Raw genomic sequence first — 57,671 nt, forward strand, 5'->3', positions numbered from 1 at the left:
GGCGGCAAAGAGCTCCTGACTATTCCCTACCCTTTTGTGGCCGGTACAGCAGAGGGTGTTGCCGAGCCCAAAATACCTAATATGCGGGGTATTATGTCGGCCCGCACCAAACCGTTAGCTGTTGTTGAACCGGTGGAGGTAAAAACGTATTCGGAAGTGCTTAGCTATGAAACACCGGCGCCTCGCGGACAAGTAAAACTGGTACCTGCTGATGAAACCGCCAAATTGGTGGAGCTTTTACATACCGAAGCGCGCGTTATTTAACTCATTTAAATCTATTCCAAGAAACACATCATATGTCAGTTTTAATATATGCGGAAAATGCCGGCGGTAAATTCAAAAAGTCAATCTTTGAAGCCGTTACCTATGCCCGTGCCATTGCCGATCAAAATAAAACCAATCTGGTTGCCATTTCTATTGGCGATGTCAGCAAAGATGAATTAGCCGCTTTAGGTAAATACGGCGCCGAAAAAGTGCTGAACGTATCTGGCGATAAACTCAAGAACTTTGTAAACCAGGCTTACGCCTCTATCATTGCCGAAGCTGCTAAAAAGCAGGGAGCCGATATTGTGGTATTATCCAATACTTTCTCCGGCCGTGGCTTAGCGCCAAGATTGGGCGTAAAATTGCAAGCTGGTGTTGCCGATGGTGCTGTAGCGCTACCGGAGCAAAATGGTGGTAAATTCACCATCAAAAAAACGGCATTCTCTGGCAAGGCATTTGCCATTGTGGAATTAACGTCGGCCAACAAGGTTATCGCTTTGGTACCTAATTCCTATAAGGTAGTGGAAACCGGCGGTACTGCCCAGGTAGAAGATTTCGCTGCCGAAACTAAAGATTCTGATTTTAGAGCGATAATCAAGGAGATTGTACGTTCAACCGATAAAATATCCCTGCCTGATGCAGAAATTGTTGTTTCTGCCGGACGCGGCCTTAAAGGACCTGAAAACTGGGGTATGGTAGAAGAACTGGCCGAACTACTCGGCGCTGCTACAGCATGCTCTAAACCAGTGTCAGACGCCGGTTGGCGCCCACACAGCGAACACGTTGGTCAAACCGGAATAGCTGTCAGTCCAAATTTGTATATTGCGATAGGAATTTCAGGTGCTATTCAACACCTAGCAGGTATCAGTTCTTCAAAAGTTATTGTGGTGATCAACAAAGATCCGGAAGCTCCTTTTTTCAAAGTGGCGGATTACGGTATTGTTGGCGATGCGTTTGAAGTGGTACCTCAATTAATAGCGGCCGTTAAAGAATATAAAGCTTCAGCATAAATTATTAGGTGCGATGGGTAATAACATGAAAAAAATTAAGCTGGATATTGTAGGGTTATCGTACAGTCAGACACAATCGGGAGCTTATGCTTTAGTTTTAGGCGAGGTAAGCGGTCGCCGCCGGCTCCCTATCATTATCGGCAGCTTTGAAGCACAGGCCATAGCTATCGAGATAGAGAAAATGACCCCAAGCCGTCCGCTTACGCACGATTTGTTCAAGAGCTTTGCGCAAGCTTACCAGATTGAAGTACAAGAGATTATCATTTATAACCTGGTCGACGGTATATTTTACTCTAAATTGATCTGCAATGATGGTAAACGTACTGTAGAGATCGACGCCCGTACATCAGATGCCATTGCGGTAGCTGTAAGGTTTGATTGCCCAATTTTTACTTACGAGTTTATCTTATCTACTGCTGGTATTGTAATTGAAGGCAATGATTTTGTTTATCTCGAAAATATCAACGAAACCCAGGAAGAAAAATCTGTAGGCACAGCCGTTGGAAGTGGATTTTCATCATTAAGTGTTGACGAGCTTAAAACTAAGTTACAGGAAGCGCTTGCCGAAGAATCATATGAAAAGGCTGCAAAAATTCGCGACGAATTGAACAAGCGTAAAGCATCCTGATCTTTATTTCGGATTTTTCGTATTTGTTTGCTTTTTAAGGCACTTAAAGAAGGCTACGCCGTTTCGGACGTTCGATTTCGGATTTATTGAATGAAAATATTCTATTTTGAATTTATAGAATAAGGAAATCACCACTTTATAAATCAAATATTAAAATAAATCCGAAATCGAACGTCCGAAATCCGAAATCAATTTATTACTTTCCATTTTTAATTTAACACTGATTTTTATTATTTAAACCCGTCGTAGTATGAATATTAAGTTGCGCTTAATAGTGATGAATTTTATGCAGTATTTTATATGGGGTTCATGGCTGCTTACTATCGGCGTATACTGGTTTCAAAATAAACATTGGTCTGGCGAGCACTTTGGGGCTATTTTTTCAACAATGGGTATTTCGGCTATCTTTATGCCTGCCCTTACGGGTATCATTGCTGATCGCTTTGTAAATGCCGAAAAACTGTATGGTATAATGCATATTTTAGGGGCAATGACCTTGTTTTCCCTTCCCTTGGTAACCAATCCGTTTACTTTTTTTTGGGTGATGCTGCTTAATATGGTTTTTTATATGCCAACCTTGTCATTATCCATAACCGTGGCTTATTCGGCTTTAAAAAAAAGTGATAAGGATATTGTAAAAGACTATCCTCCTATCCGTATCTGGGGAACTATCGGTTTTATTGCTGCTTTGTGGACAGTAAGCCTCACCCATAATGAAACCTCGGCCAATCAATTTTATATTGCATCGGTTATGGCACTTACATTGGGTATCTATTCATTTACGTTACCAAAAGCCCCTCCGCTTTTAGGTAAGGTTGCCAATAAATCATTAGCAGAGTCACTGGGTTTAAAAGCTTTTGCTTTATTCAAAGTACCAAAGTTCACTATATTTTTTGCCTTCTCACTGCTGTTAGGCGCTGCTTTACAGCTTACTAATGCTTATGGTGATACTTATATTCATGATTTTGCTACCGTGCCTGCTTATAAAGATACCATAGCGGTAAAGTATCCTGCCATTATTATGTCGATATCCCAGGTTTCCGAAACATTATTCATCCTGGCTATTCCTTTTTTTCTGCGCAGGTTTGGTATCAAATACGTTATGCTGTTTAGTATGCTTGCATGGGTGTTACGTTTTGGCCTTTTCGCCTTTGGCGATCCTGCCGGTGGTTTATGGATGATCATTGGCTCCTGCATTGTGTATGGTATGGCCTTTGATTTCTTTAATATTTCGGGTTCATTATTTGTAGAAACACAAGCTACCCCCGAAATAAGAGCTAGTGCCCAGGGGCTTTTTATGATGATGGTGAATGGATTCGGAGCCTTTTTTGGAAGTATTGGTAGTGGGTTCATCATAGACAAATTCTTCACCCATGCCGATCACAGTAAAAACTGGCATGGTATCTGGCTTACCTTTGCGGCTTATGCCCTGGTTATAGCCGTTATCTTCCCATTCGTATTCAGGTATAAGCATAATGCGGCATTAAAACATGCCATTGCGCATGCATAAAACAAAATGATTACAAACAGAAAAGCCGGTTTTAAACCGGCTTTTCTGTTTGTATAAGGTTTAGGTAAATAATATTATTTCTTGCCAATTGCATATTGTATGCCACCCAAAAGGTGTTTCAGATACAAAGGATCTGCATATGATTCATCGGTGTGGCCCAATTCGGTATAAAATGCCCTGCCGCCATCAAAGCTATGATACCAGGCCATGGGATGATTATCGCCATTTTCTCCGCCTGTGTAGCTTTTCTCGTCTATTTTAATCAGTACGTGCAAATCATCAGCTATCCATTTATAGTTGTACCATTCATCCCAGCGTTTCCAGGTTTCGGGTAGATGTTTGGTGGCTATAAAATTACGGTCGACCACATGCAGCGTAGCTTCCTGTTGTTTGGGGTGACTTTTAAAATAGGCACCTACCAGCTTGCCATACCATGCCCAGTCATACTCGGTATCGGTAGCCGCGTGTACACCTACAAAACCTCCTCCTGCTTTAATGTATTGTTCAAAGGCGGTTTGCTGAGTGTCATCCAACACATTACCGGTAGTACTTAAAAATATTACCGCGGCATATTGCTTTAAATTGGTCGTGGTAAATTTTCTGGCATCAGTGGTGCTGTCTACGTCAAAGTTATTCTCCTGTCCCAGTTTCATAATGGCCGGTACACCAACTGCTATCGAGTTATGATGAAAGCCTGCCGTTTTACAAAAGATCAAGACTTTGGGTTTTGATTTTGCATAAAGCAGCGTAGTGCTTAATAGCAAACAAATAAAAAATAGTTTTTTCATAGTTGTATTGTTTTATGTCATGCTGAACTTGTTTCAGCATCCCACATGCATGGCCGTTCTGTATGAGTAACCTTGCTTGTGGGATCCCGAAATAAATTCGGGATGACGTGTAATGGTGGATTTGTTTTTTATCCTTGTTCATTTTATCATTACTCTTCCTATATATTCCCCTTCTTCAACTCCCCAACAGCAAAATCTGCCGCACGGGCAGTTAGTGCCATATAGGTTAATGATGGGTTTTGGCAGGCTGACGAAACCATGGCTGCGCCATCGGTACAGAATACATTTTTGGCATCCCAAACCTGGTTATGCGCGTTTAAAACGGATGTTTTAGGATCAAGTCCCATGCGGGCGGTACCCATTTCATGGATGCCATCACCTACATTGTGGCCCCGATCGTGCGTTTTTACATTTTTGACACCTGCACTTTCCAGCATTTCTTTGGCTTCTTTTACAATATCAATCCGCATTTTATGCTCGTTATCCCTGATAATCGCATCCATGGCTAAAATAGGCAGCCCCCATTTGTCCTTCCGGGTTTTATCGAGGGTGATTTTGTTATCATGGTAAGGCAGCAATTCACCAAAACCACCAATGCCTATCTCCCAGCCTCCTGGTTCTGTTATGGCGTCTTTATATTGCGCACCGATATTTAACTCCGCTATCTCCCGGCTCCAACCTGTACGGCTCGCTCCGCCCTGGTAGCCAAAACCACGCAAGTAATCACGTTTGTCGCCAAATAAATTAGCAAATCTTACCACATAGATACCATTAGCCCTGCGGCCATAATAATATTTATCTTCAAAACCATCTACCTGACCGGATGCGCCCAGGTTGTAGTGATGATCCATAATGTTATGCCCCAGTTCGCCACTGCTGCTACCCAATCCATCGGGCCAAACATCCGTAGCCGAGTTCATCAATACCCAGGCACTGTTTAATGCCGAGGCGTTCAGAAATACAATCTTGGCGTAATACTCATAGGTTTGGTTGGTTTCGGCATCAAGCACTTCAACACCAGTGGCTTTTTGAGTATCCTTATCGTACAATATTTTAGTAACTATAGAGTACGGTCTAACGGTTAGGTTGCCGGTAGCTAAAGCTGCCGGTAAGGTTGAAGACTGCGTGCTAAAATATCCGCCGAAAGGACAGCCTTCCCAGCAACGGTTACGGAACTGGCATTTGGTACGGCCCGGTATAGCTGCTGTTAAATTGGCCGAACGACCGATGATCATATGCCGGGTGCCGTTATAATTCTTTTTAAGACGGGCAGCTACATCCTTTTCTACCCAATTCATATCCATCGGTGGTAGGTAATGCCCGTCGGGTAATTGCTCCAATCCTTCTAATGAGCCACTTACGCCTGCAAATTTCTCCACATGATCATACCAGGGTGCCAGATCTTTATAACGAATTGGCCAGTCAATTGCCCAGCCATCTTTAGCGTTTGCTTCAAAATCATGATCGCTCCAGCGGTAGCTTTGTCGGCCCCACAAAATAGAGCGACCGCCTAATTGGTATGATCGCCACCAATTAAATGGCTTAACTTCGGTATATGGTGCATCTTGCTCATTGGCCCAATAATCCATAATTGGTTCATAAGCACCCCAGCCACGTGATATTACGGGTCTAACCTTGCGTTGTGCCTGTGTAGGGCTGCCACGGTGCGGCATATCCCAGGGATTATTATTGGCCGTTTTATAGTCTTTGATATGCTCAAAATTCCGTCCGCGTTCCAGCATGATGGTTTTGAGGCCTTTTTCGGTTAATTCTTTAGCCGCCCAGCCGCCGCTAATACCCGAGCCAATAACTATAGCGTCATAGGTGTTATCGGCTTTAGCCTTGCCGTTTACATTGTTTAATGGCATGATTTCAATAAAATTAAAGGTTGGTTTTGCAATTGGATAAACAATTATATCAATTAAAATTTAACAAAGCAATGAACTGTCAATAAAAAAACAATCGATTGTAATTATGAAGATACAAAGCCATTAAAGTAAAGTATCATGCAGATCACATATAATCATATTCTGGTGAAATCACCGGACAAAACAACTCCAGTTTTCCTATTTTTACCTTCTCTATCCTGTTGCCCATGCTTACTGTAAGTGAAATAAATATTTATCCCATAAAATCCTTAGGCGGTATATCATTACCGTATGCTGAGGTTACCGATCGCGGTTTGAAATACGACAGGCGCTGGATGCTTGTTGATGAACAAAATCGTTTCCTTACCCAGCGGGAATATCCTCAAATGGCTTTGTTAAAGGTGCAGATTGAAAATGATGGATTGTTAGTCACCCATTATCTGAATGGATCAGTATTGATACCATTTGAACAGCATGATCAAAGTAAACAAGAAGTAGCTATCTGGGATGATACCTGTGCAGGTGTATTTGTTGATCAGGAACTGGACAACTGGTTTAGCGCAGCATTGGGTATAAAATGCCGGTTGATTTATATGCCCGAAGATACCCATCGTCAGGTTGACCGGCAGTATGCACCTGAAGGCATGATCACCTCTTTTGCTGATGCTTATCCCTTTTTATTGATCGGCCAGGCTTCGCTCGATGACCTGAATAACCGCATGACCGAACCATTGCCCATGAACCGGTTCAGACCCAATATTGTTTTTACGGGCGGAGATGCTTTTGATGAGGATCTGATGAACCATATACAAATAGCCGGTATTGATTTTTATGGGACCAAACTTTGTGCACGCTGTGTGCTCACGACCATCGATCAGCAAACAGCTGTTAAGGCTAAAGAACCATTAAAAACATTGGCGCAATACCGATTGAGGGACAAGAAGATACTATTTGGGCAAAATTTAATTCATGAAAATACAGGCATCCTTACCGTTGGTGATACATTAAATGTATTAAGCACCCATACCGAAGAAAGATTCCTGGTGCCTCAAAAATGAAAAGACATATTGCCCATATTACCTTAGTAGTGGCCGATTATGATGAGGCCATTGCTTTTTATACGCAAAAGCTTGGCTTTGTATTGATAGAGGACACCGTTTTAAGCGAAACAAAAAGATGGGTTTTAATAGCGCCCGATAAAGATGCCCAATGTGCTATCCTGTTGGCTAAGGCTGTAGGTGATGAACAGAAACAGGCCATTGGCAATCAATCGGGCAAGCGCGTATTCCTGTTTTTATATACCGACGATTTCTGGCGCGATCATGAGGCGATGACCACTAAGGGGGTTAACTTTGTGCGACCGCCAGTTACAGAAGATTACGGTATAGTTGCCGTTTTTGAAGATCTTTACGGTAATTTATGGGATCTGATACAGCCATCTGAAAACAATAAACCAAATGAAACCAACCATCACCATTGAATACTGCCCCAAATGTAACTGGATGATGCGCGCCGCTTATATGGCACAGGAACTTCTCACCACCTTTACAGATGATGTGTATGGGGTAACCCTGCAGCCCAGCGAAACAAGTGGCAAATATACCATCAGCGTAAATGACACCGTACTGTTCGACAGAAAAGAACAAGGGCGCTTCCCGGAGATCAAAGAGTTAAAGCAATTGGTACGTGACCAGGTGAATCCCGATAAAAGTTTAGGACACTCCGATAACAGGTAAATAGATAGTACACTTGTACTCTATAGTATTACTGGATATTTTTATTTATAATTAACAAAATTGTTATTTACCTTTGTTAGTTTTATTTTAGAAAATGCTATCCAAAAAAACTAAATACGCAATTAAGGCATTGGTGATCCTGGGCAAGAACAGAGATCAACCGCCAATGCAGATTTCAAAGATCGCCGAGGCTGAACGCATCCCCAAAAAATTCCTGGAGCAAATACTGCTCGATCTGCGGAATGCCGGTTTCCTGTACAGTAAAAAAGGTGCAGGTGGTGGCTATAGCCTGAACCGCGATCCCAAGGAGATATTCCTGGTAAGCATTATGCGTATTACCGACGGTCCTATTGCCATGGTTCCTTGCGCCAGTCTTAATTTTTATCACAAATGTGATGAATGCCACCAGGAAACTACCTGCGGTATCCGCGATGTATTTGTTGATGTGCGCGATGCTACATTAAAAATATTAAGTGAGACCAGCATAGCCGATATCATATCTCGCGAACAGACGCTTATCCACACCTAAAAAATCTCACCAAACTGTAAAAAGGCAACTTTTTTCAATTAAATTCTACCATTTCCGTATAGTATGTATATATTTGGGGAATGAATACCCTCAACAGGAATATTTACTACAAAAATCTGATGTGTTATTGCGTGAGAGACAATAAGGCCAGGCTATAATTTTTGTATTAACCATATACGCCTCTTTAGCCTAAGCCAAAGAGGCTTTTTTATAATTGATAAAACGATAAGATATGCAGAGCTTCAGAACGGAACTGGAGAACCCAATAGTTGAGAAAGATATTATTGATCTTGAAAAAAAGATCAGGGCCTTTCGTGAAGGTAAAATTCACGACGAAAAGTTCAGGAGCTTACGTCTGGCTCGTGGTATTTATGGGCAGCGCCAGCCTGGTGTGCAAATGGTGCGTATCAAGCTGCCATTTGGTAAAGTCACTTTCAAACAGCTGTTGCGTATTGCCGAGATATCTGACGAGTACGGAAGCCGTAACCTGCACCTGACCACGCGTCAGGATATCCAGATCCATTACGTAAGTTTGGAGCGAACGCCTGAACTTTGGGCCAAACTGGAGCAGGATGATATCACCCTGCGCGAAGCTTGTGGTAATACCGTGAGAAACGTTACCGCCTCCCCTGCCTCAGGTATCGATCCGCAGGAGCCATTTGATGTGTCTCCTTATGCCCATGCTACATTCGAGTATTTTTTGCGCAACCCGGTTTGCCAGGAAATGGGTCGTAAGTTCAAAATTTCCTTTTCATCAAGTGATGCTGACACCGCATTTTCTTACATCCATGATATCGGTGTTATCCCGAAGCTCAAAAACACTGGTGAGCGCGGCTTTAAAGTACTTTTAGGCGGTGGCTTAGGCGCGCAGCCTATTCTGGCCAACATCGTAGAAGAGTTTTTACCCGAGGATCAGTTGATCCCTTATATCGAGGCCATCATCCGGGTGTTTGATCGTTATGGCGAACGCAATAACCGTAACAAAGCCCGTTTGAAATACCTGATCCAGAAATTGGGATTGGAAGAGGTACTGCGCCTGGCTGCTATTGAAAGAACAGCTATCAAAGTAAAAAGTTACCCCATTAACCGTGATGCGGTTCTGCAACCAGCCGTTCCGGAAGAAACCGCTTTTGCCGAGGTAAGCATCAGCAATCCGTTCCGCTATGAGCAATGGCTGGCTACCAACGTATTTGAGCAAAAGCAAAAAGGCTTTTATGGCGTATACATCAAAGTTCCGGTTGGTGATATCTCCTCAGATACCGCCCGTGAACTGGTAAAAGTTTTACAGCCATTGGTTGCCGATGAAATCCGTGTTACCCAAAATCAGGGCTTACTGTTGAAATTTGCCCGTAAAGAAGCATTACCAGCCCTGTACGAAGGTTTGGCTAAGTTGGAACTGGCCGCTCCGGGGTTTGATAGTGTAGCCGACGTGACCACGTGTCCTGGTACTGACACCTGTAACCTGGGTATCTCCAACAGCATGACCATGGCCCGGGTACTGGAAGACCTGATCTATAACGAATATGAAGATTTTATTTATAACCGCGATATCAAGATAAAAATAAGCGGCTGTATGAACTCCTGCGGTCAGCATGGTTTGGCACATATTGGTTTTCATGGCAGTTCACTTAAGGCCGGTACCAAAGTATTACCGTCTGTACAGGTGATGCTGGGCGGCGGTACTGTTGGTGATGGCATTGGTCGTGCTGCTGATAGGGTGATCAAAGTGCCTTCAAAAAGAGCAACCGATGTTTTACGCACCCTGCTTGACGATTATAAAGCCCTCTCAACAGAAGGCGAATTGTACAACGATTATTACGACAGACAGGGTAAAGACTATTTTTATCGCCTGCTGAAACCATTGGCCGATCTCACTAACCTTACTGATGACGAATTTGTTGACTGGGGGCATCAGGAAACTTTTGTTACCGCCATTGGCGTTGGCGAATGTGCCGGTGTGATCATTGACCTGGTAGCTACCCTGCTTTATGAGTCGGAAGAAAAACTGGGTTGGGCCAATCAATCATTCCAGGCCGGTGCATGGTCTGATGCTATATATCATGCATATAATACACTGCTAAGCTCTGCAAAAGCGTTATTGCTGGATAAAAGCATCAACACCAGTACACAAGCGGCAGTTATCCGTGAGTTTGATGCCAATTATGTAGAAAAAGGCGAATTTGATATCGAAGGCAGCTTTAACGATCTGGTTTTACAGATCAACCAGCATGAGCCTTCTCAGGAATTTGCTACTGCTTATTTAGCACAGGCAACCGCGTTTTTAGAAAAAAGTAAAGCAAAAAGAGAGGCTTTGGTACAATAATAAAATTGTTAAAGGATAGTAAACATGTCATTATTGCCCAAAGATAGCAGCATAACCAAGGTCCAGAATCAGGATACAGGGGGCAATCAATTGTTTCCCGTGTTTTTAAAACTGAACGACCTGCATACCGTACTGGTAGGTGGAGGCCATGTTGGTTTGGAAAAACTCACCGCTATTTTAAGCAATAGTACACAGGCCAAAGTAACCGTGATATCCCGTGAGTTTTTGCCGGAGATACATGAACTGGCCGCCCGATACGATGGTTTAACCATCATCCAGAAATCATTTACCGATGATGACCTGAACGATGCCGAAGTAGTGATAGCAGCCACCAACGACAGCGACCTGAACAAATATATCCGCCAGGCCGCGCATGATCGTAAGTTACTGATCAATGTGGCTGATAAACCGGAGCTTTGCGATTTTTACTTAGCATCCATCGTTCAAAAAGGTGATCTTAAACTGGCGATATCTACCAATGGTAAATCGCCAACCATAGCCAAACGTTTAAAAGAGGTGCTTAACGAAAGCATTCCTGACGAGCTGGATACTACCCTGCAGCAAATGAGCGAACTGCGCAATACCCTCACCGGCGATTTTGCCGACAAGGTTAAAACTTTAAATAAAGTAACCTCGGTACTGGTTGAGCCAAAAATAACTATCAAGAAGAATTTTATCTGGCTTATCTGGTCAACCATTATTATTTCGCTGGCTATAGTTATTGCGGCATTATATTACAGGGAGCCTCAGTTTAAGTCATTTGTAGAAGGTGTACCACCGCAATTCTATTACTTTTTAGGGGCTGGTTTCCTGTTTGCACTGGTTGATGGGGCAATCGGTATGTCATACGGTGTTACCTCTACCACCTTCTCCCTGTCCATGGGTATCCCGCCGGCATCAGCCAGTATGGGTGTCCACCTGTCAGAGATCATGAGCTGCGGTATCGCCGGTTGGATGCACTATCGCATGGGTAATATCAACTGGAAGTTATTTAAACTATTGGTGATACCGGGTATTATCGGCGCTGTTACCGGTGCTTACCTGCTATCATCATTAGAACATTACAGTCAGTATACCAAGCCGGTAGTGTCTTTATATACATTAATACTTGGACTGGTTATCCTGTCCAAGGCGTTTAATATCAAGCGTAAAAAATCGGCCGATAAAGTTAAACGTATTTCGCTGCTTGGTTTAGGTGGCGGCTTTATTGATGCTGTTGGCGGCGGCGGCTGGGGATCTATCGTACTGTCAACCCTGATAGCCGGTGGCCGTAGTCCGCGGTTTTCATTAGGTACGGTAAAATTATCCAGGTTCTTTGTGGCCATCATGGGCTCGCTTACCTTTATCAGTATGGTGAGCAGCGATCACTGGCCTGCAGTAGCCGGTTTAATATTGGGCAGCGCACTGGCATCGCCTATCGCGGCCCGCATCTCCAATAAAATATCCACAAAAACCATTATGGTTTCTGTCGGAATTATCGTAATACTGGTGAGTATCAAATCGATAATTGCCTTTATTACAAAAGTTTTGTAACATGAGCGAAGTAGTAAAACATATACAAAAAGTAATTGCAGGCCTTGACCCGGTTGACGCCCTGCGTGAGCTGGCCGAGCTGTTTCCCGGCGAAATTGTATTCTCCACCAGTTTTGGATGGGAAGATCAGGCTATCAGTCACATGATATTTGCCAATAATTTGCCTATCAAAGTTTTTACCTTGGAAACAGGTCGCCTTTTTCGTGAAACCTACTCGGTTTGGAGCAGCACTATGGACAGGTATAAGCAAGCTATCCACGCCTATTATCCCGATCGTGACCTGCTGGAAGAAATGGTGAATAAAAAGGGCCCTAACAGCTTTTATGAGTCTGTAGAGAACCGTAAAGAGTGCTGCGGCATCCGGAAGATTGAGCCCTTAAAACGCGCGCTGAAAGGTAATAAACTATGGATCACCGGTATCCGTGCCGATCAATCAGCCAATCGTCTGGACATGGAAAATGTAGAATGGGATGAACAAAACCAGCTAGCCAAGTTCCACCCTATTTTCAGCTGGACATTGGATGATGTAAAAGACTATATCAAACAATACAATATCCCTTACAACTCATTGCACGATAAAGGCTTCCCGAGCATTGGCTGTATGCCTTGCACACGTGCTGTTGCCGAAGGCGAGGATTTTCGCGCCGGTCGCTGGTGGTGGGAAGATCAATCCAAAAAAGAATGCGGCCTGCACGAAGTAAAGCAACATTAAACAAAGACGTTTTTTAATAATTATACACCCAAAGCCGGTATGATCATCAGATCATCCGGCTTTTTTGTTTTAGAGTTGTCCACCCCATATTCTCCCACTATGTCATTGCGAGGAGGAACGACGAAGCAATCTCATCGAGTTCAATACCCGAACGAGGAGATTGCCACGCTATCGCTCGCAATGACATGTTTTTTAATAATTCTACATGTTGTCATTTCGAACGAGGAACGAGGAGAAATCTTTTACAATAGATAGTTTAACCAAGCAATGCTTTCCATGTATGAAGCAGAAGATTTCTCCTCGTTCCATCTGCTGCCGCGGGCTTCCAGCCCGTGGTAATCATGATCTCAGCTTTCAGCTGAACTAACCTTACAATTTAATTCTCTCCCTGCACCCTGAGTTTTCGCAAATTCCAGTATTTCTGGATCATTTTACCGGTTGCAAATTCGCTCAACCAGATATTTTTCACCTGGGGATCCAAATTAAGATCATCCGGCAAATAGGTCAAAATATACCTTGCCGATAAAGAAAATTCAATAAAATTGCCCAGTCTTTTTATATAAGTTACTTTATAAAAACCAAGACTATCCCTGAGCTTATTTAGCGCTCCAAGTTTATCAAACAGATTTGCCGATTTAAACACATCCTTAAATCTCAAACTGTCGGTCAACAAATGGCCGCGCCCAACGTTGTCAACCCCGATGATCCGAATTGTTTGATCATATTTTGAAATATTGAACCTCTGGTACTTTGTTATATCTAGTATATAATTTGTAGGAAAGTCTTTCTCAAATTTATTGGGTTCACCGATATATATATTTAGCTTCACGGTATCCTTATCTGTCCGGTAAAGACAATTATAATAAACGCTATCGTTTGATATTCTGCTCCAGATTCCCGCTTCACCCCTTTGAAAATAGTTCCATTCTCTAAAAACTTTTATTGAATTACTGTCCAACCGGTTAGCTATCTTTCGCGCCTGGATCTCCCTTTGCTTATCCTCCAATTTCGGGTCGGAACATCCAGTGATAACCGCATGCAACAACATTAAAATGATTATTAACCGAAATTTAGCTTTCATAATTACAATTCAGAAATGATATGGCTGTAATTTAATTAAAATTGCCCATTCTACATCCCCCACCACAAAAAAAGCGAATGGGCATCGCTGCCCATCCGCCTTAAAAACTATAAAAAAACGTATTAAAAAAGTGCTTATTTAGGTTGCTGTCCGCTCAACAGGCCATCTAACGTAACCGATACATAGTACAGACCACCAATGGTTGGGCCGCCGGCATATTGATAGTACCGTTTGTTAAAAATATCGGTTGCGCCCAATTTAAAGGTAGCGTAGTATACCGGTACGCGGTAGGTAACCTGGGCATCAACAGTACCAATAGCAGGCACAGTACCGGTAACCAGTGGGCTTTCCCACAGGAATGATTCCTGCCACTTGTACACTACGTTGAAACCAAAGTTTTTAACCACTTCGCGGTTACCAAATGATACGTTGCCCGACCACTCTGGTGTGTTAAAGCCGGTTACAAAAATATCAGAGGCCGATTGGGCTTTCAGCTTGTTAAAGCTTACGTTGCCCGATATGGTGTATCTTTTATAAAAGTTATAAGTGATACCAGCCGATGAACCATAATTATTATAGATGTTCTTGGCATTGGTATATACACGGTACCTGCTTTGGCCCTGGCTGGCCGCATTGGTTGAAGTTGCGGTAGTCGGGTCGCGGTTAATGTCCAGCATGGATAACACGGCTGCGTCTGTACCCACAGTAGTTCCATTGGGTACAAATACCTGTACCTGGCCTAAAAAGCCATTGTAGCGGTTGGTATAGGCATCTATGTCGATAAATACTTTGTTATCCGCAATAATACCTTTATAGCCCACTTCGTACGAGGTGATTTGTTCAGGGCGGGCAGGCGGCAGATCGGCCACTTGCAGCAGCTTTCTGTTGGCTAATGCATTGGCATCGGTACTACCACCCGGCGCCGCATTTACAGCTGCATTAAAGTTAGTTACCGATGTTTGCGTATAGCTATTGCCTAAATAACCCAAACCATCATTAATAAATGGCAAACTACCCACACGTTTCACACGACCATTGTTCACATAGGATAAAGCCTCAAACAACGATGGGAAACGGTAACCGTTCTGAAAAGTAAACCTGAAGTTATGGTTCTCGTTCACGGTATAAACAGCTGCTAAACGCGGCGTGAATTTAGGGTCGAAGTAAGGATTATAATCCCAACGGATAGATCCAAATAATTTCAGCTTTTCATCAAAAAAGGTTTTGGTTACCTGGGTAAAGGCGCCGTACTTTTTGTAGATCACATCTTTGCCAAAGCTTCCGTTGGGCAAAGGTGTGTTACGATCAGCAATCGGACGGCTAAAGTCCACAAAGTTATTTCCGTCAGGAATGATAGAATATACACGCACATCAGCGCCAGCCAGCAGGTCAACCACTTTTACACGGCTGCTCAGGTCCCATTGTGCCTCGGCATTATACATATGGCTTTTTTGTATCAGTGCGGCACCACCGGTTACAGGCGCATTCGGGATCAGGCTCGATTTGATATCCCAGTTATTAATACCGATAATGGTTTTACGCAGATCGTTAAAGGCCTGTGTTCCGGGTTCTACCCTGCCCTTATCAGCAGCGGCTCTTGCAAATTGCTCAGCAGCGGCCAGGTTGGCTGATGTTAAAACACCGCCATTATATGATTTAAGGGCGTTTCCGTATAAAGTAGCCCAGGCTGAGTTACTGGCATGATTCAGATCGAGGTTATCAGCCAACGGTTTTACGTTGAATGAATTACCGGTATTTTCTATGGATTCATATGCGCGAACCAGGAACTCTTTGCCTTTTAATTCCACTTTATGGTTCTGTACAGTAGCTCCGTCTAAAGAAATTTTGTTACCACGTTGAAAAACGCCATCCATGCGTCCATAGCGGTAGGTGTATGACAATATGGTGTTTGGTGTTATTTTGTAAGATAAAGTACCATCCAGTTTCAGGTTGGTCACGTGCGGATCAACCAGATCAACCTCATTATAACCAGTACGCGCCACGGTAAGATTTGGACGGGCAACACCATTAACGCTGATACCTTTAATAACCACGGTATTGCTACCCGCAAGCGCATCGTCGCCATATTTGTTCCAGCCGTCATAAGCCGCGTTGCTGGTTCCCGTCAGTTCCGGGTAAGCAGGGTTAGCCGTTTTAAGGTAGCCTGGGTTTTGGTCTTTCTGAGTATTTGATTGCCAGTCGGTGCCCTGTAAATAGCTAAAGTTTACTTTGAAGGCGAATTTATCGTTAAAAGCTTTAGCAAATCTTAAAGCATCCTCGGTTAATGAGCTTGTGCCCAGAGGGTCGTTACCCACATGGTTTATAGCCTGGCGATGGTAGAAACTAAGGCCCTGGTATTTAAAAGGATCTTTGGTAAAAAGGTTAGATAAACCGTTGATGGCATTGGTACCATACAAAGCTGCTGCCGCGCCTGGTGTAATCTCAATGCTGGCAATATCTAACTCGGTTGGGCCAATGGCGTTACCCAGTGGTACACCTAAAGTAGCCGACTGCATATCAACCCCGTCAACCAGTTGCATAAACCTAAAATTGTTGGGGCTGTTAAAACCACGGGTATTGGGTACTTTAAGGGTGATACTGGTGGTGGTCATCTGTACACCTTTCACGTTCTCCAGCGCATCATAAAAACTGGGGCCCGGGGACTGTTTCAGCGCGTTGATGCTCAGTTTCTCGATGGCCACCGGCGAACGTAGCAACTTTTCTTCCTTACGCGACGCGGTAACCACCACCTCATTGATTAATAAAGATTGTGAAGTTAGCTGGATATTTAAAGCGCTATTAGCATTTTTAATATAAAACTCCTGCGGTTGAAATCCTACCGCGGTAAAAACCAGTGTATACGGTAATTTAGCGCTTGTGGTTAAAGAGAATTTACCGGTACTGTCTGTAGCGGTTTTATTGGTCGTGCCTTTTATGCTAACGGTGGTACCTACTAAGGGCTTGCCATGTTCGTCGCCTACTTGCCCGCTTAAAATATAAGAGCCGTTAAGTTGCGCAAAACCGACGGCCGGCGCAAGTAAAAGCAAAAGTACAATGAGTTTTAAAGAATGAGTAAAAATTTTCATGTAGTAAGGTTGGTGTTGGTGGAAAACTAAATTTGGGTTGATTAATGTTTTGATAGATGTAGGGGTCAAAAGCATCAACAACAGGCAGCAGAGTACTGCATATTTACAAGGGGCATTAAAGTAATTTTATAATAATGATACATTGTCTATAGAATTAGTCGACAAAAATAGAAAAAAAATGACTTTAACAAATCTTTTTTGATTTTAATTTTTTGGCGTGCTTAATCAGGTACTATAATCTGATACTTTTTAAACCTTTCAAAACACTTCAAAAATTTGTTAAAAAGTGTTAAAATGGCGTTAAAGCTTTGTTAAAATAGCCAAAAAGCACCCCATTTTCCCCTGATTTTGACTGAAAAAGTGTTAAAATTTAAGGTTTAAAAAGTTTTTCGGATAAGGGTCCCGATAAAGTATTTTTAACCAAAGCAACTCTTTGAGACCCTACTCCTCCCTCCTTTTGGCCACATTTTAATTAGTAATAATTGACTAAATTTAGCATTAATCATAGTTATTTAAGCCATTATTTAATACAAGTAGATTGTATATTGATAATTTTAGATCGTAAATTAACATAAATTGAAATTAAATGGCTTAAAACATCTGTAAATTATATAAAAATGGTAAATTTTAACTAAAAATAGACTTATTGTATGTTAAAGTGAGTCAATATCAATCAAAAAATATTATTTTTGGATCAAAATACGATCAGCAGGAAATGGCCTTCAACTATCAACGCATCATTATCAAAATAGGCTCTAACGTTTTTACGCAGGAAAATGGCTTACCCAACCTGCAGCGTATAGAACACCTGGTTGAGCAGATAGCGGCGATCAAAAAACAGGGTAAAGAAGTTATCCTGGTATCATCGGGAGCAGTAGCTTCTGGTCGTAGCCTGATCACTATTTCCGAAAAATATGATGCCATCGCCGCGAGGCAGTTATTGGCCTCCATAGGTCAGGTAAAGCTGATCAATACGTATTCCAGTCTTTTTGAGCGCTTTGATATCCTTTGCTCGCAAGTGTTGGTCACTAAAGAGGATTTCAGGGATAGGATGCACTATCTGAATATGAAAAACTGCCTGGAGCTTTTATTACAGCACCAGGTTATACCTGTTGTGAACGAAAATGATGTAGTATCGGTAACAGAACTCATGTTTACAGACAATGATGAGCTTGCCGGTCTTATAGCTTCCATGCTGAATGCGGAGGCACTTATTGTGCTAACTAATGTAGATGGTATTTATAATGGCAATCCAAATTCGCCGGGATCGGCTGTAATTGAACAAGTTAACGGCGCTGTGGTTGATTTCTCTGAGTTTGTTTCCTCTGGACGTTCGCAGTTTGGCCGTGGCGGTATGATCACTAAATCAACCATGTCTCAAAAAACAGCGCAATTAGGCATTGCGGTACATATTGCTAACGGTTCCCGTGATAATGTTTTAACCGATGTGCTGGAAAATAAAGTAATACATACCCGCTTTATTCCTACAAAAAAAGCATCTGGTAAAAAGAAATGGATAGCGCATTCCGAAAAGTCGGCTACAGGTGTAGTACAGGTTAATGACGGTGCCAAGGTCGCGCTTACATCCAGCAAAGCCACCAGTTTATTACCTGTTGGAATTACTAATGTATTAACTGATTTTAAAAAGGGAGATATCATTAAGCTGGTTGATGAGAAAAATAAACAGTTGGGTTTGGGTATAGCGGAGTATGGAGCAGATAAGGCCAGGGAACGAGTTGGGCTTAAAAACCAAAAGCCTTTGGTACATTACGATTATCTTTATTTACAGAGTTAATGGCAACAGTATACGATAATTATTTTCAAAATGCGCTTGTTGCAGGCAGAAAACCCACTCTTGCCCCTGCTCTGATCAATCAGGTGTTGCAGGATGTGGCGGCTGAAGCTATTGCTCAAACAGGTTACCTACTAACTGAAAATCAGAAGGATCTTGACCGGATGGACAACACAGATCCTAAGTATGACCGGTTGAAGCTTACTGCTGCCCGTATTGAAGCCATAGCCGGCGATATGGTAAATGTGGCGCTTTTAGATAGCCCATTGGGTAAACAGCTTTCCAAAACTAATATGCCAAATGGCTTATCCATCACAAAGGTTAGGGTTCCATTGGGGGTTGTTGGGGTTATTTACGAAGCCCGGCCTAATGTTACTTTTGATGTATTTGCGCTTTGCTTTAAAACAGGGAACGTCAGTATTTTAAAAGGAAGCAGCGATGCCGACTTTTCCAATCGGGCAATTATTTCGATCATATATAAAGTATTGCGTAAGCATCATTTGGATACTGATATTGTGACCTTGCTGCCTGCTGATCGTGAAGCTACCGCTGCTTTATTAAATGCTGTTGGCTTTGTAGATGTGCTGATCCCGCGAGGAAGTCAGTCGTTAATTAATTTTGTTAGGGATAATAGTAAAGTACCCGTAATTGAAACCGGGGCTGGTATTGTTCATACTTATTTTGATGAGTCAGGTGATCTGGAGAAAGGTGCAGGAATTATCGCCAATGCCAAAACACGCCGGGTAAGTGTGTGTAATGCGCTCGATTGTTTGATTATTCACGCATCACGTATTGCTGATTTGCCAAGGCTTACACATTTATTAAAACAGAAACAGGTAGAATTATTTGCCGACGAAACTGCCCATGAGGTATTAAAGGGTAACTACCCCGATGATCTGCTGAATAAAGCAATTCCGGAGCATTTTGGTACCGAGTTCTTATCTATGAAAATGGCTATTAAAACGGTAGCTAATTTGAACCAGGCGCTTGAACATATTGCTGTAAATGGGTCAAAACATAGTGAGGCTATTATTAGCGAAGATGCCGATCATATAGCTACATTTTTAAATAATGTAGATGCAGCTGCAGTATATGCTAATGTCTCAACCGCATTTACTGATGGAGCCCAGTTTGGGCTAGGCGCCGAAATAGGCATCAGTACACAAAAACTCCACGCCCGCGGCCCTATGGGGCTTGAGGAATTAACCAGCTATAAATGGTTAGTTAAAGGCGATGGTCAAACCCGAAATCCATAATTATAAACCTAATACCTACACTTTGTCGCAAAAAAAAGGTGCTTGAAAAAGCACCTTAAATTTTTCCTCACTGTCCGGTCTGTGTAGTTTATTTAATCAGGTAATTTGCTATAGCAACAAAACAAATAATCACTAAAATCACTCCTTGCAGTTTTTGCTCTAATGTTAACTGGCTTATCATTTTAAATTAATTAGGGTATAGCAAATTTAAAATGTAAACGGGATGTTACAAGAGCACAATACACTTTTGCATTTTTTTTAACAAAAAACTTACATGCTTTTTACAATGGTCAGCTGCACATTTATTCATTAAAATAATCGCAAAAAAACGCTTGCCCTGTTAAAATTTATTTAGAGACTAAACATAGTCAGAATGATAAATTTTATGCTTCATGATTAATTTATCTGCATTTTTTAGATAATTTTTGAACTATGTGTTTTTTTGTGTTTTTAACATACAAGAATATTAAAGAGTATTTTAGTTGTAAATATTCTTTAAATAAAAAGTTTCTATGTTGATTAGGATGATATCTTCTAAATAAAGAAAAGTTTAATATTATTAATTTAAGCATTTGATTATCAATATTATATTAATTAATAATTAATTTCGAATTTTATATTTGCTTTCCATTTTACTCTCGGCTGACCTAATAACCTATCAACATCAGAATCAAAAAGGTATCTTTGCAAAATTATGAGTAAGCACGGTAGGATCTTAGTGGCAATGAGTGGTGGTGTTGATAGTTCGGTAGCGGCAGTAATGCTGCATGAGCAGGGCTATGAAGTTATTGGTCTTACCATGAAAACCTGGGACTATGCCTCATCCGGTGGTAGTTCAAAAGAAACGGGCTGCTGTAGTCTGGATAGTATTAATGATGCCCGTGCTTTAGCTGTAGGTTATGGCTTTCCACACTACATATTAGATATCAGAAACGAATTTGGTGATTTTGTGATCGACAATTTTGTAGACGAGTATCTGGCTGGCCGTACTCCCAATCCATGTGTATTATGTAATACCCATATTAAATGGGATGCCCTTTTAAAGCGCGCTGATAAACTCGATTGTGAATTTATTGCAACAGGGCACTATGCTAATATCCGGTTGCAGGATAACGGGCGTTATGTGATATCAAAGGGAAAAGACGAAAACAAAGATCAGTCTTATGTATTGTGGGGCGTATCTCAGCAAAATCTTGCCCGCACAAAATTCCCTTTAGGTAGTTTCTCTAAACCAGAGATCAGGCAAATGGCTATGGATATGGGACAAATGGAACTTGCCGGGAAAAGTGAAAGCTATGAAATATGCTTTGTGCCAGATAACGACTATAGAGCCTTTTTAAGACACAAAGTTGAAGATCTGGATGATCGTATAGGTCCGGGTAACTTTACGCTTACCAACGGCACCATAGTAGGCAAGCACCAGGGATATCCGTTTTACACCATAGGGCAGCGTAAGGGTTTGGGCGTAGCATTAGGGCACCCTATGTTTGTTACCGCCATAGACCCGCACACCAATACCGTTGTTTTAGGTACAGCTGATGAATTGGAACGCAAACAAGCCTGGGTTAAAAACCTTAATCTGGTTAAATATGCCAATATTAATGAACCTATAGAAGCTATTACTAAGATACGCTACAAGGATGCCGGTACGCAAAGCAGCATTGTACAAATGGGCGAACATATGAAAGTTGATTTTCATCATAATGTATCTGGCATAGCACCAGGCCAGTCGGCTGTATTTTATGAAGGGAATGACCTTCTTGGTGGTGGTTTCCTGATGTAGATCCTCCTTTGTCGTAAGCTGGCGATAAACTGTTATCTGTAATTTTTATTATCAAAACATCGTAAAACGTTGCTTTAATAATAATCCTGCATTCCAACTATTTATCAGTTTGGCCGTAAAAGCTTCGGGGCTTTTCCTAAAACAAATTTGCGTTTCACTTTCTTTATGTTTTATTTGCAAAAAAATAACTGCTTAAATGGCCAAAAACCTACTTATAGTTGAATCTCCGGCGAAAGCCAAAACCATCGAAGGATATCTTGGGAAAGACTTTACGGTTAAATCAAGTTACGGCCATATCCGTGATCTGGTAAAATCTGAAGATGCTATTGATATAGCTAATAATTTCACCCAGAAATATGAAGTGCCAGCCGATAAAAAGCAAGTTGTCAGTGAATTAAAAAAATTAGCTAAGGAAGCCGAAATGGTTTGGCTCGCATCGGACGAGGATCGCGAGGGAGAAGCCATATCCTGGCATTTATTTGAAACACTAGGTTTAAAAGATGCTACCACCAAACGCATTGTTTTTCACGAGATAACCAAACCTGCTATTTTAAAAGCGATTGATACGCCTCGTAAAATTGACTATAACCTGGTTAATGCCCAACAAGCCCGCCGCGTGTTGGATAGATTAGTAGGTTTTGAACTCTCCCCTGTTTTATGGAAAAAAGTAAAACCATCTTTATCTGCTGGTCGGGTTCAATCAGTAGCAGTAAGATTGATTGTTGATCGCGAAAGAGAGATCAATAAATTTAAATCGGAAGCCGCTTTTAAAATAGTAGCCATATTTGGCAAAGGTAAAGAGGCATTCAAAGCTGAGCTTGCTGAGCGTTTTAGCAAGCAGGAAGACGCTGAAAAGTTTCTATCCGATTGCATTGGAGCTGATTTTGATATCCGGTCATTAGAAACAAAACCCGCAAAACGTTCTCCTGCTGCCCCCTTTACAACATCCACATTACAACAGGAAGCCAGCAGAAAATTAGGTTATTCTGTAGCCCGTACTATGCAGGTTGCTCAGAAACTATATGAATCGGGTAACATTACCTATATGCGTACAGACTCGGTTAACTTGTCAGAAACCGCGTTAAATGCCGCACAGCAGGAAATTGTTTCTGCGTATGGAGAAAAATATCATCAGCATCGTAAATATAAAACTAAAAATGCCAGTGCCCAGGAAGCGCATGAGGCAATAAGACCAACTTATTTTACTAATCATACCATTGATGGCGATTCTTCTGAAAAACGCTTGTATGAGTTGATCTGGAAACGTGCTATTGCTTCACAAATGAGTGAAGCACAGTTTGAAAAAACAACCGCGAAGATCAGCATTTCCAGTCGTAGAGAAGAACTGACGGCCAATGGTGAAGTAATGAAGTTTGATGGGTTCCTGAAAGTGTATCTGGAATCTGCCGACGATGAAGAAGAAGATACACAACAAGACGGTGAAAATGCTATGCTGCCTCCTTTAACAAAAGGCCAGCGTCTTGCATTACAGGAAATGTCGGCAACTGAGCGTTTCTCTCGCCCGCCTGCACGTTATACAGAGGCCAGTTTGGTTAAAAAACTGGAAGAATTAGGTATCGGTCGCCCGTCAACCTATGCCCCTACCATTTCAACCATACAAAACCGTGGTTATGTAGTTAAGGAAGAGCGCGAAGGAAAGATACGTAACTTCAGAGTATTGACTCTAAAAGGTAACGCTATTGTTAAGGAAAACAAAACCGAAAATACGGGTGCTGAACGGGGCAAACTCTTCCCTACCGATATTGGTGCAGTAGTGAATGATTTCCTGGTTCAATATTTTAACGGTATCGTCGATTTTAACTTTACAGCAAGCGTTGAAAAACAATTTGACGAGATAGCGCAAGGTTTAAAAGAATGGACGGATATGCTCCATGCTTTTTATAATCCTTTCCATAAAGAAGTTCAAAGCACCATAGAAACTGCTGATAAAGCTACGGGCGAACGCGAACTAGGCGTACACCCAGAGAATGGTAAAAAAATATCGGTACGCATTGGCCGTTACGGCCCGTTTGTACAGGTAGGCGACAGTGCTACAGAAGAAAATGAAGAAAAACCGCTTTACGCGAGTTTAAGAAATGGGCAGAGCATAGAAACAATCAGTCTTGAAGAAGCTTTAGAGCTTTTTAAACTACCAAAGGTTGTTGGAGAGTACGAAGGTAAGGTAATGAAGGTGGCTATTGGCCGTTTCGGGCCATACATTAGCCATAACAGCGCGTTTGTTTCTTTACCAAAAGAAATTGATCCGCTAGATGTCACTGAGGAGCAGGCAATCGAATTGATCAATGCTAAACGTAAAAAAGACGCCGAAAAATTGATCAAATCTTTTGACGAAGATCCGGAGGTTAAAGTATTAAATGGTCGCTGGGGACCTTATATCGAATTTGGTAAATTAAATGTAAAGATCCCTAAAGATAAAGATCCTTTGACCCTTACTTATGAAGAGTGTAAGGCCTTGGCTGATGCTATGCCAAAGGATGCTAAAAAAGGACGGTTTGGTAAAGCTGCTTCAGCAAAACCCGCAGCCAAAGCACCGGCAAAGAAAAAAGCTGTAGCAAAGAAGAAATGATTTCCAGTGAATGGTTTATTAGGTTGATTGAGTAAATAGTTGTTCTATCAGCTATTTAATCGCCCACTTAATCAACTATTCACCCAATCAAAAAAACATGATAAAAGATCTTCCCGAAAATAACGTACAGGATATAGCAGTAGCAGTTGCATTAGAGGGTGAAAATATCGAAAGCAAGATTTGGTATGTATACCTCATCAATCTAAAAAATGAACCTATAGAAAATGTACTGGTTACATCTAAAGGTTATGGTGAAAAAGATGGTGTACAGGTAAAAACTTCAACCTTGAGACACATGTTTCCCGAAGTTCCGGGCCAGGCATTTAAGCTTATTGAACCGATTGATGAGCAAACGTTTGGTCTTAATAACGAATATTGGCTTAGTTATTATATCGGAAAAAATATCTACGATAAAAAGTTCATTTTTTTGCCTGAAAGCATCGTTGAAATGAACTTTATCAAACTCCCGGTTTTGAATAAACCAGGCGTTATGATACTATAATTTCATAAAATAAGTTTCCGTTTAAATTATTTATTCTCATAAATTTTATAATTTACATGATTATAAATAAACCTATTCCATGGAGAACGGATATACCAGATTCCGCAGACGCAAAAGTATTATTACTATCTGCGCGTCACTTGCGCTCATCTTATTAGTTGTTTACATTATTGCTAATGGACGTAAAAAAACGGCAGTGGACCCGGCTTTTAGCAAATATATTGAATCGTATACTACAGGAGTTATCTCGAAAGAAAGCACCATCCGCATACGTCTTGCCGGACAGGTTCAGGTTACCCATCAGCAAAACGAACAACTTACTGATGACCTTTTTGATTTTTCCCCATCAGTAAAAGGTAAAGCCTACTGGGTTGATACCAGAACTATTGAATTTAAGCCGGCCAGCAAACTTGATCCCGAAAAAAACTACACAGTAGATTTTGATCTGAGTAAACTGATCGAGGTTCCGTCGAAATTTGCCCATTTTAAATTCGGGTTTCAAGTAGTAAAACCTGATTTTAATATAAATTTTGATGGTTTAACAACCGCAACAAATTCATCTGTTGACGAAATGAAATTGGGGGGAACCATCCAGACCGCTGATGCAGAAGATCCATCGCTTGTTGAAAAGCTATTAACCGTTAATTACGAGTTCCCTGTTAAAATAAGCTGGGAGCATAATACAGGTACCAAAGCTCATCACTTTAAAATAACCGGGTTAAAAAGGCAATCTGGCAAGGCTACACCAGTTAGTATTAACTGGGATGGTAATAGTTTGAATATTGATAAGAAAGGTAATCAACGTTTTGACGTACCCGCCATAGGCGATTTTAAGGTATTGGATATACGTGCCGTGCAAGATAATGATCAATATGTATTGGTTCAGTTTTCTGATAATATACTGATTGGACAGGAATTGAATGGCCTTATAGGCATCAATAATATTACCGATCCTGCTTATACCATTGATGGCAGTACGGTGAAAGTTTATTCGCCCGAAAGTCTTCAGGGCAATTACAGTGTATTTGTAAATGAAGGGGTTGAGAACATCTCGCATAAAAAAATCACAAAAACGTATACAGCCAGTGTCTTTTTTGAGAATCGGTTACCGGCTGTAACCATACCTGGTAAAGGTGTTATCCTCCCCGACTCCGGTAAATTGATGATGCCTTTTGAAGCGGTGAATTTGAACGCTGTTGATGTAAGTATCATTAAGATTTATGAAAGCAATGTGCCTCAGTATTTTCAAAGTAATGGTTTTGATGGTGGGCAGGAATTACGTCAGGTTGGTAAACCTGTAGTTCAGAAAACCATCAGGCTTGATAATGATAAAAGCCTTAACCTGAATAAAAAGAATCGTTTTATGCTGGATCTGGATCAGATGATCCGCACAGAACCAGGAGCGATATACCGCGTCGTGATCGGCTTCCGGAAAGAATACTCCCTGTATAACTGTAGCGTTGCCGGAGCAGGCGTAAAAAGTAGTAATAGCGATGGCGATGATGAGGGATATGATGGAGGGGAATATTATAATGATAACAGCAAGGTAAATGATGAGGATGACGACTTTTGGTCGCGTTATGACAATTTTTATCCGGAGGGTTATAACTGGCAGGACAGAAACAATGCCTGTACCCCATCCTACTTTACCAAACAGCGTTGGGCAACACGTAACATTATAGCTTCAAACATTGGCCTTATAGCCAAACGAGGTACCAACAATAATATGCTGGTGGCGGTGACTGATATTCTAAGCGCTCAGCCCATGGATGGTGTGGACCTTGAACTGCTGGATTATCAGAAACAGGTGATCTACAAAACCACGTCGGGCAGTGATGGCATTGTCAAATTTGATCTTAAACGAAAACCTTACTTACTGGTTGCCAAAAAAGGCGCTCAGCGCGGTTATCTGAAATTGGATGATGGCAGCTCCCTGCCCCTCACCCGTTTTAATGTAGGTGGCGAAGAAGTGCAGAGCGGTCTTAAAGGTTTTATATATGGCGAGCGGGGTGTGTGGCGCCCGGGCGATTCCATATATGTATCATTTATACTGGAGGATAAACTAAAAACACTTCCGGCAGATCACCCGGTTCAGTTTGAGTTATATGACCCTAATGGTAAGTTATATAAGCGTATCAGCAAAACAACAGCTTTAGATGGCTTTTATAGCTTTCACACTTCTACAGAAACCTCCTCACCAACCGGTAACTGGACTGCTAAGGTAAAGGTTGGCGGTGCCTTATTTGAAAAGAAGATCAAGGTAGAGACTATTATGCCTAACCGCATGAAGTTGAATCTTTCGTTTGGCGGTGCTGCGGAATTAACCAAAGGCAATAATGCCAATGGTAAGCTGAGCGCGCAATGGTTATTTGGTGGGGCTGCGCAAAATCTCAAAGCCAAGGTCGACGCTTTTTTAACACCCCAAACCACAAGCTTTAAAAAATACGAGGATTATGTTTTTGATGATCCAACACTGGCTTTTAACACACAAACCCAAACGGTATTTGACGGCAAGCTCAGCGCCGATGGCTTAGCTGACGTAGATGCTAATATCAATGTAGAAAAACAGGCACCTGGACAGCTAAGGGCTAATTTCCTGGTTAAAGTATTTGAACCTGGCGGTAATTTTAGTATACAGCAAACTACCTTGCCTTATAACGTATATCCGGGCTATGTAGGTATTAAAACGCCACATGGCAGCGAGCTTTCGGGCATGCTGGTTACGGATCAGGATCATGAGGTTGACATAGCTGATGTAGATGTACATGGCAATGCATTGGCCGGAGCCCGTACTGTTCAGTTAGAATTGTATAAAGTACAATGGCGCTGGTGGTGGGATCAAACCGGCAACGAAACAAGTAATTTCACACAGGATAAATACAATAAGCTTATTAAAGCTGCAACCGTAGAAGTTACCAACGGGCATGGTAAATGGATTCTTCGTGTACCTAAAGCCGATTGGGGCCGCTACCTGATCAAGGTAAAAGACGAGCAAACGGGACACTCTACTGGAAAATTCATTTATGTGGATTGGCCAAACTGGTCGGAAAGGTTACAGCAAACCAACCCTACTGAAGCAGCGATGCTGTCATTCACATCCGATAAAACCAGTTACAAAGTGGGTGAACAGGCAACATTAACCATACCAACAGCTGTCGATGGTCGCGCATTGATCAGCTTTGAAAACGGTAGTAAGGTTTTAAAAACAGCCTGGATAGATACTAAAAAAGGCCAAACGCAATACCATTTTACTGTTGATGAAACTATGGCCCCTAATGTATTTGTGAATGTTACCTTATTGCAAAGGCATTCGCAAACCGTTAACGACTTGCCTATCCGTATGTACGGCGCTATTCCATTACAGGTTGATAATCCGGAAACTATCTTGAAACCAGTGATCAGCATGCCAGACAAAATACGACCTGAAACACAGTCGGCCATTACCGTATCTGAGGCATCAGGAAAGGAAATGACTTATACCATTGCCATAGTTGATGAAGGCTTACTGGATATCACCAATTATAAAACACCTAGCCCGCATGAAGCTTTTTACGCAAGGGAAGCGCTCGGGGTAAAAACCTGGGATCTATTTGATTATGTAATAGGCGCTTTTGGTGGCGGACTGGAACGTATTTTAAGTATAGGTGGAGATGGCAACCTGGGCACTAACAAAAATGTGTCTGTGAATCGTTTTAAACCAGTTGTGAAATTCATGGGGCCATTTCATCTGGGCAAAGGCGAAAAGCAAACTACGCCCTTTAAATTGCCTCAATATGTGGGCTCTGTTAAGGCGATGGTAATTGCCGGTCACGATGGCAGTTATGGTTTTGCTGATAAAGCTGTGGCCGTGAAGAAACCACTGATGATATTGGCCACATTACCTCGTGTGCTTGGCCCAACAGAAAAAGTGCAGTTACCTGTTACCGTATTCGCTATGGAACCGAATATTAAAACGGTTACGGTGTCGGTACAATCAAATGCATTCAGTAACCTGACAAATAATAACACCAAAACAATAACCTTCGCTAAAACTGGAGACCAACTGGTTACATTTGATCTGGATGTTAAAGATTTTGTAGGTGTAGGAAAAGTAAAGATCATTGCCAAAAGTGGCTCTGAAACTGCTGCTTATGATGTGGAGCTGAATGTGCGTAACCCTAATCCACCAGTAACCCGGGTATTGGAAAAGGAACTCAATCCAGGCGAGGTTTGGAATGCAGCATATCAGGCCATAGGCATTAGCGGAACTAATAAAAATACACTCGAAATTGCTTCTATACCTCCTTTAAACCTAAGCAAACGACTCGATTATCTGATAGCTTATCCGCATGGTTGCGTAGAGCAAACTACATCTTCGGCTTTCCCGCAATTGTATTTAGGCCAATTACTTGATCTTTCACCTATTCAAAAGGCTGAAGCGGAACGTAATATCAAAGCTACCATTAACAGGCTTAACGGCTTCCAGGTACAGGGAGGTGGTTTGAGCTATTGGCCGGGTTATGGTGACGCAGATGAGTGGGGAACCAATTACGCCGGCCATTTTATGCTGGCGGCCCAAGCTAAAGGTTATAGTATGCCGATTGGTTTTATTGAGCAATGGAAAAAATATCAAAAACAAAAAGCCCAAACCTGGGCACCGGATCCGCATAAATTTTACGGTGATGATTTGAATCAGGCCTATCGTTTATACCTCCTTGCTTTAGCAGGTTCCCCCGAATTAGGCGCAATGAACCGGCTCAGGGAGTTTAAGTATTTAAGCATTGAGGCAAAATGGCGATTGGCAGCAGCTTATAAACTTGCCGGGCAACCCGAAGCCGGCTTAAGAATGGTTGCTGGTTTACCCACCACCATAAAGCCATATAATACCATGTATGGAACTTATGGCTCCGACCTGCGCGATGAAGCGATGATACTGGAAACCCTTACTTTGCTTGGACAACAGCAAAAAGCAGCAGGATTATTACGCACTGTGGCTTCGAGATTATCCCAGGATGACTGGTACAGTACCCAAACCACGGCTTACTCCCTTATTGCCATAGCGCAATATTGCGGGCAAAACAAAGCCGCTAGCAAGCTTATTTTTAGATATGATGGCGGAGCATCAAAGGGCAATATTAATTCCGCTTCTTATATATGGCAAGCTGGTTTGGCTGCAAACGGCGGAAAAGTGATGGTTAAGAACAATGGCACCAACAAGCTATATTTAAGACTCATACAAAAAGGCCAGCCTTCATCGGGGCTTGATGTAAAAACCTTTATTGATCCGCAGGTGATGGATATGAGGGTAGGTTATTTTACGATGGGTGGTAAACCTATTGATCCAACAACCTTAAAACAGGGTACCGATTTTGTTGCCCAGGTTAATATTAAAAACCCTGGCAGACGTGGCCGGTATGATAATTTAGCACTTACACAGATATTTCCATCTGGTTGGGAGATATTGAATAGCAGAATGCTGAACAATGACGAGGCATTCAAATCCTCACCATCTGATTACAGGGATGTTCGGGACGACCGGGTGAATACTTATTTTAGCTTAGTGGAAGGTAAAGAGGTTACCTACTATGTAATGCTCAATGCTGCCTATGCAGGTCATTACTACTTACCGGCAGTGTATTGTGAGGCTATGTACAACAGCACCATCAACAGCTTAATTAAAGGACAATGGGTTGATGTATTAAAGTAAAGTAAAATAAGTCACATGGATATTTATAAACATTATTGATTCAAAACAAAAAAGACCCGCTATTTAGCGGGTCTTTTTTAAAAGATCATTTTTTCTTTATAGCGAAAATAATTTGTAAGCCAGAGCAAGGCTAAAAACGTTTACCCGTGTATGTGAATTACCATCACCGTAAGCAATTTTGTTTAAACCACCTTCGTAACGTAAATCAACCGAGAAACTTCTGATATCAACACCAGCACCAATCTGAAAACCATAATTGGCACTTTTATAATTTAGATGTGTGGCTTCACCGGCAGATTCTGCAAAACTTTGATTCTTATCTACAGCAAACGAGAGTACAGGTCCGCCGTAAAAACGGCCGCCCAAGCCAAATGCACCTATTTTGCCGCCTAACAATAAAGGTACATCAATACTGGTAAATTTAGCTTTGTTCTCAGGTTCATTTGGGGCACTTACATTAATATTCTTGCTGGTAAGATAAAGTTCTGGTTGAAAATTAAACCCTAAACCACCTACCCTGGCCCAAAAACCCGCCAAATAACCTGCACGATTATTATTATTAAATACTCCGTTTGAAGGAAAAGAGGCATAGTTTAAACCACCTTTTACACCAAATGAAAAACTAGGTATTACCTGGGCAGAGGCCATACCGATAGTGAATAAGCAGATACTTAAAGTTAAAATAATTGTTTTTTTCATGTTTTAGAATTGTTTTTAAGGTGATTGATGTAAAAGCGTTAATACTGTTGTAAACTAAACGTTTTATAATTAGCAATATCCGGCTCATAATGTTTTATAATTTTATGCAAAACACTATGAGCCGGATATCAGGATTTAAAATCTGGGAATAAAAGTATAAATTTTTTACAGAATCAGTGTAATTCTATTTACCATGATAGCCGCCCCATATAGTAATCAAGTACTTTATTATAAATATAACAATCGTAACGGGCATTAATGAGATTGATATTGGCCTTATCAAAATTATTTTTAGCTACTACAAAATCAACTGAAGTTAGCACACCTGCATTAAAACGGATTTCGGCCGTTCTGAAAGATTCTTTGTAAGCTTTAACCTGCTCCACCAATACATTGTATCTGTTATAGGCCAATGTCATATTCACATAAGCTTGTTCTACATTCTGGCGTAAAACATTTTTGGTGTTTTCTTCTATATACTTTGATTCCTGCAGATTAATTTTGGCAAGCTTAACCTTGTTTTGGTTTTGAAAATAATTCAAAATAGGTATAGTTAATCTAATACCGAACTGCGTTCCATAGTTATTTTTAAACTGGTCATAATAACCTATGTTTTTGTAGACATTATCATATTGTGTTGTATAAACGGTGCTTTTACCTGTTGGGGTATTAACAAATTGCTTAGTTGGTACTATAGATGAATCGCTAACGGTAGAGTTTTGTGCGGCACTTGAGTAGTTAGTTGTTATTCCGCCAAATAAAGAAATTGTAGGTGATAAGGCCCCCTTGGCTACCTTTACACCTTTTTCGGCGCTTTGCCGTCTTAATTCTGCAGCCTTTACATAAGCGAGTTGTTTTAACGCAGTATCAAATACCTGATCAGCATTTTCACCGGTTTGTTTGGCAACATCCTGCACACTTATAGGTTCCAGTTTTATGTTTCTATTATAAGGAATATTCAATATCTGAACCAGACTCAGTTTCGATGCCTCCAGATTGTTCTTGGTATTTACTAAGTTAAGTTCATTATCACCATAGGTACCCTTTAGGTCATACAAGTCTGAAGGCAATTTATTAGCACCATCTTTTTCTAATATCTCCAGCCTTTCAACCTGTTTCTTTGATACATCAAGTTGATTATAGGCCTGGGCTAATAGCTCTGTATTATCTAATACTAAAAGATAAGCGGTTATCACATTAATAGTTACCTGATCTTTTGCCTGTTGAAAATCCATTTTACCAGCCTGATAGGCCAATGACGTTTGCTTAATAGCATTTAAGTTTTGCAGCCCGCTAAATAGGGTTAAACTGGCATTTAAGCTGTAATTGCCAGCTGTATATGATTGAGTTACATAGCTGTTTGTGAACGGGTTGATACTGCGCCCACTATTGAGGCTATGATCAACCTGACCGTTTAATGATGGTAACAAATTCTCTTTAGCCTGCGTATAGCCTATCTGTAAGCGTTGCATCTGAAGGGCATTTTGTTGTACTACCAGGTTGTTTTTTATAGCAAGATCTATACACTGGCGTATAGTGGTTAGGGTATCTGTTTGTGCCTGAGTTTTGACGGCTGATAATATCGTCAACCCCAAAAATATAAGTTTAAAGTATCGCATTATTGTATGATCAGAGTTGTTTTGAAGATTCGATTTTACCATCTAAAAGATTAATGATACGCGAACCGTATTCGGCATTTTTTTCGGAGTGCGTTACCTGAATAATAGTAACCCCGTCTTCTTTATTTAGCTTACGGAATAATTCCATTATCTCCTCCCCTTGTTTAGAATTTAGGTTGCCAGTCGGCTCATCAGCCAGTAACAATTTGGGTTTAGCTATCAGTGCACGGGCTATGCCCACCAACTGCTGTTGTCCGCCTGATAATTGTGCAGGAAAAAGATCTTTTTTACCTACAATATTAAAACGATCCAATATATCGGCTACCATAGCTTTACGCTCAGCTCCCTTAAAATCCTGATAAATTAATGGTGTTTCGATGTTTTCGTAAACGGTAAGCTCATCAATTAAATGGTATGCCTGAAAAACAAAGCCAACATACTGCTTGTACAAAGCCGAACGCTGTTTTTCTTTCAGTTGATGTACTGCATGACCGGCAAAATAGTGGTATCCTTCTGATGGTTCGTCAAGCATACCGATGATATTAAGTAAGGATGATTTACCCGAACCCGAGGGCCCCATAATAGACACAAACTCGCCTTCATCAATTTCAAGACTAAGATCATTAAGAACAAAATTTTTAAGCCCGCTTACCTGGTAGTATTTCGAAATATGTTGGAGTGATAGCATTTTAAATAATCGTTTTGGTTAGTACTTATAAGTTTTTGTTTAAAAATATCAATTCATTTCTTGCAATCAAGTATCAATAATATACCAAACTATTAATTATCTAAAAATCAATTGATTATACCAATCATTGTCATGGATACTGTTCGCTTACGTAACACGGAGCGTACGGTTATGATACAATGAAAAAGCCGAAAACTTAAGGCAGAAAGTTAAAATCTTTCTTGTCCTAAGCTTTCGGCTTTTTTGTTTATTCGCTTCTTAAACTTTTTACGGGATTAGTTATTGCAGCTTTAATAGCCTGGAAGCTGATGGTTAACAGTGTAATGACTATTGCCGCCACAGCTGAAATAAGGAAAACGCCAGGGCCAATACTTATACGATAATCATATTTTTGTAGCCAGTTTTGCAAAAAGTATAAAGCCAGCGGCGATGCGATAACACAACTGATAATAACCAACAAGACAAAATCTTTCGAGAGCAGGAACCATAATTGGCTTACCGTTGCCCCTAAAACCTTACGCACACCAATTTCTTTGGTGCGTTGCTCTGCTATATAAGCGGCCAGTCCAAATAAACCCAGGCATGATATAAAAATGGCCAGACCTGCAAATATGCCTGATAACTTTCCTATTAATACTTCCTGACTGAACTTGCGATTGTAATCGTCATCAACAAACCGATAGGTGAAAGGATACGCTGGATTATATTTAGAAAATATCTGCCCGATTTTTTCAACGGCGTTATGAGGGTTTACATTTGGAGAAAGCCGATAGATGATATTATCCTGCGGAAAAGTGCTATAAACAAACATGGTTGGATCTGCTTTGGCGAACGGTGAGATCATTAAGGCATCTTTCATCACACCAACGATCTTCATTTTGTTTCCATTATATTGTATAATTTGGCTGAGCGGTTCCTTTAATCTTAAGCGTTTAACAGCGGCCTCATTAAATATCAGATTTAAAGTATCTGAAGCAACGCCGGTATATTCCCTACCTTCTTTAACATGCATGCCCAAGGTTTTAAAATAATCACTGGTGATAAAAACGACTCCCATTTCAACAGTTTCACCCGCCAATTTACCCGGCCAGTGATCAATATTATTATGTAAATAAATATCAGTAGCCGGACTGGAAGCTTGGGTTATACTTTGAACAACACCACTTTGTAACAATTCATCTTTTAATGCCGGATAGTTTTTACCCAGGTCACTATTAGAATTGGTTGTCATCAAACTATTAATATTATAGCCGGAAGGCCGGTTTCGTGCGTATTGGATCTGTCTGTAAATGACTATGGTACCGATGATAAGTGCAATAGAACAACTAAACTGCATTACTACCAGTATCTTTCTTGACAATGAAGCGGAACGCCCTGCCTGTATTGTCCCCTTTAAAACTTTTACGGGGTTAAATGACGATAAATAAAATGCGGGTCTGCTCCCGGCAATAAGCGCAGTAAGTAATACACAGCCAATAGCTATTAACCAAAAAGCGATATTTTGAAAAGGTATGCCAATAGTCGTGCCCGTAAGAGCATTAAAAGGTGCTAATGCTATTTGTACAAACAGTAACGAAAACAAGAATGCTATAAATGTAATGATGGTTGATTCGGTCAAAAACTGAAAAATCAAATGCTTACGTTGTGAGCCGATAGCTTTCCTGATACCAACTTCCCGGGCACGTTTTTCAGACCGTGCCGTTGTGAGGTTAATAAAGTTAATACAGGCAATTGCCAGAACCAAAATTCCAATTATACTAAAAATACGCACATACTCAATAAAGCCCCCACTGGCTACCCCGTTTTTCCAACTATTGTATAAATGCCAGTCATGCATTGGTTGTAAGATAACCTCGGAATTTTTTGCATTGATGTTATTTTCACCTTTTTCCATATTTTTTATCTTCGGTGCTAACTGACTATATGAAGCTCCAGCTTTGAGCTTTACATATATCAGAAAAGCATTAGCGCCGAAACTTCCGCTACGCGCCTGTTTTACATAAGGCTGTGTTGCCTCCATGTATGCAAAGGGGATAAGATACTTAAATTGAAAAGACGAATTACCAGGCAAATCCTGTAGTACACCGGTTACTTTTAAATTATCCTTATTATCAACTTTTACTGTTTTGTTTATAACATCTGTAGAACCAAACAGAGCTATTGCAGTAGCTTTTGTCAGTACAATAGAATACGGATCTTTAAGTGCATCTTTCATATTTCCCTGAAGCATGGGATATTGAAACATTTTTAAAAAATCGCTTCCTACTTGCGAACCATTTAGATAAAACTTTTTTTCGCCAACCATTAAGCCGTGGGATCCATTGCCGTCTGTTTCTGCCGCATATTCTATTTCCGGAAAATTATTTCGAAGTGCATCGGCCAGCTTCAGTGATGTACTGCTGAAGGTAAGTGTTTCACCATTGCTGTTGAAATTACGCCAAACCTGATATAATTGCCCATAATTCGGTAAAAACCTGTCATATGAATACTCATTATTTACCCAAAGGGCAATAAGCAATGCAACCGCCATCCCGGCAGCCAGTCCAAGTATATTTATGGCGCTGTAAACTTTATTACCTACCATATTGCGCCAGGCTATTTTAAAATAATTTTTGATCATATTTTACAAATCCGAAAATCTAAGCGTTAAATCCTAAACTATAAAAACTTTTATGCTCTATTATTCACTCCGTAAACTCTTTACCGGATTAGCCGTTGCTGCCATAACGGAACGGTAGCCTACTGTAATAGAAGCAATAATGAATGTAGACAGGATAGATGCCAGGAAAATGCCTGGCCCAATGGTTATACGATATTTAAAGTCCTGTAAATAATTGTGCATAGCCCACCATGCTAGTGGCGCGGCAATTACAAAAGCGATAAGTAATAAATAAGTAAACTCTTTACCAAACAACCATAATATGTGCGCGGTATCTGCGCCTAATACCTTACGTACTCCTATTTCTTTGGTTTTGCGTACGGCCATAAACGATACCAGGCCGTATAAACCCAGGCAACCTATCAATATAGCTATAGCTGCAAATGCCTCAACTAATTTTAGTTGTATATTATCCATCTCGTAAAACTTGCCAACACTATCGTCAAGAAACTGGTACGAGTAAAGTTCTTCGGGGAAGGTTTCGTTCCATATTTTTTCAAATGCAGCCAGTGAAGTTTGAGCGTTACGCATATTTATCTTAATTGCTAATGTAGAATATGACCGGTAATCTGGCATGATACAAATAGGCGATATTTCAGTATGGAATGAGTAGTTATAAAAATCTTTTACTACACCTACAATAGGTGCTGTAGTTGATCTCCCATTTACAGACAGCATTTTACCGATCACATCCTGAGGTTTAAGGTTAAGCTTTTTTACAAAGGTTTCATTCACCAAAAATTCACGTGTAGTGTCTGCCGGAAAAAAGTTACGTCCGGCAACTAACTTCATTCCAAAGGTTGATAAATAATTCTCATCACCTGGTTTGGTATTGATACCCCAGTGCTCATCATCGGCCCGGTGATTGAAACGAACATCTGTACTGTTGTTTGATTGAGAAGCGGGTGGTCTGTAACAATAAGATAATTTCTCAACTCCTTGTACCTCACTAATCCGATTATGCAAAGTACTCAGCTTAGCCTTATCATTCTGAGGCACTGGTAGCAATACAACAGCATCTTTATTAAAACCCAGATCGGCATTCTGTGAATAATGTAATTGCGACACAATAATTATGGCTCCTATAATCAGCACCTGTGAAATAGAGAATTGTGTAACCACAAGTATGCGTCGCAATGAAAACCCTCCTACATGTTTTTGTGAGAGCTTACTTTTAAGCGCCAATATAGGTTGAAAACGGGCTAATACTAACCCCGGATATGAGCCGGATAAAAATACCACCAATACGCTTATCAGTACAATAAACACAGCAAGCTTAGAAAACTCAAATGTCATTTCTGAGTGAAATAAATTATTTATCAGGGGCAGTGCTATAAATGATAAGGCTACAGCCAGAATAAGAGCCACCAGGGTAATTAAAGCAGTTTCGGCTATAAACTGCCAGAATAATTGGCGAGGGAGACTACCTAAAACCTTTCTTACCCCTATTTCTTTAGCCCGATTCAATGCCTGGGCTGTAGCCAGGTTAACAAAGTTTACACATGCGGTAATGATCAGGAACAGGCCAATGAAGAATAAAGCCCATAAGTATTTCTTGTCGGCATAACCATCAAGATCGGAATTGAAGTGTATATCTGAAAGAGGCTGTAATTTAAATTTCCATACCTGTAAATCATGACCTGTATAATGCTTTTTAACAATAAGTGCCATGGCTTCATTTGCGCTGGTCAACGTAGTTGATGGTTTTAATAGCGTAAACACTTCGCTTCCGCTAAAAACACCGCCCCAATTATCTTCACGTCGCTTATCAGTATATTCATCCATATTACCATACGAAACATATACCTGTTGTTTACGATCGGTATTGGCGGGAAAATCTTTCAACACTCCAGTAATCGTAAAATTTACTTTATTATCCAGGCGAATAACTTTCCCTATTGGATTATCATCACCAAAATATTTTCGGGCGGTTTTTTCCGTTAGTATGGCTTCACCTGGTTTTACCAGTATCGTTTTTTTATCTCCTTTTAATAACGGAAAATTCAGGATACTAAAATAGTCTGGTTCAGTAAAAGCAACTCCATTTTCTTCATTAAATTTTTTAACCTGATTACCCTGAGTAATGCTGATTAAATTGTCGTGAAAGCTGATGACACGGGCTGTTTTTTCTGCCAGCGCAAAATCGTTACGAAAGGTTTTTCCCAAAGGTTGCGGCACCCCCTGCGATCTGCCAATGCCATCGTCATGCCATTCCGTATATAAGCGGTAAACTCTGTCGGGGTTTTTATGAAAATTATCAAAGCTGAGATGATAAGTGATGAGTGTAAAAATCAAAATACCACAGGTAATGCCCAGGGTTAATCCCGCAACACTGATAAATGCGTAAGCCTTATTGCGTTTTAAATTGCGCCAGGCTATTTTAATATAGTTTTTGATCATAAGGGTAAAATTCTAAACTGACATACTTTTTATTTACAATTACTCACTGCGCAAGCTTTTTACGGGGTTAGCTAAAGCTGCTTTTATAGCCTGGAAACTGATAGTTATTAATGTAATTACAATAGCTGCTGCTGCCGATAATACGAATACTCCCGGGCCAATAGTGATACGATAATCATATTTTTGCAACCAGTGTTGTAGAAAGTAAAATGCTACCGGTGATGCGATAATACAGCTTATACCTACCAATAAAATAAAGTCTTTTGACAATAACAGCCACACCTGAGCTACCGACGCCCCCAATACTTTACGTATACCAATTTCCTTTGTTCGTTGTTCGGCAACGTAAGCAGCTAATCCAAACAAACCAAGGCATGATATTAAAATGGCTAGGCCTGCAAATATTCCTGCCAGTTTACCGACCAGTATTTCCAGATTAAATTTATGATTGTATTCTTCATCAACAAACTGGTAGATGTACGGATAAGCTGGGTTATAAGAGTCAAATATATTAGTGAGTTTTTTAATGGTCTCCTGCGTATTGGCATTGGACGATAAACGGTACATGATATTATTGGCTACGTGGCCATGACTAAAAATGGCCGGTTCAACTGGTGTAAACGGCGAGCCCATCAAGGCATCTTTTACTACTCCAATAACACGTACAGGTACACTGCTACCATTCCAGCTTACTAATTGATTTATTGGATTTTTCAAACCAATTCTTTTTACAGCAGCTTCATTAAGTATAACACTGGTAGAATCGGCTGTCCAGCTGTGCGTAAAATCACGGCCTTCTTTAAGGGTCATTCCCAGGGTTTTAAAATAATCATCCGATACAAAAACAGCCGCGATATTCACTGCTTCATCGCCGGCACTTTTACCTGGCCATTTATCGAGTGACATATGGCTATATATATTGGTAACCGGGCTTGAGGCCGCAGCAACGCTTTCTACATACCCGCTCGCCAGTAAGTCGTTTTTTAAAGCATCATATTTTGTATTCAGATCCCCGCTCATGTCAGTCATCATTAGTCGGGCTGCATTATAGCCTGTTGGTCTGTCTTTGGCGTGTTGTATTTGCTGGTACACAATGATTGTACTGATGATTAGGGCAATAGAGCAGCTGAACTGCGTTACCACCAATATTTTACGAGGTAGTGATGCCGATTTCCCTTCTTTGATAGAGCCTTTTAAAACCTTCACCGGATTAAATGAGGATAGATAAAATGCCGGCCTGCTTCCAGCCAGTAAACCGGTTAACAGCACATAAATTAACATGCTGCTCCAAAATATTGGATTGGCATACGGTATACTAATAGCACTGTTAACCAATGAATTAAAATATGGCAGCGCTAACTGTACAAACAATATCGAAAATAAGAAAGCAATGAAAGTGATCAGCACAGATTCGGCTAAAAATTGGGTGATCAGGTCGCTACGCTGTGAACCGATTGCTTTTCGCACCCCTACCTCCCTTGCTCTTCGTTCAGAGCGAGCAGTTGACAGGTTCATGAAATTAATACAAGCAATCAGTAACACCAATATACCAATGATGCTGAACATCCGGACGTAATCGATAAAACCGCCTACAGCCTTGCCATTTTTAAAATCAGTATACAAGTGCCAATCTTTTAAAGGATGTAGAATCACTTTTGGTTTTCCTGGCCTCATTTGAGGACTATGTTCATATACCAGATTTTTAATTTTAGGCGCGATTTGTTCAACCGTTACACCAGGCTGTAATTCTACAAAAGCATTGAATGAATTATTTGTCCACGTGGTACGGGCGTTTTTCATCCAGTTTTCTGTTTGCTCTTTAAAGTTAAACGGAGTTAAAAAGGTAAACTGCTTGGTAGCGTTTTTAGGGATATCTTTTATTACACCCGTTACTTTTAAATTCTGCTGGTTATCAATACGGATGAATTTATTTATCGGATCGGCATTACCGAATAAAGCTCTGGCAGTTGATTCATTTAAAACAATAGAGTAAGGATCGGTTAATGCATCTTTAGCACTGCCTTTAACAAAAGGGTATTGAAATATCTTTAAAAAATCAGGGGCAGCTGCACCTCCGTTTAAATAAAGCTTTTTATCGCCAACCACTAAGGAATGCCACTGCCATCCTACCCAATCTGTTTCGGCAGCATACTTTATTCCGGGTATCTCTTTTCGCATCACATCAACCAATGGAATAGCCATAGCAGTCTGTGTATGCTCTCCATCGTGCTGAGTAGTGAAGTTTAATTCAACCTGGTATAACTGTTTATAGTTGGGCAGGAATTTATCAAAAGAATATTCATTCACTACCCACAACCCAATAATGAGCGCAACAGCCATACCGGCCGCTAACCCTAATATATTAATGGCGCTATAAACTTTATTGTTGACGATGTTACGCCATGCAATTTTCAAATAGTTCTTGATCATTATATTTTCAATGATGAAAGCTTAAATTTTAATTATAAGAAAGACTTTTAGTAGGATCCTATTCATTCCTTAAACTGTTAACCGGATTAGATAAAGCAGCTTTTATAGCCTGAAAACTGACTGTTGCCAGGGCTATAAACATGGCTAGTATACCTGCAGCCGCAAAAACCATCCAATTTATAGTTATTCGGTATTGATAATTTTGTAACCAGTTACTCAACGCCCACCAGGCAACCGGGAAAGCAATAAGGCTGGAAATTCCAACTAATTTTAAAAAATCCTTTGAAAGCAGACCAGTTAAACCGGCAACAGAAGCACCAAGTACTTTTCTGATCCCGATTTCTTTGATCCTGCGCTCAGCTGTGTATGCTGCCAAGCCAAATAAGCCCAGGCATGATATAAGTATAGCTAGCGAGGCAAATACACCCGCCAGTTTACCTGTTAAAGCTTCTGTTTTAAATAGCTGATCAAAATCATCATCCATAAATTTGTATTCAAAAGGATAACCTGGATTATTGGTCTTAACAATAGCACCAATTTTTACCAGTGCGCTCTGTAAATTCACATTTCTTTTGATACGTATGCTTAATACATCTGTTCCGGTTGGATTGTTATATAGTAAAAGTGGGGCTCCTGCGGCATACATATCATTATAAAGGAAATCTTTAACTATACCGGCTATCTCATAGCTTTTGTTACTAACATCGCGGATAATTGCTCCTATATGCCCTTGTTTGCCCATTTGTTTGGCAAGCGCCTCATTAATAATTACGCTATTACTATCTAAAGATGAATTAGCATAAAAATCTCTGCCAGATATTAATTTCATCCCCATAGTCCGTACAAATTGAGGACTCACATTTTCAAAGGAAATAAGCGGATTTTGTGTGGGTTGTTTCCCTTCCCATGAGTAATTATCGGTATTTTTCCATACCTGTAATACCGGAAAATCGCTTAACGATGCTTCTTCTACAACCCCGCTTTGTTTAAGCTGTTGATAAACGCTTTCAAAATGTGCCGAAAGTTTACCTTGTGTATTTACATAAATCAGGTCATTCTTATTATAGCCTAAATCCCTGTTTTTTACATGCTGTATTTGCTGGTAAATAATGATAGTACCAACAATGAGTATGATAGAAATAGAAAACTGAATAACCACCAATCCTTCCCTGATAAAACCTGCTCCAGCCGGTAATTTCATACTTTTTAATACTGTGATTGGATTAAACGACGAAAGATAAAAGGCAGGATAGCTACCTGCCAATAGACCAGTAACAATACCTATGGATACTAAATAAGTAAGATGCAGTGGCTCAGAAATATTAATAGACAGCTCTTTTTGAACCAGATTATTAAATGATGGCAGCACAAGATATATAATTCCAATAGCTATAAATACTGCTATAAAAGACATTACAATAGCCTCACCAATAAATTGAGCTATCAACTTACCTTTACCTGCGCCCATCACTTTACGTACACCAACTTCCTTGGCCCGTTTCTCTGACCTGGCGGTTGAAAGGTTCATGAAGTTAATGCAGGCTATAATAAGAATTATAAAAGCGATGATGGAGAATAAACGTACATACTCAATACGCCCACCATCCATTTTTCCGTTAACAAAATTATCGTGCAGGTTCCAATCGTTCATGCCAAAAAGAAAACATTCTGTTTGGGTACCGTCATTTTTACTGGCTAAATAATGCTGTAATTTTTTATTAACCCCATTAACATTGGCTGATGGCACCAATTCAACATAGGTAAGTGCCCAGTTGGCACCCCATCCGGTCATCCAGGGCATTTTGTGGTCAATATTGGCTAATGGAGCCAGCCACTGAAATTTAAACGTTGAATTTTTAGGTAAATCTGTAAAAACTCCGGTTACTGTATATTCTTGTTCGTTATTTATTTTTAACGTTTTGCCCACAGGATCTGAATCTCCAAAAAACTTTTTGGCCATGGTAGCATTAATCACAACGGAATGCAATTGCTTAAATACGTGGGTGATATCTCCATGAACAAATGATAACTTCAGCATGGAAAATATTTCTGGATCCGCGTAACTACCTTCTTCAGTAATAGCTTTCTCACCCAGAGAAAACAAAATATTATCCGTGCCGCCTGTACGGGCAACATTCTTTATTTCGGGCATTTCGGCTTTGATTGCTTTAGCCATAGGGCCTGGCGTTGCATGAAAGGTGGATATTTTACCTTCGTAGGTTTGGTTTTCATAAATGGTATACAGGTTATCCCGCTTCTCAAAATTATGGTTGAAGGTCAATTCATCTTGTACCCATAAAAATATGAACGAAGCACAGGCTATACCTATGGCTAAACCGGCAATATTTAAAAAGCTGTAAGCGCGGTTTTTGAGCAAGCTACGCAGGGTGGTTTTAAAATAGTTACCTATCATTGCAATTGTTTTAAGTTTTATGGTTATTCGTTCCTTAAACTTTTAACCGGATTTACCAGTGCTGCCTTTAAGGCCTTGTATCCTACAGTGATCCAGGCAATAAGAACCGAGGATATAATAGCCAGTGCAAATACCCAAACACTTAATGATATCCGGTAAGCGAAATTTTGCAGCCAGCCAGTCATCAGGTACCAGGCTGTTGGCATAGCAATAACAAATGAAATGGCTATCAGCACCATAAATTCCTTGGAGAACAGATAAATAATACTGCTTACTGATGCGCCCAATACTTTACGGATACCAACCTCTTTGGTGCGCTGTACTGCCATAAATGATACCAGGCCATATAAACCCAGGCAGGATATAAAAATGGCTATACCGGCAAATATTTTATAAACCAGAGCCATCTGATTTTCCTGCTTATAAAAGTCAGCTATATTTTGATCCAGAAAATATCCGTTATATGCGTATTCCGGATAAGTTGTCTCCCAAATTTTTTGCAATTGCGCAACTGTTTTATTCAGATTTGCTGTTTTAATCTTTATGGCTACCTGCGATTCATAAGATTTTTGGGCCGATATAACAATAGGCTTTACGGTTTCACGAAGAGAATTTGTTTTAAAATCTTTAACCACACCGCTGATGGGTAAAATAGACCCTTTGCCTAAGCGTACAGTTTTACCTATAGCTTCTGTGGCGTTTTGAATGCCCAATTTGTGAATAAAGGTTTCATTAACTACTACCTGTCGTGCTGTATCGCTTACGTCATATTCTTTACCCGCAGCAAAACGTAACTCATAGGTTTTGAAGTAGTCAGCATCCCCATATTTTAAAAATGTACTAAAGCCGGGGTCTTTAATGGAATGATTAAAATAAAAATTAGTGGCCGAATTATTTTCAGATGATGGGGCATCTGATGAAAAGCTTACCGATTGTACCTCTGCATTTTGTAATAACTGTTGTTTAAAGGAATCCATCCGGCGCAAACTCAGACTATCTGTATAGCCAGGTATGATCAATACAGCATTTTTGTTAAAACCAAGATCGGCGTGGTTTACATAATCCATCTGAGTTACAGCTACAATGGTGCCTATAATAAGCAACTGAGAAATAGCAAACTGCCCCACTACCAGAGCCCTGCGTAAAGGTATACCACCTATAGAGGCAGCGGTTATCTTATTTTTCAAAGCCAATACCGGTTTAAAACCAGAGACAACCAGTGCCGGGTATATACCTGAAAGTAAGATCACGCAGACCATTACCATTGCCGCAAATAAGATATTCTCTGGATTGAAAAGTCCGATATCTACCGGCACGCTGGCCATATGTTTTAAGTAAGGGATAGCCAGTTTAGCAATAACAAGCGCCAGTAAAACCGATCCTATAACAATTAAAGTAGTTTCGCCTATAATTTGCATGATCAGCTGTTTCCGGGTGCTTCCTAATACCTTACGGATACCTACTTCTTTTGACCGGCCCACTGATTGCGCGGTAGACAGGTTGATAAAATTAATGGAAGCCATAACAATGATCAGTATGGCAATAAATGATAACGTGCGCAAGGTAGCTTTGCTCATAATATGATCACCCAACGTGTTACCGAAACGGGTATCAAAATGTAATAACGACAATGGTTGAGCGAAAATAAGCTTCTTTTTGGTGCCGCTTTCATAATGCTTTTTAGTAAAAGATATAAGCTGGTTATCTATATTATTAACAGAGGTATTAGGAAGTAGCATAAACACCTGATGACTGCTGCTTATAGCGCCCCAATCGTTTTCGTAATAATACTCGTTGGGGTGCTGTTTCCAGGTAATATAAGACACCATTATTTTGAACGGAAAATCAGTATTTACCGGTTGATCTTCCGTAACACCTGCAACTTTAAGATCAATCAAGTTGTCCATTTTCAGGGTTTTACCAACGATGTTAGTCCAATCGCCAAAATATTTCACAGCTATACTTTTGCTGACAACTACGGTATTAGGTTCTGTTAAAACAGATGGCGTTCCTGCAAGCCATTTAAAACTGAAAATATCAAAAAACTGAGGTTCGATAAATACAACACCTACACTCTCCGTAAACTTTTTATCACCGGTATTTTTACCTGCGCTAAGATCCTGCACGGTGAACTGACTTCCATAACTGGAATTTAAAGCGGCTATTTTAGCTTGAGGGAAGTCAACCCGTAAAGCATCAGTGGCGGGAGCAGGTAATCCAGGAGTATAATTAAACCCATCCTCATGGGTTTGCTTGAGTACAATGTGGTAGATATTTTTAAAATTGGGTTGGCTGGTATCAAAACTCATTTCGTAACGGATGATAATGAAGATCAGCAAACAGGCAGAAATACCCAATGTTAACCCAGCTATATTAATAGCAGAGTATCCTTTATGACGAATTATATTTCTCCAGGCTATTTTAAAATAGTTTTTCAGCATTTTTCGTAGTTTAATTCATGTTAATAATTAAAACACATACCAAAACACTAATGTATTGATTATTAACTAATTAAATATTTATTTAAAAACAAGGTGTTCGTAAGTGTAACAACACATGTACGGTTATGATACAGTGTTTCTTAGGCTGATTACAGGCTACTAAATGGATACAGAAATCGATATTATTACATTTAGTAGCAATTCATAAATGATGCCAATTACACCAATATTATTCGCTGCGTAAGCTTTTAACAGGATTGGCGATAGCTGCCTTAATTGTTTGAAAACTCAGTGTACACAAAGCCGCCAGCAACATACCAGTACCGCTCAATATAAATATCCACCAACTGATGGTTGTACGGTCGGCAAAGCTTTCCATCCATTTATGCATGGCGTACCAGGCCAGCGGAGTAACTAAAATAAAAGCTAATACAATAAGAAATACTAATTCTGTTGATAGCAACGTAACTATTTGGGAAACTGATGCGCCCAGCACTTTCCTAACTCCTATTTCTTTGGTTCGCAAATTGGTTGTGTACATAGCCAGGCCAAGCAATCCCAAACAGCTGATGAATACCGATAATCCGGTGGCCCAGGTAAGTAAGGTTGATGTCTGTTGTTCACTTTTATAAAATTTGGCTATGCTTTCATCAAAAAAGCGATAGTCAAAATCATCATCAGGATATACTTGTTTCCATGCTTTTTCTATACTATTTATAGCGGTTTTCCACTCATTTCCACCTTCAATTTGTGGTTTTAAAGCCAAATGGAATGTGCGGTTTATAAATTTTGAAGTAGTTAACATTGCCAACGGCTTTATAGGTGAATGCAATGATTTTTGATAAAAATCGCCCACTACGCCAATGATCTCTGTTTTTTTATCATTATAGTCCACCATGTGCCCAATAGCAGCCGCTGGGTTTTTGAAACCCAGTACACGCGCGTAGGTTTGGTTGATCAATATAGCCTTTATCGAATCTGAAGCTTGCAGATTGCGGCCTGCGAGCAGTTTTATGTGATAGATTTTAATGTAATTTTCATCTACAAACTTTTGCTGAACGTCTGTTTTAATCTCTTTCTTGCCATCCTTATACTTAACTTCTGTTGACATGGTGTTACCTGATGATGGTGCAGGCCCGCCTACGCTGATCATTTCAATTTGTGGTATTGTGTTAATGGCATTCATAAATACCTGTTGCTTTTTATGACTGTCCAGGCCTTTAAATGGTATACCAATATTTAGTATAGCTTCTTTTTTAAATCCCAGGTCTTTATGTAAAGCATAATAAACTTGTTTACTCACCAATATGGTAGCCATAATAAAAAATTGAGCAATAACAAACTGTGCTACAGTCAACGATTTACGCAGTATCGCATTTCTGGTTTTACTAGTGCCTGAATTTGCCTGGTTTTTAAGAACCAGAGCCGGTTTATATCCGGAAAGAACCAGAGCAGGATAAAAACCCGACAAAAGACTTACAGCAAAGGTTAGCCCTACTAAGAAAAGTATAAGATTAGGCTGATGCAGGTAATCAACTTTAACGCCGGCTGGTATAAAATCTGCAAATAGTTTTAAAATAAAGGGAGCTATTAAAATGGCTATGATTACTGCTAATAATGTAACTAAAAAAGTTTCGCTTAAAAATTGTAATATAAGTTGCCTGCGGGTGCTGCCCATGGTTTTGCGTATCCCTATTTCTTTTGCCCTTTGTGATGCCTGGGCTGTTGTAAGGTTTACAAAATTGATACAACCTAATGCCAGTAAAAAAGCGGCAATAGCCAGCAAACCATATAACGTGGCTTTGTTAGCTATGCGACCATTGTCAAAATTGGAGTAATCCTTGTTAAAGTGCAGATCGTTCAGCGGTTGTAGGTGGTACACCCGTTTATTACCTGCATCTTCTTTCCGGCCCGGGTTATGCTTTTTGAACAGTACATTCAGTTGTTTTTCTACATTGGCCGGGTTAACATTATTAGCAAGCTTAATAAATAATGCCGATGCAGAGGTAGTACTCCCCCATTCTGTTAATTGTAAACTACCTTTCAGATCGGCATTGCTTAAACCCGTGCTGTATGATATAAAATCCTGAAAGTAAAGATCTGTGTTCTGTATAGGTGTTTGTACAATGCCTGTTACGGTAGTTTTAATAGTATCAAAGATCACAGTTTTACCAAGCACCTGGTTATATGGAATATTGGGGAAATAAATTTTAGCCTGGTCTGAAGTAATAACTAATTGATATGGTTCATTTAGGGCAGTTTTAGGTGAGCCAGCTAACCAACTGTATTTAAACAGGTTAAAATACCGGGCATCCGCTAACACCGCATTCTCCTGGTTTTTAAACTTAGCGGGTACATCTGCTCCTGCTTTTGGCACAAATACATTTACCTGGTTTAAGGTAAAAAATGGCACCACATCCTTAACACCGGTTACTTCAGATTTTACCGCACCGGCAAGCGGTCCGCTTACGCCACTGTTATATCCTACTTCACCAGAAAATGAAAATTCGGTTACCGCCCTGTAGATCCTGTCGCCGTCCGGATGAAATTTATCAAACGTAAAATCAAAATGTACGATAAGGTAAATAACCAAAGCCGCACTTATACCTACCGATAACCCAATAATGTTGATCAGCGTAAATAATTTATGCCTGCCAAAGTTGCGCAAGGCTATCTTGAAGTAATTTTTGATCATGATGATATAAATTCTAAAATCTAACTTCTAATTAACTTTCAGTTTTACTCACTCCTCAAACTTTTAACCGGGTTGGCGATAGCTGCTTTAACCGTTTGGAAGCTCAAAGTGCACAAAGCAGCCAGCAGCATACCGGCGCCACTCAAAATAAATACCCACCAGCTGATAGTGGTGCGGTCGGCAAAATTTTGTATCCATTTATGCATGGCATACCAGGCTAGTGGTGTAACTAAAACAAAAGCCAATACAATAAGTATGATCAACTCTGTTGATAGCAGGGTAACAATTTGAGTTACCGAAGCACCAAGAACTTTCCTAACTCCTATTTCTTTGGTACGCAAATTAGTGGTGTACATGGCTAAACCAAGCAAACCCAGACAGCTTATAAATACCGACAATCCAGTGGCCCATGTCAATAAAGTTGATGTGTGTTGTTCCGCATCATAGAATTTGGCAATATTTTCATCAAAAAAATGATATTCAAAATCGTCTTCAGGATAAATCTCTTTCCATGCCGATTCCATTGCCGAAATTGCTTTTTTCCAATCATTACCACCAGCCGATTGGGGTTTTAATGCGATATGAAATGTGCCGTTATTATAACGTTCTTTACTGGTTAAAATAGCCAATGGCTTAATCGGTGAGTGCAGCGATTCATGATAAAAATCCGCAACCACTCCAATGATTTCCATTTTGGTATCGCCATTAAAATTATCTATTAGTTTACCAACTGCATCTTTAGGGTTTTTAAATCCGAATATTTTTGCACAAGTCGTATTAATTAAAAAGCCTCTGGAGGTATCTGATAATCGTAGATTGCGGCCGGCAAGTAGTTTGATCTTATATACATTAATGTAATTTTCATCGCCATATTTTTCTTCCAGATTTATTTTGATATCCTTCTTTCCATCTTTATAAGTAGCTTCTGTTGAGTTACTTGAGCTGGAAGATGGGGCATCCTTTCCTATTGCTATAATCTCTATTTGAGGTATAGCTTTTAACTTATTCATAAATACCTGGTTACGACTCACCGTACGGCTTTTCCAGGGGGAGTTAATTACTATAATTGCATCTTTTTTAAAACCCAGGTCTTTATGAAGCGCGTAATATATTTGTTTACTAACCAGCACCGTGGCCATGATAAAGAATTGGGCTATAACAAACTGTAAAACGGTTAATGATTTACGTAACACCGCGTTACGTGTTTTATTGCTATTGGCAGCGGTTTGATTTTTAAGCACCAGTGCGGGTTTATATCCCGATAGTAATATAGCCGGGTAAAACCCAGATAAAAGGCTTACCACTATTGTTAATATGAACAGAAAAATTATCAGATCGGGATGACCTAAAATATCTATCGTAATACCCTGCGGAATAAAATCAGCAAAAAGTTTTAAAATAACAGGAGCTATAGCTACAGAAACAATTACGGCAATTAAGGTTATTAAAAATGTTTCACTTAAAAACTGGATAATAAGTTGTACACGACTGCTACCCATTGTTTTACGAATACCTATTTCTTTAGCTCTTTGTGTAGCCTGAGCGGTGGTTAAATTCACAAAGTTGATGCAACCTAATAACAACAGGAACAAGGCAATCACCAATAAACCATACAATGTAGTTTTGTTGGCACTACGACTGGCACCGGTATCAAACGTTCCGTATATTCCGTTAAAGTGTAAATCGCTTAATGGCTGTAGTGTAAAATTTCGGGTGTTGCCTTTATCTGATGGTTTAGGTGGATTGTTTTTCTTTAATAACTCATTTAATTGTTTTTCGATATGGGCAACAGTAATGTTTGGTGATAACTTGATAAAAAGTTGAGAGGCAGATGTTGTACCACCCCAGTTTTCCGGTCTTATTTCATTTTGAAGAGCCTTATTTGAACTTACAGAAGCATGAGATATAAAATCATGAAAAGTAAAATCGTTATTGCCTTTTAATGGCTCTACTATACCGCTAACGGTTGTGGTTAAAGTATCATAAGTAACCGTGCGTCCTAACATTTGGTTATAGGAAAGCGAGGGAAAGTATTTTTTAGCTTGATCTGTAGTCAATACCACCTGGTTGGGTTCATTTAGCGCGGTTTTAGCAGAACCAGCTTTCCAACTATAATTAAACAGGTTAAAATAACGGCTATCAGCAATAACAACATTATCCTGAGTTTTGAATTTAACCGGAACACCTGATTTTGCAGGAATAAGCACATTAGGTTGACTGAGGGTAAAAAAAGGAGCCGAAATAGCTACACCGCTAACAGATTTCATTGCCTCGGGCAATGCTCCGGTAACTCCCCTGTTATGAGCTTCCTCACCAGAAAACGTATAATTAGAAACTATGCGATATATCCTGTCACCATCAGTAAAGGATTGATTAAAAGTGAAATCAAAATGCACGATCAGATAAATAACCAATGCCGAACTTATACCAATGGATAGCCCGATAATATTGATCAGCGTAAACAATTTATGCTTACTAAAGTTGCGTAAGGCAATCTTGAAATAATTTTTGATCATGATGCTATAAATTCTAAAATCTAATTTTTAAATCCTGAATGTTCTTGAGTTCTAGCTTTCTGTGTGTAGCTTTTATTCGCTGCGTAAACTCTTTACCGGGTTTGCTGTAGCTGCTTTGATAGATTGAAAACTGATGGTTACAAAAGCGATCACTAATGCAATAACACCGGCCATTACAAATACCCACCATTGTATACTGATACGGAAGGCAAAATCAAGCAGCCATTTACTCATGGCGTACCAGGCCACAGGTAAAGCGATCACTGAAGCAATGAGCACCAGTTTTAAAAAGTCTTTGGATAGTTCCGTTACGATTTGCGGGATACTTGCTCCAAGCACCTTACGTACCCCTATCTCTTTAATGCGTTGGCTAATGGTAAACGCCGAAAGACCAAAAAGTCCAAGACATGCTATAAATATGGCAATGAAAGAAAATATAGTGAACAAGTGGCCTTGTTGCTGTTCGCTGTCATATAGCTTTTGAAACCTTTCGTCCAGAAACGTATACTCAAATGGCGTTTCTGGTTGTAACTTCTGCCAGGCTTGCTGAATTGTATTTATAGATGAGTTTATATTATTGCCAGCAATTTTTATGGATAACCTGTCATAATTTTCGCCGCCTGAATTATTGTGGCCTGGCATACGGAATAACAAAGGAATTATACTTTGATGCATCGACTCAAAATGAAAATCGTTAACTACCCCAATCACTTTACCCCTTACTCCGCCATATGCAAGATCTTTTCCTATCGCATTTTCGGAAGTTTTCCAGCCAAGAACTTTTGCAGCAGCAGTGTTAATAACATAGTTATTGCTATCGGTACCAAAATCACGCGAAAAATTGCGCCCGGCAGCCATTTTCATACCAAAAGTAGGAATAAAGCCATAATCTGTATTTACATATTTGACATCTGCCTTAACTGGTTGTGATTTACTCCCTTCAAAAACTGATATATCCCGATCGTCCAATAATCTGCCAGACGGAATGCGTGATGAACGGCCCATCTCTTTAACACCCGCATTTTTAGTTACTTCATTTTTAAATGTTTCGAATTGGCTATTGCTGAATGGGTTACTCATTGTGATAACATGCTCCTTATCAAAGCCCAGCGACTTTTGTTGGATATAACTCAATTGTTGAAATACAATAGTAGTAGCAACTATAAGCACGATAGAAACAGAAAACTGCACTACCACTAAAACTTTACGAAATGATATACCACCTGTACCTATTTTTAATATCCCTTTCAATACTTTAACAGGTTTAAATGACGACATGAACAGGGCAGGATAAATTCCGCTTAGGATACCTATAAAGAATGGCAATATTAATATGGTTAGTAATAACCCTGGCTGATATAAACTGCTGAAGTTCAATCCCAGGTTTGATAATCCATTAATAAACGGTATTAATAACCAGGTAAGTACTAATGCCAATATCAATGAAAAGAAAGTGATCAATACCGACTCACTTAAAAACTGCGTAATTATTTCTTTCCGCTGAGCCCCTATAACTTTACGGATACCGATCTCTCGCGCCCTTAATGCCGAACGCGCGGTCGATAGGTTCATATAATTGATACAGGCTATCAGCAGGATAAATAAAGCTATTGCCGAAAATATATAAACCCGCTTAATATCGCCATTGGCTTCTATTTCAGAATCTAGGTGCGAATGTAGATGTATGTCTAACAGTTTCTGAATATGCAACTTACTGTTTTGTGACTCCCGAAAATTCCCTGGTTGTCCGGGGAAATGAACATATTTATCTAAAAAGCCCGGGAATAATGATTCCATATGCTCTATATTGTAATTGGGTGGTAAAAGCATATACGTATAAAAGTCATTGTTGCCCCAATTAGTATGTAGTTGTTTATCGCCATACAACGTACTATCCTTTAAAGTAATGAACGATAAAAGCATTTCCGGGTGAAGGTGCGCATTAGCCGGGAATGGTTTATAAATACCGGTTACCTTAAAGTTAAACCGGTTACCCAGTCTGATCTCCTTATTCATAGGATCCTCGTTACCAAAGTATTTACGGGCCATGTCTTCGGTCATCATCACCGTGAAAGGATCTGAGAGAGCGGTCTTCGGATCGCCCTCAATAGTTTTTACAGTGAAAACATCAACAAAATTTTCATCGGCAAAGTAAGATCCATTTTCATTAAGTAATTTATCCTTATAACGCATGGAAATGACACCGTTTCCCCGCAGCCGGGTTATTTTCTTGATGTCGGGAAATTCATTTTTTAATAAGGGGGCAAATGGTGGTGCTATTGACCCCAGGAAAAGCGTTTGAGCACCATCTACGGTGTTAAAGCTCCTGGTTACCCGGTAAACATCCCTGGCATTGGTATTATACTTATCGTAGCTCAGTTCATTTACAATATATATGAGGATAAGCATACAACAGGTTAAGCCGATGGTTAAGCCAAAAATATTGATGAACGAAATAAATTTATGTCGTGTGATATTGCGTACTGCGCTTCTCAAATAATTCTTTAACATGCCTGTAAATATTAAATTATAAAATCTGATGTCCTCATCTCCATCTTCCCTGCCTAGGCAAGTAAAATATGTACCAATTATATAAACTACTAATAAACAGCAAATTATACATAATTTAATATTTTAACTGTTCGCAGGCGTAACAGTGGGTGTCCGGTTATGATACAGTAAAATAAAACAAAAAAGCCTGTTGGGTTAATTTTCCAACAGGCTTTTATATAACTAGTAATTAATTAGTTAACATTCAGATTAACCCGGCCGTTCCCTCTTACTTCAACCAATGCACCACCACCATTGAGTTTACCCCTTACTCTGTCTTTTTCTTTAGTTCCGTCAAAGTTTCCAGTAAAATTAGTTTCTACCTTTTGGCCACGAAGGTCCAGATCAACACCCTGTTTTGAGGGCAGATCCAAATCAATATGGCCAGAACTTACATCTATTTTAACATACTTACCCACGCTGTTAAACTGCGCATGAAAGCTGCCCGCGCTGGTTGAGGCCTCAAGTGCGCATGATAATTGAGTAAGGTTAATACTACCCCCGCTTGTGCCGGTTATCAGTTCGCCATTAATGCTGTTACCACGAATACTACCCCCACTTGTTGTTGCATCAATATTACCCTGTAATCCTTCTAATTGTAGCGAACCTCCGGATGTTTCTAACCTGATGTGCCCAATGCAATTAACTGCAGTGATGCTTCCTCCGCTTGTTGACAGGTCAATATCCTGGCCAGAGTTACTTACATGAATACTGCCTCCGGAGGTTCGGCCATGTATGGCACCGGTTAATCTGTCCATATGAAGGCTTCCTCCGCTGGTTTGAAAATCTTGTTTACCGGTTAAATTATCCAAACTAATGCTGCCGCCGCTGGTATTCAGATCTGTAGTTACCTGTTTAGGCACAAATACCTTAAATGATATATTAAGAGAGTTATTCCAGTTAAAAAGACCTTTACTTTTAGCCTTTGCTATAGCCTGTACTTCGCCATTGTTAATGGTTACCTCCAATACATAATCCTCTAAACGCTTTTTTATTTCATCGTTCGAAATATCATTGTTACCATTATTTCCACTGATATAAACCTCAACACGCGGTGCTTCGCCACTTCCACCAGTAACAGCAATGCTCCCACCGGATGTTTTAACCACAGCCGATCTGATTGCGGAGCCTGATAATGATTTAGTCATATAAGGAGTTTGCCCACTACGCTGAGCAAAGGCTACGTAACTTTGACTGGCGACAAATAACAACAGTAAATATTTTTTCATGATTTTTTGTTTAATTCAGCTATAAGACCAGCTTTAATAGATTTTGGTTGCACCTGGTATAAAATATATCAAATTCAATAAGCGATTTCAAATCTAATACAATTCAAAACCAGTTAACCTTATTCGCTCTTTAAACTTTTTACCGGGTTGGCCAATGCCGATTTGATAGATTGAAAGCTGATGGTTAAAAAGGCTATTAAAATTGCTCCTGCACCGGCCAATAATATTATCCACCACTGAAAATTAACACGGTAAGCAAAACCTTGTAACCATTTATGCATAAAGAACCAGGCCAGTGGTGATGATATTACGATAGCTATAAATACCAGCTTAATAAAATCTTTGGTAAGCATGGTTACAATAACCGTAACATCGGCTCCTAATACTTTACGTATACCAATCTCTTTGGTACGTTGCTCCGCTGCATAAGCGGCTAACCCAAACAGACCCAGGCAAGCGATGGCAATAGCCAACGAAGTAAAAACCACAAATATTTTTCCAACGCGTTCTTCTGAACGATAGGTGGCTTCAAAATCCTGATCCATAAAAGAATAGACAAAATGTTGATTAGGTACCAGCGATTTCCATTTATTTTCTATCTGTGCCAGCAATGCTGGAATATTTTGCGCATTTACACGTATACTTAAAGCCCCGCGATCTTCTTCCAGAAATAAAGTAACAGGTGAAATATTATCCCGTAACGAGCTGAAATGGAAATCCTTAATAACGCCAATGATATTGAATTTCCTGATGTTTTTACCCGAACTATCCATTGGGCGGTAAATAGACTTATTTAAGGGCGAAGTAAGTCCCAATAAACGGGCGGCGGTTTCATTGATAATTATGGATGACGAATCGGTAAGCAGTTGTTCTGAAAAATTACGACCGCTGATCAGCTTGATCCCCAAGGTATTGATATAGTCTTCATCAACCGACCATATTTGCGGCAAAATTCCCCGCTTTTGGTCGAGAGTTGGGTCCTGGAACAACGCAGATGTGTTCCGGTCGTCGGCAGTTGGTAAATATTCCGTCATTGTGGCATTAACTACCCCTGAGAGTTGCTTGATCTCCTGTTTGAAAATTTTTGCCTGATTACCCAATGCGCCCGTGTTTTTTACAATGAGTACCTGGTTTCGGTCATATCCCAAATTTTTATGCTGAATATAGTTAAGCTGATTATAAATAACCAAGGTGCCAATGATCAGGATAATAGATATGGAGAATTGAAAAACTACCAGAAAGCTCCGGAGCCTGCCGCCTTTAAAACCCGTTGCCAGTTTCCCCTTAAGAACATCAACAGGCTGAAATGCTGATAAAAAAAATGCCGGATAGAAACCGGCTAAACAGCCTATACCTAAAGATATGGTGATGATGACAGGCAATAACCAAATAAATGATTGTGAAGTTATAGCCAACTCTTTATTAGCCATTTGATTAAAGAAAGGCAGCATAAGCCATGCTAACACCACCGCTATAAGAGTAGATAAAAATGTCACCAAAACAGACTCGGTTAAAAACTGGGTAACTAATGCACTGCGCGCAGAGCCTAATACTTTACGTACCCCAACCTCGCGTGCCCGGTTTGAGGAGCGCGCTGTAGAAAGGTTCATGAAATTGACACAAGCTATAAGCAAAATAAACAGCGCAATTGCCGAAAGTATATACACGTACTGAATACTGCCATTACGCCCCAGTTCACCTATCCGGTTGGAGTGTAAATGAATATCGGCAAGCGGTGTTAAATTCAGCCTGAAATAATTACCTGCTTTCTCAAATTCATCCATGGTTAAATGTACCATGCTTTGTAACTCGGTATTAACGTGCCTGCGTAGTAAAGCCGGAAGTTGAGCATTCAATTTTTTATAATCGGCACCTGGTTTTAATAATACATAGGTGTTAAAGTTATTGCTTAACCATGTTGTTGACCTGCTTTCGGGAAATGAGGACATGGAAAGGAAGAAATCGTAATTGAAGTGCGATTGTTTGGGAATGTCCTTTATAACCCCGGTAATTTTATAGTTCTCTTTATCATTAAACAGGAATGTTTTACCTACTACATTGGTGCTGTTAAAATACTTTTTAGCTGTGCTCTCTGTAATTACCACGCTATTGGGCTCTACCAGGGCAGTTGCCGGGTTACCATTAACCATGGGCAGGGTAAAAATGTCGAACAAACCAGGATCGCTATAAATCATCATGTTTTCCAGGATGTTTTCATTATCCTTTTTTACGCGTACCCCTCCTTTTGCTTGCATGCGCACCGTATTCTCTACATCCGGAAATTCTGCCTTCAAAACCTGTGCTAAAGGAGCCATGGTTTGGGCATATATGGAATTATTGCCGCCAAATTTCAGTTCAAAATTCATGCGTACAATGCGGTCGGCTTTTTTGTTGAACTTATCGTAACTCAGTTCGTCCATCACGTAAAAAACAATCAGCAGACAGGTTGCCAAACCAACAGACAGGCCCAGGATATTAATAGCGGTAAAGCCTATATTTTTTCGCAGACCGCGGAGAGCGGTTTTGATGTAATTTTTTAACATGATTTTTAAAATTTTAAATACTTTATACTAAAAATTTAAACCGCTCATCTCAAAGTCGTCATCTACATCATATACAGTTCAATGCTCCATTACCCCTATTCGTTTCTCAAACTTT

Annotated in this window: 35 protein-coding genes (2 of these 35 cut by a window edge); 17 read left to right on the forward strand and 18 right to left on the reverse strand. The window is 40.2% G+C overall.

Annotated elements, in window-relative coordinates:
* The 4 genes from G7092_RS04605 to G7092_RS04620 form a co-directional block, all read left to right on the forward strand.
* Positions 1-264 carry the 3' portion of an electron transfer flavoprotein subunit beta/FixA family protein gene (locus G7092_RS04605; protein ID WP_166090889.1) on the forward strand. It extends 474 nt beyond the left edge of the window, so 264 of the gene's 738 nt are visible here — the last part of the coding sequence; its start codon lies beyond the left edge, outside the window; the stop codon is at positions 262-264.
* Between the two features lie 32 nt (positions 265-296).
* Positions 297-1,274, forward strand: coding sequence for an electron transfer flavoprotein subunit alpha/FixB family protein (locus G7092_RS04610; protein ID WP_166086661.1), 978 nt, complete (start codon positions 297-299; stop codon positions 1,272-1,274).
* A gap of 25 nt (positions 1,275-1,299) precedes the next feature.
* A complete protein-coding gene (locus G7092_RS04615) occupies positions 1,300-1,902 on the forward strand; it encodes a bifunctional nuclease family protein (RefSeq protein WP_166086664.1) in 603 nt (200 codons plus the stop codon).
* A 250-nt stretch (positions 1,903-2,152) separates the two neighbouring features.
* Positions 2,153-3,412 (forward strand): nucleoside permease, encoded by a 1,260-nt coding sequence (locus G7092_RS04620; RefSeq protein WP_166086666.1) that lies wholly within the window; start codon positions 2,153-2,155, stop codon positions 3,410-3,412.
* A 74-nt stretch (positions 3,413-3,486) separates the two neighbouring features.
* On the opposite strand, the gene G7092_RS04625 is transcribed toward G7092_RS04620, so the two are convergent.
* A complete protein-coding gene (locus G7092_RS04625; RefSeq protein WP_166086668.1) occupies positions 3,487-4,200 on the reverse strand; it encodes a ThuA domain-containing protein in 714 nt (237 codons plus the stop codon).
* A 158-nt stretch (positions 4,201-4,358) separates the two neighbouring features.
* Positions 4,359-6,068, reverse strand: a complete 1,710-nt coding sequence (locus tag G7092_RS04630; RefSeq protein ID WP_166086670.1) for a GMC oxidoreductase — start codon at positions 6,066-6,068, stop codon at positions 4,359-4,361.
* 227 nt (positions 6,069-6,295) lie between these two features.
* On the opposite strand from G7092_RS04630, the gene G7092_RS04635 reads away from it, so the two are divergent.
* The 7 genes from G7092_RS04635 to G7092_RS04665 all read left to right on the forward strand — a co-directional run bounded on the left by G7092_RS04635 (position 6,296) and on the right by G7092_RS04665 (position 12,901).
* Entirely contained in the window at positions 6,296-7,126 is an 831-nt protein-coding gene (locus G7092_RS04635; RefSeq protein WP_166086672.1) for an MOSC domain-containing protein, read from the forward strand.
* On the forward strand, positions 7,123-7,548 hold the full coding sequence (locus G7092_RS04640) for a VOC family protein (RefSeq protein WP_166086674.1): 426 nt from the start codon (positions 7,123-7,125) through the stop codon (positions 7,546-7,548). Before G7092_RS04635 ends, G7092_RS04640 begins: the two co-directional genes overlap by 4 nt.
* Positions 7,526-7,804 (forward strand): Rdx family protein, encoded by a 279-nt coding sequence (locus G7092_RS04645; protein ID WP_166086676.1) that lies wholly within the window; start codon positions 7,526-7,528, stop codon positions 7,802-7,804. Before G7092_RS04640 ends, G7092_RS04645 begins: the two co-directional genes overlap by 23 nt.
* Before the next feature lie 94 nt (positions 7,805-7,898).
* Positions 7,899-8,333, forward strand: coding sequence for an RrF2 family transcriptional regulator (locus G7092_RS04650; RefSeq protein WP_166086678.1), 435 nt, complete (start codon positions 7,899-7,901; stop codon positions 8,331-8,333).
* Between the two features lie 232 nt (positions 8,334-8,565).
* On the forward strand, positions 8,566-10,656 hold the full coding sequence (locus G7092_RS04655) for a nitrite/sulfite reductase (RefSeq protein ID WP_166086680.1): 2,091 nt from the start codon (positions 8,566-8,568) through the stop codon (positions 10,654-10,656).
* Between the two features lie 24 nt (positions 10,657-10,680).
* Entirely contained in the window at positions 10,681-12,189 is a 1,509-nt protein-coding gene (locus tag G7092_RS04660; protein WP_166086682.1) for a TSUP family transporter, read from the forward strand.
* Position 12,190: 1 nt separating this feature from the next.
* Positions 12,191-12,901 (forward strand): phosphoadenylyl-sulfate reductase, encoded by a 711-nt coding sequence (locus tag G7092_RS04665; protein WP_166086684.1) that lies wholly within the window; start codon positions 12,191-12,193, stop codon positions 12,899-12,901.
* 376 nt (positions 12,902-13,277) lie between these two features.
* Here G7092_RS04665 and G7092_RS04670 read toward each other — a convergent pair whose 3' ends face one another.
* Together G7092_RS04670 and G7092_RS04675 are read right to left on the reverse strand one after the other, a co-directional pair.
* Positions 13,278-13,982 carry a hypothetical protein gene (locus G7092_RS04670; protein WP_166086686.1) on the reverse strand — a complete coding sequence of 235 codons (705 nt, stop codon included), beginning with the start codon at positions 13,980-13,982 and terminating at the stop codon, positions 13,278-13,280.
* A 134-nt stretch (positions 13,983-14,116) separates the two neighbouring features.
* Entirely contained in the window at positions 14,117-17,068 is a 2,952-nt protein-coding gene (locus G7092_RS04675; RefSeq protein ID WP_166086688.1) for a TonB-dependent receptor, read from the reverse strand.
* 646 nt (positions 17,069-17,714) lie between these two features.
* On the opposite strand from G7092_RS04675, the gene proB reads away from it, so the two are divergent.
* From proB to G7092_RS04705, 6 genes are all read left to right on the forward strand, one after another.
* The gene (gene proB / locus G7092_RS04680; protein WP_235953775.1) at positions 17,715-18,863 is read left to right on the forward strand and encodes a glutamate 5-kinase; all 1,149 of its coding nucleotides are present in this window, start codon (positions 17,715-17,717) and stop codon (positions 18,861-18,863) included.
* Positions 18,863-20,116, forward strand: coding sequence for a glutamate-5-semialdehyde dehydrogenase (locus G7092_RS04685; protein WP_166086691.1), 1,254 nt, complete (start codon positions 18,863-18,865; stop codon positions 20,114-20,116). The genes proB and G7092_RS04685 overlap by 1 nt, the downstream gene beginning before the upstream one ends.
* A 694-nt stretch (positions 20,117-20,810) precedes the next feature.
* Positions 20,811-21,899, forward strand: coding sequence for a tRNA 2-thiouridine(34) synthase MnmA (gene mnmA / locus G7092_RS04690; RefSeq protein WP_166086693.1), 1,089 nt, complete (start codon positions 20,811-20,813; stop codon positions 21,897-21,899).
* A gap of 196 nt (positions 21,900-22,095) precedes the next feature.
* The gene (gene topA, locus G7092_RS04695) at positions 22,096-24,486 is read left to right on the forward strand and encodes a type I DNA topoisomerase (protein ID WP_166086695.1); all 2,391 of its coding nucleotides are present in this window, start codon (positions 22,096-22,098) and stop codon (positions 24,484-24,486) included.
* Between the two features lie 97 nt (positions 24,487-24,583).
* A complete protein-coding gene (locus G7092_RS04700) occupies positions 24,584-24,988 on the forward strand; it encodes a hypothetical protein (protein ID WP_166086697.1) in 405 nt (134 codons plus the stop codon).
* A 79-nt stretch (positions 24,989-25,067) separates the two neighbouring features.
* Positions 25,068-30,674 (forward strand): alpha-2-macroglobulin family protein, encoded by a 5,607-nt coding sequence (locus G7092_RS04705; protein ID WP_166086700.1) that lies wholly within the window; start codon positions 25,068-25,070, stop codon positions 30,672-30,674.
* Between the two features lie 96 nt (positions 30,675-30,770).
* Here G7092_RS04705 and G7092_RS04710 read toward each other — a convergent pair whose 3' ends face one another.
* The 14 genes from G7092_RS04710 to G7092_RS04775 all read right to left on the reverse strand — a co-directional run.
* The gene (locus G7092_RS04710) at positions 30,771-31,373 is read right to left on the reverse strand and encodes a porin family protein (protein ID WP_166086702.1); all 603 of its coding nucleotides are present in this window, start codon (positions 31,371-31,373) and stop codon (positions 30,771-30,773) included.
* Positions 31,374-31,561: 188 nt separating this feature from the next.
* The gene (locus G7092_RS04715; protein WP_235953776.1) at positions 31,562-32,962 is read right to left on the reverse strand and encodes a TolC family protein; all 1,401 of its coding nucleotides are present in this window, start codon (positions 32,960-32,962) and stop codon (positions 31,562-31,564) included.
* A gap of 40 nt (positions 32,963-33,002) precedes the next feature.
* Positions 33,003-33,680, reverse strand: coding sequence for an ABC transporter ATP-binding protein (locus G7092_RS04720; RefSeq protein WP_166086706.1), 678 nt, complete (start codon positions 33,678-33,680; stop codon positions 33,003-33,005).
* 247 nt (positions 33,681-33,927) lie between these two features.
* Positions 33,928-36,300 carry an ABC transporter permease gene (locus G7092_RS04725; RefSeq protein WP_166086709.1) on the reverse strand — a complete coding sequence of 791 codons (2,373 nt, stop codon included), beginning with the start codon at positions 36,298-36,300 and terminating at the stop codon, positions 33,928-33,930.
* A gap of 60 nt (positions 36,301-36,360) precedes the next feature.
* Positions 36,361-38,739: an ABC transporter permease gene (locus G7092_RS04730; protein ID WP_166086711.1), complete on the reverse strand. Its 2,379-nt coding sequence runs from the start codon at positions 38,737-38,739 to the stop codon at positions 36,361-36,363.
* 39 nt (positions 38,740-38,778) lie between these two features.
* Positions 38,779-41,169 carry an ABC transporter permease gene (locus G7092_RS04735; protein ID WP_166086714.1) on the reverse strand — a complete coding sequence of 797 codons (2,391 nt, stop codon included), beginning with the start codon at positions 41,167-41,169 and terminating at the stop codon, positions 38,779-38,781.
* 58 nt (positions 41,170-41,227) lie between these two features.
* Positions 41,228-43,582: an ABC transporter permease gene (locus G7092_RS04740; RefSeq protein ID WP_166086716.1), complete on the reverse strand. Its 2,355-nt coding sequence runs from the start codon at positions 43,580-43,582 to the stop codon at positions 41,228-41,230.
* A gap of 23 nt (positions 43,583-43,605) precedes the next feature.
* The gene (locus G7092_RS04745; protein WP_166086718.1) at positions 43,606-46,023 is read right to left on the reverse strand and encodes an ABC transporter permease; all 2,418 of its coding nucleotides are present in this window, start codon (positions 46,021-46,023) and stop codon (positions 43,606-43,608) included.
* A gap of 229 nt (positions 46,024-46,252) precedes the next feature.
* Positions 46,253-48,718 carry an ABC transporter permease gene (locus G7092_RS04750; RefSeq protein WP_166086720.1) on the reverse strand — a complete coding sequence of 822 codons (2,466 nt, stop codon included), beginning with the start codon at positions 48,716-48,718 and terminating at the stop codon, positions 46,253-46,255.
* Positions 48,719-48,762: 44 nt separating this feature from the next.
* The gene (locus G7092_RS04755) at positions 48,763-51,234 is read right to left on the reverse strand and encodes an ABC transporter permease (protein ID WP_166086722.1); all 2,472 of its coding nucleotides are present in this window, start codon (positions 51,232-51,234) and stop codon (positions 48,763-48,765) included.
* Between the two features lie 72 nt (positions 51,235-51,306).
* Positions 51,307-53,745, reverse strand: a complete 2,439-nt coding sequence (locus G7092_RS04760; protein ID WP_166086724.1) for an ABC transporter permease — start codon at positions 53,743-53,745, stop codon at positions 51,307-51,309.
* A gap of 233 nt (positions 53,746-53,978) precedes the next feature.
* On the reverse strand, positions 53,979-55,013 hold the full coding sequence (locus tag G7092_RS04765) for a DUF4097 family beta strand repeat-containing protein (protein ID WP_166086726.1): 1,035 nt from the start codon (positions 55,011-55,013) through the stop codon (positions 53,979-53,981).
* Positions 55,014-55,132: 119 nt separating this feature from the next.
* Complete coding sequence (locus G7092_RS04770; protein ID WP_166086728.1) at positions 55,133-57,556, reverse strand: ABC transporter permease; 2,424 nt, start codon at positions 57,554-57,556, stop codon at positions 55,133-55,135.
* Between the two features lie 95 nt (positions 57,557-57,651).
* Positions 57,652-57,671: the final stretch of an ABC transporter permease gene (locus G7092_RS04775; RefSeq protein ID WP_166086730.1), read on the reverse strand. 2,356 nt of this gene lie beyond the right edge of the window; the window shows 20 of its 2,376 coding nt (coding positions 2,357-2,376); its start codon lies off the right edge, out of view; the stop codon is at positions 57,652-57,654.

This window comes from Mucilaginibacter inviolabilis (genome assembly GCF_011089895.1).
GTDB classification, from domain to species: domain Bacteria; phylum Bacteroidota; class Bacteroidia; order Sphingobacteriales; family Sphingobacteriaceae; genus Mucilaginibacter; species Mucilaginibacter inviolabilis.

What these genes read in the sequence shown, in the direction of transcription:
- G7092_RS04710 (WP_166086702.1), bottom strand. Translation starts at nt 31,373, where the DNA reads ATGAAAAAAACAATTATTTTAACTTTAAGTATCTGCTTATTCACTATC.
- G7092_RS04640 (WP_166086674.1), top strand. Translation starts at nt 7,123, where the DNA reads ATGAAAAGACATATTGCCCATATTACCTTAGTAGTGGCCGATTATGAT.
- G7092_RS04770 (WP_166086728.1), bottom strand. Translation starts at nt 57,556, where the DNA reads ATGTTAAAAAATTACATCAAAACCGCTCTCCGCGGTCTGCGAAAAAAT.
- G7092_RS04610 (WP_166086661.1), top strand. Translation starts at nt 297, where the DNA reads ATGTCAGTTTTAATATATGCGGAAAATGCCGGCGGTAAATTCAAAAAG.
- G7092_RS04620 (WP_166086666.1), top strand. Translation starts at nt 2,153, where the DNA reads ATGAATATTAAGTTGCGCTTAATAGTGATGAATTTTATGCAGTATTTT.
- mnmA (WP_166086693.1), top strand. Translation starts at nt 20,811, where the DNA reads ATGAGTAAGCACGGTAGGATCTTAGTGGCAATGAGTGGTGGTGTTGAT.
- G7092_RS04645 (WP_166086676.1), top strand. Translation starts at nt 7,526, where the DNA reads ATGAAACCAACCATCACCATTGAATACTGCCCCAAATGTAACTGGATG.
- G7092_RS04730 (WP_166086711.1), bottom strand. Translation starts at nt 38,739, where the DNA reads ATGATCAAAAACTATATTAAAATAGCCTGGCGCAATTTAAAACGCAAT.
- G7092_RS04670 (WP_166086686.1), bottom strand. Translation starts at nt 13,982, where the DNA reads ATGAAAGCTAAATTTCGGTTAATAATCATTTTAATGTTGTTGCATGCG.
- G7092_RS04655 (WP_166086680.1), top strand. Translation starts at nt 8,566, where the DNA reads ATGCAGAGCTTCAGAACGGAACTGGAGAACCCAATAGTTGAGAAAGAT.
- G7092_RS04635 (WP_166086672.1), top strand. Translation starts at nt 6,296, where the DNA reads ATGCTTACTGTAAGTGAAATAAATATTTATCCCATAAAATCCTTAGGC.
- G7092_RS04755 (WP_166086722.1), bottom strand. Translation starts at nt 51,234, where the DNA reads ATGATCAAAAATTATTTCAAGATTGCCTTACGCAACTTTAGTAAGCAT.
- G7092_RS04745 (WP_166086718.1), bottom strand. Translation starts at nt 46,023, where the DNA reads ATGCTGAAAAACTATTTTAAAATAGCCTGGAGAAATATAATTCGTCAT.
- G7092_RS04615 (WP_166086664.1), top strand. Translation starts at nt 1,300, where the DNA reads ATGAAAAAAATTAAGCTGGATATTGTAGGGTTATCGTACAGTCAGACA.
- G7092_RS04630 (WP_166086670.1), bottom strand. Translation starts at nt 6,068, where the DNA reads ATGCCATTAAACAATGTAAACGGCAAGGCTAAAGCCGATAACACCTAT.
- topA (WP_166086695.1), top strand. Translation starts at nt 22,096, where the DNA reads ATGGCCAAAAACCTACTTATAGTTGAATCTCCGGCGAAAGCCAAAACC.
- G7092_RS04685 (WP_166086691.1), top strand. Translation starts at nt 18,863, where the DNA reads ATGGCAACAGTATACGATAATTATTTTCAAAATGCGCTTGTTGCAGGC.
- G7092_RS04665 (WP_166086684.1), top strand. Translation starts at nt 12,191, where the DNA reads ATGAGCGAAGTAGTAAAACATATACAAAAAGTAATTGCAGGCCTTGAC.
- G7092_RS04660 (WP_166086682.1), top strand. Translation starts at nt 10,681, where the DNA reads ATGTCATTATTGCCCAAAGATAGCAGCATAACCAAGGTCCAGAATCAG.
- G7092_RS04675 (WP_166086688.1), bottom strand. Translation starts at nt 17,068, where the DNA reads ATGAAAATTTTTACTCATTCTTTAAAACTCATTGTACTTTTGCTTTTA.
- G7092_RS04705 (WP_166086700.1), top strand. Translation starts at nt 25,068, where the DNA reads ATGGAGAACGGATATACCAGATTCCGCAGACGCAAAAGTATTATTACT.
- G7092_RS04765 (WP_166086726.1), bottom strand. Translation starts at nt 55,013, where the DNA reads ATGAAAAAATATTTACTGTTGTTATTTGTCGCCAGTCAAAGTTACGTA.
- G7092_RS04740 (WP_166086716.1), bottom strand. Translation starts at nt 43,582, where the DNA reads ATGATAGGTAACTATTTTAAAACCACCCTGCGTAGCTTGCTCAAAAAC.
- G7092_RS04735 (WP_166086714.1), bottom strand. Translation starts at nt 41,169, where the DNA reads ATGATCAAGAACTATTTGAAAATTGCATGGCGTAACATCGTCAACAAT.
- G7092_RS04650 (WP_166086678.1), top strand. Translation starts at nt 7,899, where the DNA reads ATGCTATCCAAAAAAACTAAATACGCAATTAAGGCATTGGTGATCCTG.
- G7092_RS04750 (WP_166086720.1), bottom strand. Translation starts at nt 48,718, where the DNA reads ATGATCAAAAATTACTTCAAGATAGCCTTGCGCAACTTTGGCAGGCAT.
- G7092_RS04625 (WP_166086668.1), bottom strand. Translation starts at nt 4,200, where the DNA reads ATGAAAAAACTATTTTTTATTTGTTTGCTATTAAGCACTACGCTGCTT.
- G7092_RS04725 (WP_166086709.1), bottom strand. Translation starts at nt 36,300, where the DNA reads ATGATCAAAAATTATTTTAAAATAGCCTGGCGCAATATGGTAGGTAAT.
- G7092_RS04700 (WP_166086697.1), top strand. Translation starts at nt 24,584, where the DNA reads ATGATAAAAGATCTTCCCGAAAATAACGTACAGGATATAGCAGTAGCA.
- G7092_RS04760 (WP_166086724.1), bottom strand. Translation starts at nt 53,745, where the DNA reads ATGTTAAAGAATTATTTGAGAAGCGCAGTACGCAATATCACACGACAT.
- G7092_RS04720 (WP_166086706.1), bottom strand. Translation starts at nt 33,680, where the DNA reads ATGCTATCACTCCAACATATTTCGAAATACTACCAGGTAAGCGGGCTT.